Here is a 57,671-nt window from a genome sequence, read left to right as displayed (position 1 = left end):
TAAAGTACCCCTTTGTTATATCTAATGATCAGTTCATCTTCTGCTAATCAGAGAACCTAGGGTTCACTCTCAGGAACAATCACAGGTAACCCTAGGTTCAGGATTCACTAGCATCAATTTGATCACCATGGATCTCTCAGGGCTTCCTATCGCCTATCCTTGTGGTTACCCCAGACCTGAATTATGCGTTGGGCTTACTAACGTGAACTTTGGTATCCCCAGTGTCCCTTTTGGTTCCACAGTGCATTCATTAAAGCAGAGATAGAGAAGCTTAAAGATTCAAAGGGGTTGACCGTATACGTTGACCACCTTATCCTTTCTGCTCGATTAACCAAACGCTAGTACGCAGGCTACAGAGCAGTTGAAGCACCTATATCTTCTCCGGCCTCTGGTACCATACATCTGCTTACCCCAAGTAAACCAAGGGGTACAGCAGAAAATCAACTAAGATGTTGTACTAGCGTATCCCAAGGTTTTGAAGCAAACACCATACTCAGAGAAGTCGATTCTCTGGATAATTGCATTCAAGTCTCTGATATCAAAAGATGAGCCATAAATACCTGATGTAATCTCTTTATCTGAATGTCCCACAAGCGCTTTCACCAGAGGGTTTCCTTGGAGTTTTAGGCCATTAAACAGGTAGTCAATAAACGTGTGTCTGAACGAGTGGAAAGTTTTCTTGGTGCTGTCTCGTAGCACGTTTTGTTTTACTGAACCAAACCACTTGGATGGAGTGTGAGCGTATCGACCATTGATTAACTTCAACTGTTTGAATATGTTTCCGTTTGATTGCTGCTTAACGAAATCCAAGAATCCAAGTTCAATAAGCAGATGATGAATGGGTATAATACGACGACTTGAAGCAGACTTAAGGTGTTGATTTATCCCTTTATCTGTAATGGATATACACCAACAGTCACCTATCTGTTTGATGTCTTTCACGTCGAGTTGACAGAGCTCATTTAGTCTAGCACCGGTAAACAAAGCTAAGACAGGTAACCACCTCTGCCAATCATTACTTGGCTGTGTTAATTGTTTCGAGCTGAACAGCTCCTTTAAGTCATTTGGTGAAAAAGGAAGCCTTAAGTCTTTTGCGTTTCTAGTATCTTTAAGCGACAGTCCATCGAATACGTTCTTATCTACATATCCATTTTTCATAGCCCATTTAAACATTTCCGAGTAGCAGCTAAGTCTTGTATTAACAGTCTTTATTGACATTAAGTGTTCATTAGGAACAGACATTTTTAAGATTTGTTTAATCGATTTATCGCGATACTCTGCTCTCTTGTTCATGCTTGATGGTAATCGTTGAATGCAGGATTTAATATTCTGAGCATCTGAATGTGTGAATGTTTTGATTCCTTTATCACCAACAAAGTCTGGTAACGTAAAGAAGATCGTCTTGTATGAAGCGTAAGTTTTTTCTGTCCAAGCTTTCGCTCGAAGTTTTTCTTGGACAAAACACTCAGCTATAACAGAAATAGGTTCACCTTCATCTGCTATTAGTTCGATTCCTAGAGCTTGCTGAATGCGGTTAATACGATTCTGTTTGAAAGTTGGCTGAAGCTTTATAAGAGCTGCATTGATAATGCTTTTAATTACCTCAGGTGACTTTGAGTCGATTAAGTCAACGTAAGTAGCCAGAGATTGTGCTAATTGAATTGCTTCAAGTTTGTCTTTAGTTTGAAGTGAAACTCTTACTGAGGAGCCTTTAACAGATTTACGGTAGGTGAAAACACCATGTTGATTAGTGACTATATTCTTCATACTGGTCAACCTTAGTGGTCAACGCTAGTACAACATCTTAGTTGATTTTCTGCTGTACCCCTTGGTTTACTTGGGGTAAGCAGATGTATGGTACCAGAGGCCGGACTTGAACCGGCACACCATCGCTGGCGGCGGATTTTGAATCCGCTGCGTCTACCAATTTCGCCACTCTGGCACGGTAACTTGGTATTCTTCTTTCGAAGCGGTGTGAATTATATCGACATGCTATTTTCATTCAAGCTTTATTTTATCTAACTGTTTAATACTTAAGCATTCCTTATGAAAAAAATCTGAATCCTTCGGTTTTCGCTATAAAAGAGATGATAAACTCGTATTACTCACAATTGAGCAAGTTGCTAATGACTAGAAAGAACAAGAAAAATAAGAAACTCAATAAAAATAAGATAACAACAAACGAAGAAGGTTTTCCTCGTGCAGGTTTTTTCAGACGTTTTGCTGCGATGATTTATGATGCCTTGGTTGCAACAGCCGTTTGGATGTTAGCGTCGATCGTGATCACAACCATATTAACCGTATTATTAGAAAACGGCGTGTTACCTAAAAATGGTTATGAGCATGTGAATGAATTAATACAAGACTCCGTGTTGTATAAGTCAGTGATTCAAGCGTGGACGATAGCATGGGTGATTGGGTTCTTTCTATGGTTTTGGAAGAATGGTGGGCAAACACTGGGTATGCGAGCTTGGCGTCTTAAAATCTTCAACTTAAAAGATGAAGTTGGCATTTCCTATGGGCGCTTGTTTCTTAGATTAATTACGGCACTAGGTGGGTTGGGGACTCTGTTTGTATTATTAGACTATAAAAACAAGCAGTCGCTACAAGATCGAATTGCTAATACAGAGGTGCTATTCCTGTCTAAGGAAGCAAACGACCATAAAAGTTGGTAACGCTCAAACAAGATCCAGCTTTTTTAGCTTCTTCTAAGTAGCAGTAATGCGATGAAGGCAAATAATGCACTAGGCAACACTGCACCAACAAATGCTGGCAATTGATACACTAAACTCAATGGGCCGAATAAGGCATTGGTGGCAAAAAAACCAAAGCCAGTTAATACACCCATCATTGTACGTGCGCCCATGGTGACGCTGCGCAAAGGACCAAAAATAAACGAGAGTGCCATTAATAACATAACGGCAACTGATAATGGTTGTAACACTTTTCGCCAAAATGCCAATTGGTATCGTGAAGAATCTTGACCATTATTATCAAGGTAATTTACATAGTCGTGTAAGCCTTGTATCGACAATGCTTCAGGCTTAATCGCAACTATTCCTAATTTATCTGGTGTCAGCGTACTTTCCCAAGCTTGGTTTTCTAACTGCGATTTTGAAATCTGATCATCGCCAAATGCTATTGTTGCCACATCTTCTAGTTGCCACACATCTTGCCTAAACGTAGCGGTTCTCGCAGTCATGATCTCAATGAGTTTCAAGCTTGGGTCAAAGCGATAAATCTTAACCTCTTGTAAATTGTTCTGAGAAATAACCTCGCCAATGCTGACAAAGTCTTGCCCGTCTTTGGCCCATATCAACTGATCAGAAGCAATTAAACTACCTCCAGACAAAGCTTGAGTTCTAAGCTGCTTAGCTTTGGCTTCACTCTTGGGGGTGACAAACTCGCCCAAAGCCATTAATACCACCACCACCACCACGATTGATTTCATTGCTGATAAAGTAATGTCAGTTTTGGACATGCCCGAGGCCTGCATCACAACAAGTTCGCTGTTTTGAGCGAGCAGTCCCATGCCAATTAAGCCGCCCAATAAGGTTGCCACGGGTAAGAACTGCTCAATTTCACGAGGTAGGCTAAGCAGGACATATAAAGCTGCAAGCGTCATGTCGTAGTCGCCTTGACCCACCCGCCTGAGTTGCTCAACAAATTTTATCAATGCGCTTAAGCCAATAAGCACCGATAGCGTGACAAAGATCGTGCCTAATATGGTGCGGGCAATATATAAATCGACGAGTTTAAACATGTTTTTGTTTCGCAAATAATTGTCTAATCAATGCGCCTGTTTTGCGATCTCTTACGATCAAACCTATTCCAACGACAAGCATCAATAAGTGTACCCACCAAAGCCCTAAAAATTCGGGTAAACGCCCGTCTTCCATTACCCGTCGGCTTGCAAGTAAAAGTAAGAAATAGCCCAAATACAGTAATAAGGCAGGGAACATTTTGCCAAATCGACCTTGCCTAGGATCAACGGCAGACAAGGGTACAGCAATTAATACTAAGAACGGTAAGGACAGCGGAATAGCAAGCCGCCATTGAAGCTCTGCCTTGGCTTCAATATCATCTCGCTCCCACAGCTCAGGGGTTGAAAGTGCGACTAGCTTTCGCCTGTCTTCTTGATTTGCATTTTTATCAATGGTGACTCTGTATTCGTCGAAGTTAACGACTTGATACTGATTTTGTTCGGCATTACCTTCGTACTGATTACCTTGAAACAGAGTGAGTTGTTGCTCACCTAATTCACTGGTCGTTATGCTCCCAGTATCGGCATATATTAAGTGAACATCTTCATCGCTGCTTTTAACCTGCGAAAGAAACACGCGTTCTAATTTACCATCTTCATTGTTAATTTCATGAACAAAAATAACAGCTTCTTTATTCCCTGTTTGTTGAAAACGTCCAGGTATAACAGAAGCAATTCCACTTGAAGCCGTGGCTTTTTCTTCAAGCTTATATTCCATATTGGCTGCTGATGGGGCTAAATACAAAGTGACTACCGCAGTCGCGATGGCAAGTAAGAATGCAAAGAAGAGTGTGACCCGTGTGACATACCACTCGCTCACGCCACAGGCTCGCAAAACGGTCATTTCGCTATCAACGTACATCCGCCCATGTGCAAGCATGACGCCTAAAAATAAACTAATAGGAAGTACTAAAGAAGCAAGAATAGGACTGTAGAGCGTAATAAAGCCCAATACTAAGTCAGCAGGCACACTGCCATCGGTTGCATCACCAAGTACCCTAACAAATCTGAGGGTAATAAAAATTGCCATTAAGATAAAAAACACAGCAATTTGTGATTTGAATGTCTCGCGCAACAAGTATCGAAAAATTAGCATTATTTAAAGACTGAAAACATCGTTTTTTAGTGGAAAGGTGCGCATAATTCAGTAAACTTATTATTTATCGCTGTTTTATGTTCGCAACGCTTATTTAATGCGTACAAGTCTAGCATAAACAAAAGATTTACTAATACTCAATAGATTTAATTTCTTATAATTAAAGCACAATTATAACGCTTCATAAGTTTGCGCAACTAACTTCAATAATAAAGGCGCAGCATCAATAAATACAAAAAAGGAAACAGCATGGAGTTTAGTGTAAAAAGCGGCAGTCCTGAAAAGCAACGCAGCGCGTGTATCGTGGTGGGTGTATTTGAACCACGACGATTAACTAATGTGGCAGAACAATTAGATGTCATCAGCGAAGGCTATATCAGCAATTTGTTACGCAGAGGCGACCTTGAAGGTAAGGCCGGTCAAGTGTTGTTACTTCATCATGTTCCTAATGTGCCAAGTGAGCGCGTTTTGTTAGTGGGTTGTGGCAAAGAGCGCGAGCTAAATGAGCGTCAGTACAAGCAAATCATTGCAAAGACCATTCAAACATTGAATGAAACAGGCTCAATGGAAGCGGTATGCTTTTTGACCGAGCTTCATGTAAAGGGGCACGATACGTATTGGAAAGTGCGTCAAGCGGTCGAAGCTGCCAACGACACTATTTATAATTTTTATCAATTAAAAACCAAGAAACAAGCCCCTCGTCGTCCTTTGCGTAAAATGGTATTCAACGTATCTACCCGCAAAGAGCTTACTTTGGGTGAAAAAGCTATTGAGCACGGAACAGCCATCAGCGCCGGTGTTCTGCTTGCTAAAGACGTCAGCAACATGCCGCCGAATATTTGTAACCCCAAATATTTGAATGAGCAGTCAATCGAACTCGCTGAAACATATTCTACCTTGAAAGTAGAAACGGTCGGTGAAGAAAAAATGGCAGAGCTAGAGATGAACAGCTATCTAGCCGTTGGCCGTGGTTCTGACAACGAATCAATCATGTCTATTATTCATCACAAAGGTGCACCAGACGATCAAGCACCGATCGTGTTCGTTGGTAAAGGACTAACATTTGATTCTGGCGGCATCTCTATCAAGCCCGGTGCTCAAATGGATGAAATGAAGTACGACATGTGCGGTGCATCGGCAGTGCTTGGTTTAATGAAAACAGTTGCCGAGCTCAATATTCCACTTAACATCATCGGTGTGGTGGCAGGCTGTGAAAACATGCCAGATGCAAACGCCTATCGACCTGGCGATATTCTCACCACTATGTCAGGTCAAACCGTTGAAGTCTTAAATACAGATGCTGAAGGACGTTTAGTGTTGTGCGATGCGTTAACCTACGTTGAGCGCTTTGAGCCAGAGGCGGTTATTGATATTGCCACACTAACAGGCGCTTGTGTGATTGCACTTGGCCAACATGCAACAGCTGTATTAAGCTCTCACAATCCTTTGGCTCATGAGCTCATCAATGCGTCAGATCAAAGCTCGGATAGAGCGTGGCGCTTGCCTTTATGGGATGAATATCAAGAACATATTGAAAGCCCATTTGCAGATATGGCAAACCTTGGTGGACGCCCCGCCGGAACGATTACTGCAGCTTGTTTCTTATCTCGGTTCACCAAAAAATATAACTGGGCACACTTGGATATCGCGGGCACAGCATGGCTTGGTGGCGCTAAAAAAGGCGCAACGGGCCGACCTGTGCCAATGTTGACCCAATATCTGCTAAATAAAGCTGGCGTAATGAATGAAGACTAATCCACAGCTTGTTACTGACGTTCAAATATGAATCAAGTTACTTTTTACGAGCTTGCCGAACAAAGCGGCAGTACCCAAGAGGCAATGCACAACGGTGCCTTTAAGCTTATTTACGATTTGTACAAAAGCCGTAAGTGGGTGAGCGTGCTTGCAGCTGATCAAAAGCACGCTGAAGCATTTGATGAAGCCCTATGGCAGTTGCCCGCTGAGCAGTTTATTCCCCATAATTTAAGTGGGGAAGGACCCGCTCAAGGCACGCCAGTAGAAATTACTTGGCAAACGCAAAAACTAAACCCAAGGCATACTGTGATAAACATGGCGCAAAGCATGATTGATACCTCGCTACGGATTCAACATGTGATAGACTTCGTGCCCTTTGCTGAAGCTGAAAAGCAAGCTGCGCGCGAGCGCTACAAACAATACAAACAAGCTGGCTGTCAAATGCAGTTTGTAAAGCTATAAAGAATTAAACGAGAGTAATTGATGGATAAAACATTCGAACCCCATAAGATTGAGCAAGCTTGCTATAAACATTGGGAAGAGCAGGGCCTATTTAAAGCATCAGGTGAAGGCGACCCGTATTGTATTTTGTTGCCGCCTCCTAATGTGACCGGTAGCTTGCACATGGGGCATGCGTTTCAGCATACGATTATGGATGCTTTGATTCGCTACAATCGAATGAAAGGCAATAATACCTTGTGGCAAGTCGGTACTGACCATGCGGGTATCGCAACGCAAATGGTGGTCGAGCGCAGACTCAATGCACAAGGTCAAAACCGCCATGATCTCGGGCGCGAAAAGTTTGTCGAAAAAATTTGGGAATGGAAAGAAGAATCGGGCGGGACGATTACTCAACAAATGCGTCGCTTAGGCACTTCTCCTGATTGGGATAGAGAAGTGTTCACGATGGATGACAATCTGTCTGAAGCGGTACAAGAAGTCTTTGTTAAATTGTACGAAGAAGGTCTGATTTACCGAGGTAAGCGTCTTGTAAACTGGGATCCTGTATTACTCACTGCTGTTTCAGATCTAGAAGTTGTTTCCGAAGAAGAAAATGGCCACATGTGGCACATGCGCTACCCATTAACCGATGGCAGTGGCGAACTCATTGTCGCAACGACACGTCCCGAAACCATGTTAGGCGACACCGCTGTTGCCGTGCATCCCGATGACGAGCGTTACCAATCATATATTGGCAAAACCATCACGTTGCCGATTACAGGCCGTGAAATTCCAATTATTGCAGATGATTATGTTGAACAAGATTTTGGTACTGGGTGCGTAAAAATAACCCCCGCGCACGATTTTAACGACTACGATATGGGCAAGCGTCACAATCTTGAGATGATTAACATCTTAACCGACGAAGCCAAGATAAACGACGTCGCACCTGCACAATATCAAGGCCTTGACCGCTTTGAGGCGCGTAAGAAAATCGTTGAAGACCTGACCGAGCAAGGTGTTTTAGTTAAGACAGAAGCTCACAAATTAAAAGTACCCCGCGGCGATCGCACAGGCGTGGTGATCGAACCTTACCTAACTAATCAATGGTATGTTGCGGTAGAGTCACTTGCAAAACCAGCCATCGAAGCCGTTGAATCTGGTGAAATTCGTTTTGTACCAGAAAACTGGAATAAAACCTATTACCAGTGGATGCACAACATTCAAGACTGGTGTATTTCAAGACAACTTTGGTGGGGACATCGCATTCCTGCTTGGTTTGATGAAGCGCAAAACGTTTATGTGGGCCGTGATGAAGCCGAAGTGCGAGCTAAACACAAGCTTGGTGACGATGTTGTATTAAGACAAGATGAAGATGTATTAGACACTTGGTTTTCATCTGCGCTATGGCCATTTGCAACGATGGGATGGCCAAAAGAAACACCAGAGCTAGAGACCTTCGTACCAAGTTCTGTTCTTGTTACTGGCTTTGATATTATATTCTTCTGGGTGGCCAGAATGATCATGATGACCAAAAAGTTCACTGGTAAAATTCCGTTTAAAGACATTTATATAACAGGCCTGATCCGCGACGAAAAAGGCGACAAAATGTCCAAATCAAAAGGCAACGTGCTTGATCCTATTGATTTGATAGACGGCATAGAGCTTGATGCCTTACTAGAAAAACGAACCACAGGCATGATGCAGCCAAAAATGGCTGAGAAAATAGGTAAGCAAACTAAACAACAGTTCCCTGACGGCATCAATGCTTATGGCACAGACGCATTGCGCTTTACTTTTGCAGCTATGGCCTCGACAAGCCGTGATATCAATTTCGATATGGGACGCGTTGAAGGCTACCGCAATTTCTGTAACAAGATATGGAACGCGACGCGCTTCGTATTAATGAACACCGAAGAATTTGATACTGGTCGAGATGGCGGCGAAATGCAACTAAGCGTATTCGATCGTTGGATCTGGTCTCAATTCCAACAAACATTACAGACGTTTGAAACTGCAATTGCTCAATATCGCTTTGATATTGCTGCACAGCATCTATATGAATTCAGTTGGAATCAATTCTGCGATTGGTATCTAGAGTTATCCAAACCAGTGCTAAATTCAGATGCAAGTACCGATGCTGAAAAGCGCGGAACACGCCATACTTTGATCAATGTACTAGAGCAGTTAATGCGTCTATTACATCCATTTATGCCGTTTATCACTGATGAGATTTGGAAGAAAATCAAACCGCTATCTGCAAACCAAACTGAAGTGGCAAGTATCATGTCTGATGCTTTCCCAATATTCAATGCAGATAAAGTTGACCAGCAAGCACTAGATGACATCGAATGGGTGAAGTCTTTTATTGTGGGTATTCGTAATATCCGCGGCGAAATGGACATTGCCCCAAGCAAGCCCTTACCGGTGATGCTAAAAAATGTCAGTGAACAAGACCAAAACCGACTGGATGTTAGCGGTCAGTATCTTGCTAAATTAGCTAAACTAGAAAGCATGACTTTGTTAGGCAGCGACGAAAAAGCCCCTGCGTCAGCAACAGCATTGGTGGGCGAGATGGAAATCTTAATCCCAATGGCTGGTTTGATTGATAAAGAAGCTGAATTGGCGCGATTAAATAAAGCTGCTGAAAAGCTACAAAAAGATGTGGCCAGAACATCTGGCAAGCTGAGTAACGAAAACTTTGTAAGTAAAGCACCTGCTGCTGTTATTGAAAAAGAGCGTGACAAGTTAGCTGATATGCAAATGCAACTTGATAAGATAAGTGAGCAGAAGGCTACGATTGAGGCTTTGTGATTTAACTAGAGTCCGAGTGTTCCAAGGAGATCCCCGCTGCTGCGGGGATGACGGTTGTTCGATTTTTAGCTTCTTAGTGACTAATCCTCATCGACAAAATCTTCGTCTTCATCGTCGATGCTGTCGCCCATAAAGTAAGTGCCCCAACCGTCATAATGCACTTTGTGTTTGTTGGCTATAGCCACTAGCTTATCTGAATCAGCGTTAAACACTTTAACGTCCAGTTTTTTCTCAACGACTGCGTCGAAGCAAAAAACAGTGCCGCCGTCATCAAGCATTAGCTCTTCAGCATCGCCGACTTCAAAGCCAGCTTTGAAAGCATCAACGGCGGCCTTTTCTAGCGCATCAAAATCGCCGCTAGCAAAATGATGTTCAATAGTGTGCTCTAGCGATACATCACTGCCGTCAGCGATAAGTGCCTCGATTGTGTCTTGGTTAAACTCGTGCCACTGGGTATTTTCGTTATCGCTCATTTCGCGCTCTCACTCTAAATTGCTTACTCGATTTATGCGCGAAGTTTACATGTATAAGCAGTCTATTCCTAGCGCAATCAAACCTTAGCTTTGTCCAAAGATTTAGCTTCTTCGCTAATATGTTGAAAACGTTCTTCAATCACCGTATGAAAATGTTTGGCGAGTGCTTTTGGGTTTTCATCTTTATCGAGCTCAACCGGATCCAGTACTTCGATGATCACTGTTCCGTTGTTCCAACGGTTCAACTTTACCTTTTTATGAAGTTCGCTTGCGATAACCGGCACTATCTGCGTGTTTGTCGCCACTGCAAGCCTAAACGCACCAGTTTTAAATGGCAATAATCCTCTACCGTAACTTCTTGTCCCTTCCGGAAAAAACCAAATAGAAAGGTTTTTCTCTCGCATTTTTTTCGCAGTTTCGTCCAAGGTGTCTCTCGCGCTACCTTTGTTTTTACGATCAATCATAATGTTGGCAGATAACCAATAAATGACGCCAAATATGGGGATCCATTTAAGGCTTTTTTTACCGATAGTCACCACGCCAGGAATGGCTGCTTTGCATATGGTCATTAAGTCGTAGCTGTTTTGGTGATTAGCGACAAACACATAAGACTTGTTGGGATCTATTTTGCTAGATGGGCGCAACTCAAGCTTAAGCCCCATGATTTTAGCCATGCTTGCGTAGAAAATACCGGCTAAGTACACATTGTTTCGATGAAAAGGTCTGGTTAAATAAATAATAAATAAAACCGCGTTTATACCGATAAAGTAGATTAGTAAGGCAAATAGTCGGATAACAGCTAACACTTGTACGCTCAAATAATTTTTTGCGCAATTATACGCAAGTTTCCTCACTAAGATAGCTTACCAGTCATCGTCTTTAGGATTTTTCTGAAATTCGTACTGATAAATTTACTTATATTAATAATGAGCACAATAAATGGCCACTTTTACACCTGAAGAGCTAGAGCGCGATATTCTTGAAGACTTAATCGAAGAAATTAACGAGCTTTATGAAGCTAGTGAACAAACATTGATGGAGCTTGAGATCACTCCTGAGGACAATGAGCTCCAACGCGCGTTATTTAGAAGTGTACATACTATCAAAGGCGATTTAGGACTAGTTGGTTTTACGCCAATGATTTTAATGCTGCAGCATATGGAAGATTTGCTAGATATGCTAAGAAAAGGGCAAATTAACTATACCAGTAATATGAGCGATTTGGTGTTGATTGCGATGGATCGAGTAAAGACGTTCGTCAACGATTGTATGCTTAAAGGTAAGGCCGAATATCATCAGGAAGCAAATGATAAGGTAGTTGAAACTATAAAGCTCATCACACCAGAAAATGCTTCAAAGCATGATGAGTTACTTAATACTGCCACCAGTTTTCTAGATCCTAGTAAAAAAAATGAATCGACGGCTAAAAATAGTGAGAAAACAGCAAAACCTATTCCTAAAGCAGGGATCCCCAAAAACTTAACACCTGAACAAATGGTCGATGTATTGTTTTTCAGAGAACTAATGAAGCCAATTGAAAAGCGTATCGGATACAAAGAAGGTAGAGCAGATAGAATCGCAAAACTCGCTTTTTTTATCAACGGGCTTGCGGGTAACCCAATAGATGAAGCTCAACTTGCGGTAGCGTGCTACGTTCATGATTTTGGAATGTCTTTTTTACCACTAGAAGTGATTAGATCCTCAACGCCTTTAAGTGAATTGCAAAAAAACTTGCTTAGGTCGCACGTGTATAAAAGTGCCCGACTGCTTGAAAATTTGTCACAGTGGGATGTAGCTAGAAAAATAGTGATGGAGCACCACGAGTATGGCGATGGTACAGGATATCCTCTGGGGCTCAATAGTGAGAAAATATGCGATGGGGCAAAGCTACTATCGATATTAGACAAATATGACGGGCTAACCAATCAGGGGGATACAAGTAATATGCCCTCTATTTCGAAAAAAGAAGCGGTAATAAAACTCAATCGAGAATATAAAGGTAAGTTGAGTGGTAAGTGGCTTCGGCTATTTAATCAGGCCATTACTTCAATTCTGCAAGCTCAATAGCCCTTGGCAAAATCAATTTGGCCACTCATGGGGGTTTTGTCGACATAGTGTTTAAGATTCGCCCAAAAGACACTATATACGTCGTCAATATCACTTACTGCGGCAGTGTGATTGGTTAAAAAAACTTTGTTATTCGTCCAAAATGGGTGACTGCTAGGTAAAGGCTCTTGCTGGCACACATCAATTACGGCGGCGCTTAAATGACCGCTTGTTAATATTTTGTCGAGCACTAATTCGTCTTTGATAATCGAACCTCTTCCGACATTAATAAAGACTCCCGTTCTTTTCATGCCCATAAAAAAATCACGGTCGCAAAGTCCAATGGTGTCAGGCGTCTCGGGCAATACATTTACAATCACATCACACTGACGAATAAATTCGCTGATTTGTGGCATAGCATAGTGCTGATCAGCTAGCGCTGAGCGAGAAGAGCGTGATAATGCGATAACGCGCATACCAAATAATTTGGCATGTTTGGCAATGTGCTCACCTATGTTTCCCATCCCCATAATACCGATCACTTGCCCTTTTAGTGATCTGCCTGGCAGCGCTGCCCATTGCTTGTTTACCTGAAAGGTATTGTAAGCTTCTATATCTCGGTTTAGATACAATAAGTAGCCAAAGACATATTCGCTCATTTTTTGTCCGAATATATTTTTTAAACCAGTTAATTGGTAATTTTTTTATCCTGAAATATCAAACTATTAACACCCGCCCATGTTGATTGAATCCATTTTAAATTACTCAGTGAATTTACTACTTCAGCAGCCAAATTTGGATTGGCGAGCAAGACATCAATGTCACTATTTACGAAGTCTTTTGGATTTGAGCTTGCAAAGATATTACTTGATATTTCAGTGGGTTGTTGACTCAATTCGGCAAGTAAACGTTGTTTGTATTCGCGTTGGTTTCTGCTCAGTATTCCAATTTTGATGGGCATAATTAGTGACTCAATACTTAGTGGTTTAAGGGACAAAATGACAGACTGTTAGCCCAATATTATGGGCTAACAATCGTATAGTAAATCTTGAATTTGCCGATACCCTTTTTATCAACAATTAAAGTCAGGCGGTAAGCTTATAATGTATGATTTCACTATCAATGGAACGTTAAATGCCGATCTTAAAGATGTGTATAGCGCATTTCATGATCCAAGTGTGTTAGTGCGGTGGTTTGCACCGGGTAACTTGATGGTGTCGCAGTTCATGTCTAATTTTATTGAAGGTGGCAACTACCGACTTATCTTACAATCGCCAGATGGGTTTCAGCAAACAATCGTTGGAAGTTACCAAGCCATCGTACCAAACGAGCAACTTTGCTTTACATGGCGTTGGGAAGATACAAATGATATTACAAAAGTCGACATCAATTTTACGTGCACTAGTCACAGTACAACCGACATAAAGCTATCTCAAAGTGGTTTTAAGCGCGAGGAAGACATGATACAACAGCAGTATGGCTGGGTCGCGTCATTAGAAAAATTGAGTTTAGTAACGCGTGATATGGGCATTGCGGCGTAGCCGCTTATTTGCCCATCGATAATCTCATTTCAAGGTTCGGCACATTCAAAGCCAACATAATACGTTTATTATTATCCAACTGAGCAACCCTTTCTTGAGCAAGCAGTTTAAACTTACTCGCTTCTTTTTTATCAATGGGTTTAGCTTGAGGCAATTTTACGGTTCTTGGATTTTGGTGCACGCCGTTTACTAAAAACTCATAATGCAAGTGCGGTCCAGATGCTAAACCTGTTGCCCCAACATATCCAATCACTTGACCTTGCTTCACCATTTGTCCACGTTTTACAGCGCGCTTGGTGAAGTGAAGGTATTTTGTTGTGTAGGTTTCACCATGCTGAATAAAAACGTGATGCCCATTAAAACGGTCGTAAGCTGCTTTGATAACCTTGCCATCACCAGCTGCTACGACAGGTGTGCCAGTTTTGGCGGCATAATCGACCCCGCGATGTGCTTTCCAGCGTTTTTGAACAGGGTGGTAGCGACGCTTTTTAAAGCTAGAGCTGATGTACTTAAAATTGATGGGGGCGCGCAAAAAGCTCTTACGCATACTCTTGCCACTGGGCGTATAAAAGTTACCATCTTCGTACTTTATGGCTCTAAACACGTCTCCTTGATTCACAAACTCTGCGGCAACAATATCTCCAAACCCAATGAATTCGCCATTTATATATTGCTCTTCATAAACTACATTAAAACTATCACCTTCTCGTATTTCTTGTGCAAAGTCGATGTCCCAGCCAAAGATACCGGCCAGACGCATGATATGATTATCTGTGAGTCCTGCAGAGGTGCCCGCGTTCCAAAAACTACTCTTGATTGAGCCTTGAGCGAAGCTATGAAGCGTTTCGACTTGTTTCACTTCAACCTTACTAACGAGTTGGTCGCTTTCACCTTTCTCTATAAATAGTGTTTCGGTCTTGCTAAGCGGATATCGAAGCGCATCAAATTGTTTGGCATCATCAACATGGATGTATATAGAGTCGCCTGGTTTCATTTTTGTTAGACGCTTAGCATGCTCACCTGCACGAGAAACTCGGTATGTATCTTGAGGGGATAAGCCTACTTTTGAAAAAATATTGGCCAGCGTATCGCCATTTTTAACCTTGTATTGTTGCCAATTATCAACGTCATCTTCAAATTCAACATGAGCGCTTTGAATGGCAGAGAAATCAATATCAATTGGATATTCGACTCCGGGCTCAAGCAATTGAGCTGGGTGTGATTTAGAGGCCGCTACATGCTCAGAAGGAAGCAGTACCAATAAGGCAACAATCGCACTCAAACCCGCAAGAAATATGCGATGGGGTTTTGGCAGTTGTTTTATTGTATTCGTAATCATACGACCGTAAAATGCACCTTGAGTTAAAAATGTAGAATATAATGATTTTAGTCTCTATTCCAGTTTAAAGGTTCAAATCTCTCTATATTCAGCTAGCATACGACTAAGGTATTCATTTTAGTTTATCGGCTATTAATCAGTTTTAACCAGAAAATATATTTATAAGCAGTAAGTTAGCACATTAGTCACTTAAATTTGGCGCTATAACAGGAAATATTCATGACAGATTGGCAAACAGCCTTTGCAGAAATAAAACGCGGTTCAGACGAGATTTTAATAGAAGAAGAGCTGATTGAACGCTTAAAAACCGGCAAACCGTTAAAAATTAAAGCTGGCTTCGATCCAACCGCGCCAGACCTGCATTTGGGACATACCGTGTTAATAAATAAGTTGCGTACCTTTCAGCAGCTTGGCCATGAAGTTATTTTCCTCATTGGTGACTTTACTGGTTTGATCGGAGATCCCACCGGTAAAAATGTTACTCGCAAGCCGTTGACCGAAGAACAAGTGTTAGAAAACGCCAAGACTTACCAAGAGCAAGTGTTTAAAATTTTAGACCCAGCTAAAACCACTATCAGATTCAATTCTGAGTGGATGAATGAAATCGGCGCGGCTGGGATGATAAAACTCGCTGCTAGTCAAACCGTCGCTCGAATGTTAGAGCGTGATGATTTTAAAAAGCGCTATGCAAATGGACAGCCTATCGCGATTCATGAGTTTTTGTATCCGCTGGTGCAAGGGTGGGATTCGGTTGCTTTAGAATCAGATGTTGAGTTAGGGGGAACTGACCAACGTTTCAATTTGCTAATGGGCCGTGAGTTACAAAAATCCCAAGGACAAAAGCAACAAACTGTACTGATGATGCCTTTGCTTGAAGGATTGGATGGTGTTCAAAAGATGTCTAAATCGTTGAACAACTATATCGGTATAACAGATAGCCCGAGTGAAATGTTTGGTAAAATTATGTCTATATCAGATGATTTGATGTGGCGTTATTACGACTTACTAAGCTTTAAACCAATTGAAGCGATTGCAGAATTAAAAGAAAAAGTGGCTCAAGGCACAAATCCGCGAGATATAAAAATTGAATTAGCACAAGAACTAATCGCGCGTTTTCATTCACAAGCTGATGCAGAGGCTGCGTTACAAGATTTCATCCAACGGTTTCAGAAAAACGCGATTCCTGATGATATGCCTGAAATTAACGTTGAATTACCGGAAGAGGGAATTGCAATCGGCAACTTGTTGAAGTCTGCCGAGTTGGTCGCTTCAACCTCTGATGCAATGCGCATGATCAAACAAGGGGCAGTAAAAATAGATGGCGAAAAAATAACGGATACGCGCTTGTTGCTGACCCAAGCTGGGCAAGCTGTTTACCAAGTAGGGAAACGTAAGTTTGCAAGAGTGACACTTTCTTAAGTTTTCGGATGACGCTAATTGGCCTCCAAAACTAATTGAAACTGAAAAACGCGCTGAATTTGAAATAACAGCGCGTTTTTTATGTCTTTAGTTAATCAAGGTTTATTACTAATATATCTCTTTTCTTCGCTGACACAGCTTTTCTACTTCATCCACCACTCTTGGAGTGAAGCGGTGAAATTTGTCTGGATTAACGCTTAGCACTTTAGGTTTAAATACACTTGTATGCTTGTCAAAATGAGCGCGAATCGCATCTTCATCAGCGCTCACCCCAGCAATTAATGCATGAGGGGATTGCCTTATTAAATCCGCGATGTTTATTTGTAAATAGGATGAAAGGCCGTTGTGGTAAATGTTGTTCAAGCCACATAGTTTCAGCAGTGAATTGATCCAGATATCTTTACCTGCGCCACTAAGCGGTTGCAAGCTCATTAAATAGCTCACATTAATAGATGCTAGTTGCTTACTTAAGGTTTTTAAGTGGCTAATTCTATTGTTGATGTTGTTTGTGAGGGTTTGACTATCTTTGACCCCTAAAAATAAGGCAATCTGACTAATATCGCTGGGTAGATCAAATATTGTCTCTGGTGCCGATTCGTAAATATCAAAACCAAGTTGCCTTAAACGATCGATATCTTGTTGTTTATTACCGCCTTTCCAAGCCAAAATATGGCTGGGCGCTAGCCTAAGTACTTCGGCTATATTTACGCCTTGATAGTTGGCAACAGTGGGTAATAGGCTCGCTTCTTGCGGGTAGTCACTGAATTCGCTAACCGCTACTAGTTTATCTTGCATATTTAGGGCGTAAACTATTTCAGTTAAATGGGGCGCGAGGGCGATTATTTTTTGTGTTTTAACTTCTTGGCTATGAGCTTGAAAAGCAGTTAATAAAAAAAGTAAAAACAGGTGTAGCTTACCGCTAACGCCTAAAAAAGATGTCATGCGCACAGAAGGCATTTTTTGCTCTATTACATAAAATTGGTTTAATGGGTTATTTATACCATAGAAGCCACTAGAGCATTAATAAGACTTGATAGAATAAATAGAAAAGAAATAAACCCTATTGATGTTCTATTAAGGACTTTTATAACTGTTGGCAAATCAACGACTTCAGGTTCTTTCAATCCTTTAAACTTCTCTCGTCTAAATTTTAGTCCTTCATACATTACCGCTCCGCTCAAGTGCAGTTTGGTCGTTATAGACTGACTTGCTAATAGTAGTGTCCCATTAGAAGAAAAGGTTGCCTTAAACAAGCGTTTGCATTCACCATTAACGAATGGCGTAATACCTCTGGATGTCACAATTGATAATAACGCGACAATTCGTATCGGAAGCCATTGTATCCAGTGGCATGCATAGCCCGCAGCTATACCGAAATGTTTAAATCGAGATAGTTTAGGATTCCAAGCGTGATTTAACTCCAACGCCATCCGGTAGAAAAGCGCGATGAAGGGACCAGAGAGAACAAACCAAAATATGACGGTAAATTGTTGATAATACGCTCTCAAGAGTAAACTCTCTGTTGCTGCTTTGCATATTCCAATCGAAGATAAAGTTTGCGTATCACGCAACGTCATCTTTGCAAGTGTATCTTTGGCTAGCTGTTTCTTGCCCTTTTTGAGGGCCAAAGAAATTCTTTTAATGCGCGTTATGTGTCCACTGAATTGAATGCACATCAATAAAATGAATGCGTCAAAAAACGTCGGATAGTAAGCAAACATATTCATGATATATGCGATTATCAACCAGGGTAGAGTGAGCAATAAGAACCCGACCGTGCCTGATATCACGAGTTGTTGCTTAGTGTCTTGACCATTTATATTCGTTTTAGCGGCTAACCTAACGCCCAATAAGCGAATAAATAGTATCGGTTGAAGGCGCTCGGGGATCTGCCAATATCTTTCTAAGATCAATAGTCCTGCAGCAATGATGACAGGCAAAATAGCTGCAGAACTAAGTAAAGAAGTGAGTAAATCAAGCGAGTGGGTCACTGGTATTGCTCTATAAGCACCATATAGTTTTAGTTGCTATCTAAAGCGAGTGAATCAGGTTCATAACGAGCGTAGCTGAGTTCTTGCCAGCAGTTTGTAAATATTGCTCAAAAGATACGCTTGATGTTTTACCTGCGATATCCGATAGACTTCTAATGACCAAGCAGTCTGTATCAAGTAAAAAACACGTTTGTGCTATCGCGGCCCCTTCCATTTCGGTTGCGGCCACTTTGGGGAAAGCTTGTTTGAGCCTTTGTGCTTCTTCATCACTGCCAATGAATGAATCACCAGTGGCTATCATACCCTCTATAATCTGCTGGTCTGATAATTGTGTGGCGGCAACTTTTGCAGCCTCGACAAGTTGCTTTGCACATGGATATGTTTCTGGCATGCCAGCACATTGACCTAATGCATAGCCAAAGTGTGTAATATCGACATCATTGTGGATGAGTTCGTTACCGATCACAATATCACCCACATTTAGTTGAGGGTCAAAGCCACCCGCAGAACCCGTGTTAATTAACGCATCAGGTTTATAGGCTTGTATTATCAGCGTCGCGGCAACAGCAGAAGCTACCTTTCCGATGCCGCATTTCAACAAAATAATGTCGTGTTGACCTAACTTACCTTCAATGACGTCTAGATGATTTAGTTTACTTTGTTTGGGATCATTTAAAGTGGTTTTGATAAGTGCAATTTCTTCATCCATTGCACCTAGGATTGCGATTTTCATATCAACACCTTGGGTATAGTAGTCTTGTATAGTTGGCAAGTGTAATTAGGATAAAAATAAACGCAAGGCTAGATGCACTTGCGTTTAAGGATTGTCAGCTAGGGAGAGATGACAAGTAAACTGGTCGAGCGTTAAAACGCGCCTATGCCGCTACTTGTTTATTTGTTCTTATCGGACGAGTAGGGCGTTTCTTGGGCGAAAATAAACTAGGCTTTTCAGCCGCAATAGGCGTACCGATCAACTTGCCTTGTTTGCGTCTCAAGGGTATGAGCTTTGACTCTATGCAGTCTCTAATTTCTTCGACTTTGTAGCCATTTTTGGCCTTGATTTTTGCATGAGGAATACCTGCGGTGTCTAGACTTCCTGATACAAAGAAGTCTTTTGCTTTTATTGCACCTTCTTTCGTTTGCGTATTAACCACATCAATAGCTAAGACCGGTGTGAGGTCGGATTTGTTGCAAAGTATAAAATCAATTTGTTTGCCAGAAGCTCGTAACATGGCGCTTTTTGCTACTTTCTTGTTAGTGTTATTGCGCAGCGCTAACACATCACTAAGTTTTACGCGACATACCACTCTAAATTCATTACCTACCGCTCGCTCTATAAGTTCTAAAAACTGTCTTTCAACAGGTGAAAAAAGCTGCTGACGACGCATAAACGGAAATGCAATTTGATCTTCATTTAGTTTAATTGCAACAATCGCGACGACAATCAAAATCATCATTAATACAATGGCCAGTTCCATAACTACTCCTAGATTTAAAAACCAACACTGGGGTTGGTGGTAATTAATATAGGTTTAGCAAAGGGTGTGCCACAACAAGGAGTAATTCTCTCTTTGCGCGATGATCGTGTTGGTTGTTGTATTTTTTGTGAGGGGTGCTGATGAATGAAAGTCTCTTATAAACAGTGGTTTATCGCTGTTTTTGGTCAATCGATAAATTAATCAAGTGGCCTTATGAAACAGGGGCTTTCACTAATATATCTACCTGAGTACCTTGCCCATCGGCAGACACAACTAAGGTTGTATTTTTGTCTTTAGTCTGCAATATTGTGCGTGATTTTATTTGCTTAAAGCTAGTTAGCTCGGGATGTGCCGCAAGATAATGTGAGATCACTTTTTCGGGTGTTTGGGGGATAAACAGCACCATACTTGCCGGGTAATCAGCGGCAAAAATTTGGCACAGTTTACCGTCCAATGGTATTTTAATTTGATTGAACTGTGATGGGCAGCCCCTATCTGGACTTGCTAGCGCCGACCCAAGATAAAACAACGACGAGGCAATTAAGCAGGCCATTGGAATTGCAAATCGCATAAAGCTGCGAGTCGACGATAGATTCTCTAATTGCCGAGTTGTCATGCTGATTTGTTTGCCAAACTGCTTCATCGTTGTCTTCCTCTACACCTCTCGAAACGACTATAGAAGTAGCTGCGATTGACTACAAGTAAAATAGGGTAAACTTTGGTGTGACGGTGTTATCACGCGTATAGAAAAAAATAACTAATCCCAAATAAAAACCCCGCTTGGATATGAAATCCAAGCGGGGTTTAACATCTGAGTGTGTCAACGCTGATATCCTTGCGCTGACTATTTTGCCGTCTTACACTTCTAAGTAATCGAGGATACCTTCAGCTGCCTTGCGACCTTCGTCAATTGCAGTGACCACTAAGTCAGAGCCGCGCACCATATCGCCACCTGCAAAGATTTTAGGGTTAGACGTTTGGAATGCAAAGCGTCCTTTTGCTGGCGCTCTAACACGGCCTTTTTCGTCGAGTATGATACCGTAATCGGCAAACCAAGGTGACGGGCTAGGTTGGAAACCAAACGCGATAATCACTGCGTCTGCTTCCATTACATGCTCAGAGCCTTCGATTTGAACAGGGCGTCTTCGACCTGCCGCATCAGGTTCACCCATTTCGGTGCGCACGACTTTAACACCAATGGCATTGCCGTTTTCATCAACTGCGATATCTAAAGGCATAATGTTGAACTCAAAATTCACGCCTTCTTCTTTTGCGTTAACCACTTCGCGGCGAGAACCTGGCATACTTGCTTCATCACGACGGTAGGCACAGGTGACATTTGAAGCACCTTGTCTTATAGATGTACGAACACAGTCCATCGTGGTATCACCACCACCTAAGACAACGACTTTCTTGTCTTTCATATCGATGAAGTCGTCTTCAGATTTTTCTAGGCCTAGTAAGCGGTTTACGTTGGCAATCAAAAACGGCAGTGCTTCGTAAACACCTGGTGCTGATTCATTATCAAAGCCACCTTTCATAGCGGTATACGTGCCCATGCCTAAGAAGACTGAATCATATTCGTCAATTAGTGTTTGGAACGCAATGTCTTTACCTACTTCGGTATTCAAGACAAACTCAATGCCCATTTCTTCAAAGATTTGTTTTCTGAGCTTAATGACGTCTTTTTCTAATTTAAAAGAGGGGATACCGAAAGTCAGTAATCCACCAATTTCTTCATATTTGTCAAAGACTACTGGCCGCACACCGTTTCTGATAAGGATATCAGCACATGCAAGTCCAGCAGGACCTGCACCCACTATCGCTACTTTTTTGTCTGTCCAAACCACATCAGACATATCAGGACGCCAACCCATCTTAAACGCGGTATCGGTGATATATTTTTCGATACTACCAATGGTTACTGCACCAAAGTCATCGTTGAGTGTACAAGCGCCTTCACACAGTCTGTCTTGTGGGCAAACACGACCGCACACTTCTGGAAGACTGTTGGTTTTGTGAGAAAGCTCTGCCGCTTCTAGGATCTTGCCTTCGTTCGCAAGTTGTAACCATTGTGGAATGAAATTATGTACAGGACACTTCCATTCACAATAGGGGTTACCACAGTCTAAACAGCGGTCAGCTTGACCTTCTGTTTGTGATTGCGTTAAGGGTTGGTAAATTTCACCAAAGTCTTCTTTGCGCACTAAGATCGGCTTTTTCGGCGGATCGATTCTTTCAACATCTACAAATTGATATACATTTTTAGCCATAATACTTCTCCCTTACTGCGCCTGCAGGCGCAACTCCGCGCTTGAGCGGCTAATATGGCCAAGCAAATTCTTCACATCGCTCGTCTTAGGCTTAATCAGTCTAAAACGGCTACTTTCTAGAGCGTAGTTAGTCAATAGTTTAAGTGAGTGCTCACTACCTGTTTCTTCATAGTGACGATTGATAAGTCCTCTTAAGTGTTCTGATAAAATCACTTTGTCATCAACCGGCATAATATCAACTAACTCAGGGTTAACACGTTGCTCGATGTCATCAAACTCATCGTAGAGATAAGCAAAGCCACCGGTCATACCTGCACCAAAGTTCACGCCCACTGAACCTAGCACAGCGACAATGCCGCCGGTCATGTATTCACAACCGTTATCGCCCATGCCTTCTATAACCGCGACTGCACCGGAGTTTCTGACTGCAAAGCGCTCACCTGCACGACCGGCGGCAAACAATTTACCGCCGGTAGCACCATATAAACAAGTGTTACCCATGATTGCACTGTTGTGTGCATCAAACTTAATGCCTTTCGGTGGTGCGATAACAAGCTTACCGCCTGTCATACCTTTACCGACATAATCGTTAGCATCACCCGTCAATGTTAAGTGTAAACCGCCCGCGTTCCACACACCGAAGCTTTGACCCACTGTGCCCGTCAGATTGACTTGGACAGGATGATCTACCATACCTTGGTTACCATGCACACTTGCAATGTATCCAGACAAGGTTGCACCTACTGAGCGGTCTGTATTGCGCACTGAGTACTTAACTGTTTTGCCTTTGCTGCCATCGACTGCTGCTTTGCAGTCAGCTAACATGCGCAAGTTTAACTCACCTTTGTCGATAGGTTCGTTGGTTGTTTCTGAACAAAATAGTTTGGTGTGATCGCCAGCTTGTGGTTTGGTCAATAAAGGCGATAGGTCTAAACGATTTTGTTTAGCCGTAATGCCATCAAGCATTTCTAGTAACTCGGTACGACCTACTAAATCCTCAAACCTAGCGACACCAATACTCGCCATAATTTCGCGCACTTCTTGAGCAACAAACTTGAAGTAGTTCATTACCATGTCGGGTAAACCGATGAAGTAGTTATCACGCAAAGATTTATCTTGTGTTGCGACACCTGTTGCACAGTTATTCAGGTGACAAATACGTAGATATTTACACCCAAGAGCAACCATAGGGCCAGTACCAAAACCAAAGCTTTCAGCACCTAAAATACCGGCTTTAACCACGTCTAAACCTGTTTTCAAGCCGCCGTCAGTTTGAACGCGGACTTTGTGACGCAAACCGTTTTCGACAAGTGCTTGTTGCGTTTCTGCCAGTCCAAGCTCGAAAGGGCTACCTGCATATTTAACCGAGGTTAATGGGCTAGCACCCGTTCCGCCGTCATAGCCAGAAATAGTAATTAAATCGGCATATGCTTTTGCAACACCTGTTGCGATAGTGCCCACACCAGGCTCTGATACTAACTTAACTGAAATAAGCGCTGTCGGATTGACTTGTTTTAAGTCAAAGATCAACTGAGCTAAATCTTCAATCGAATAAATATCGTGATGCGGTGGTGGTGAGATCAGTGTGACACCGGGCACAGAAAAACGTAATTCAGCGATGTATTTATTAACTTTATCACCCGGTAACTGACCGCCTTCGCCCGGTTTTGCACCTTGTGCGACTTTTATTTGAATCACATTAGCGTTCATCAAGTAGTGCGGTGTAACTCCAAAACGGCCTGAGGCGACTTGTTTGATTTTAGAGTTTTTCTCAGTATTGAAACGAGCTGGGTCTTCACCGCCTTCTCCCGAGTTTGATTGACCGCCTAGGCGATTCATCGCAATGGCTAATGCTTCGTGCGCTTCAGGACTTAATGCACCGATAGACATTGCTGCTGTATCAAAGCGTGGATATAGATTTTCAGCAGGTTCGACTTCGCTAATATCAATCGCGTTTTCGCTTCCTTTAATTGCTAACAGATCACGTAAATGCGAAGGCGCTCTATCATTAACTAGGTCTCGATATACGGCATAGTCTTCGTATTTCCCGCTAACAACTGCGGTTTGCAACGATTTAACCACATCCGGGTTGTAAGCGTGGTATTCACCGCCATGCACGTATTTAAGCAATCCACCATGTGAAATCGACTTGCGTTTTAGCCATGCGACGCGATTTAAGTTGATTAAGTCTTGTTCAAAGTCTTCAAATGATGCGCCTTTGAGACGGCTTGGAATACCAGCAAAGCAAAGTTGAGTAACGTCTTCATTGATGCCAATTGCTTCGAACAGTTTTGAGCTACGATAGCTAGCAATGGTACTGATACCCATTTTCGACATGATTTTGTAAAGCCCTTTGTTGATGCCTTTACGATAGTTCATCACAGCTTGCATTGGGCTAGTATCAAGTTCGTTATTCGCTGCCATTTGCTCGATTGTTTCGTATGCTAAGAATGGGTACACCGCGGTAGCGCCTAAACCAATCAGTACTGCAAAGTGGTGTGGGTCGCGCGCTGAAGCTGTTTCAACAACGATGTTTGCATCGCAACGTAGCGCTTTATCTACTAATCTGCGTTGCACCGCGCCAACGGCCATTGCCGCAGGCACAGGTAGTGTTTCTTTAGAAATGTCGCGATCGGATAAAATCACGAATGCAGCATTACGTTCGCGAACAGCGGTTTCAACCTCATCGCAAATTCGGATGATTGCAGCATTTAATCCTTCTGCTGGCTGATAGTTTAACGAAATCACTTCTGAATAATAAAACTCTGGATCAAATTCACGAAGTTGCTTTAAGTCCGTATACATCAAGATTGGGGATTCAAACAACACGCGGTTGGCATACCCACTAGTTTCGTTGAAAACGTTTTGCTCGCGGCCAATACATGTTGCCAAAGACATAACATGATTTTCGCGTAATGGGTCAATCGGTGGGTTAGTAACTTGCGCAAATTGCTGTCTAAAGTAATCATACAAAGTACGTTGATTTGAAGACATAACGGCCATTGGCGTATCGTCACCCATCGAACCGACCGCTTCTTGTCCGTCTTTTGCGAGTACTTTAATTACCTGCTGCATTTCTTCATAGCTGTAGTTAAAAAGCTTATGAAACGTCGACATTTGAGTGGCGTCAAACACTGCCTGACCGATCTTATCGGCATCCAATTTTTCAATTGGCACTAGGCGCTTGATGTTAGTATCAAGCCAGTCGCTGTATGGGTGTCTTGATTTGAGGTCTTCATCAATTTCATTAGAACGCCAGATTTTGCCAGAAGTTGTATCAACCGCTAGCATTTCACCTGGACCAACTCGGCCTTTTTCGACAACGTTCTTTTCGTCGTAATCCCAAATACCTATTTCTGAAGCAAGCGTAATTAAACCATCGTCGGTAATCACATAGCGAGCTGGACGAAGCCCGTTTCTATCTAGGTTACATGCCACATGCTTACCGTTAGTTAGGACAATACCGGCTGGTCCGTCCCACGGTTCCATGTGCATAGAGTTAAATTCGTAAAATGAGCGCAAGTCACTGTCCATTGTATCGTTGTTTTGATACGCCGGTGGCACTAATAAACGCATTGCTCTGAATAAATCCATACCACCTGCTAAGAATAGCTCAAGCATATTGTCTAATGAACTAGAATCAGAACCTTCGGTGTTAACGAAGGGCGCTGCATCCATCAGGTCTGGTATTAAAGGCGTGGCGAATTTACCTGCACGAGCCGCCGCCCAATCGCGGTTGGCTTTAATAGTATTGATTTCACCATTGTGCGCTAAGAATCTAAACGGCTGAGCAAGGGGCCACTTAGGTAGTGTGTTTGTTGAAAAGCGCTGATGGAATACACAAATTGATGATTGTAAAGTTTCGTTTGCCAAATCTAAGTAAAATGCAGGCAAATCACGAGGCATCACTAGCCCCTTATAAATCGTTACTAATGCCGATAAACAAGCAACATAAAAATCTGCATCATGACTCATGCGTTTTTCGGCTCGACGCCTAGCCATATATAAGCGGCGCTCTACGTCTGTTTCACGCCAACCGTTTGGTGCGTTAACGAACACTTGTTCAATCTGCGGAACACCTGTTTTCGCAAGGTCACCAAGTACGCTGTGATCGACAGGTACCTCTCTCCAACCAAGTACACTGAGCATTTCACGCTCGATTTCTTCGACCAGTATGTCTCGACCCTGTTGCGCAAGTGCATCGTCTTGGCTAAGAAACACCATGCCGACTGCGTAAACACTTGCCAGTTTCCAACCTTTTTCAGCTGCAACACTTTGAAACAAAGCATCTGGCTTAGACAGAAGTAAACCACATCCGTCGCCTGTCTTTCCATCAGCAGCAACACCGCCTCGATGTTGCATACGATCGAGTCCTTCAATCGCAGTTTTTACTAACTGGTGGCTTGCTTTACCGTGTGTGTGCGCAATTAAGCCAAAACCACAGTTGTCTTTAGAATCATTTTGATGATACAGACTCATAAATATTCTCCTACCTCGACCTTAGACAGATCGGGACATGTGCGTCCGTGTTTTACTTACTCTTAAAAAATGGGTGATGAGATCACCTAACCACATGTTGTTATTATTGTTTTATTTTTCTTCGTTAGACTTTGTGGATACTCATTTGTATCGAATTTTTATTCATTCCTCTTAGCGGGCGAAACAAAATACCTACTTTTCGCAATTAAATCAATTATAACTATTAGATATGGCCTCATTTATTTAGTGAATACCTTTGGGTGCTAGTATTCATATGGCTTTGAGCTAGTTTATATATTGCGCAAACTAAAACGCGAAGAAAAAATGCATTCGTATTTTGAGCTTAAAATTAGGATGGTTATTGCTTTGCTGTAAACTAATGAATGCGAACACAATCGCATATTTATTTATTATTTATTCATTTAGCGTATTAGATGTCGAAATTCAGTATAAATTCAAATTTTCACTTCTAGTGGCAATCTTGATAGCATGCGATTTAATTAGTCTAAAGACAGTTCTAAATATGCAGTTAAAAACGCCGCCTGATTCCTGGGCAATCAAGTTTGCACAATTCGTAGACCGCTTTGGTACGCTAAAAATTAGCATCGTTTTCGTAATCTTCACTTTAATTGTCACTTTGGGTGGTTCATTTTTAATTCGATTGAGTTTTGGCAGTGAAATCGAGGTCGATGATTTCATCAGTGCATTAATACTCACCATGATCAGTGCGCCTTGGGTGCTTTACTTTTTCAGTGAATTGATCAAGCAATTAGAGCATTCAAGAATTAACCTTGAAGAAGCAGTTAGTCAATTAGAACGCCTGCGAAAACATGACGTTATTCTTAATCGCGAATTGCAAAATAATATTCGCCAGTTAAATTACGAAATTGAACAAAGACGACATGCGCAGCTTGAACGCGAGAGCATGTTCGAAGAGCTCGAGCGCGAAATCAAGGAAAAGTCTGAACAAGAAATGCAAGCTAGACGCTTGTCTACTCTTACTCGTTCAATTATTGATGCGTCACCGGACTTAATTTACTACCGCAATGAAGAGGGGCGCTTTGCGGGCTGCAACCGTGTAGCGGAGCAAGTCGTAGGTAAAACCGAACAAGAGCTACTTGGCTTAACCCCACATGAAGTCTATGACGAAGATTTGGCAAGGCAAGTCGCTGCGTCTGACCACGAAGTACTCGAAACCAATGCTAGTTTGACTGAAGAGCTTTGGCTCAAGTTTGCGGATGGAAGACGACGTTACTTTGAAATGCGCAAAGTGCCCTTTTTTGACCAGGATGGTCATCGTCTAGGCTTGTTGGCTTTTGGTCGTGATATGACTGAGCGCAAGAAGGCAGAGAGTGCTATTGCCAAAGCTAGTAAAGACAAAACTCGCTTTATCGCAACTATTTCCCACGAATTAAGAACACCTTTAAACGGTATTGTGGGCCTAAGCAGGATGCTACGAGATACTAAACTGAGCAAAGAACAATTTGAGTGGGTCAGCACGATATACGCAAGTGCAATTACGCTGGGCAATATATTTAACGATATTATAGATTTGGATAAACTTGACAGAGATAAAATCGAAATCGAGTTGAAAACGGTCAATATACGTGATTTTACCAATGAAATAAGCAGTATAATCAAATTGTTAGCTCAGGATCGTAGCCTTAATTTCTCTTCGTCTATACAAGAACCAATTCCACTTGCGATAGAAGCAGATGGTACGCGCTTACGCCAAGTACTTTGGAATATACTATTTAACGCAATTAAATTTACCCAAAAAGGGTCTGTTTCTCTGGATGTAGCGTGCAAAGAAGTATCATCTAAAGAAGTGGAGTTGATGTTCACGATCACTGATACGGGTGTTGGCATCCCTAAGGATGATTTGGACAATATCTTTGCCATGTATTATCAGGTAGACCACCCCGATCACCAAAGTGCAACGGGGACAGGTATTGGTTTAGCTATTTGTAAGCAAATGGTTGATAAAATGAACGGCAAGATCGAAGTGCACAGTGAAGTAGGTAAGGGAACCTGTTTTGAAGTTGTATTGCCTGTCAATATTGCTAAAGCAAAAGTACATCAAGCAGCACTAGAGGTTACGGGCCTGAATATTCTTCTTGTTGAGGATATTGAACTTAATGTAATGGTCGCTAAAGCGCTGTTAGAAAAGCTCGGGCAAAAAATTGACGTTGCGATGACGGGCACTGAAGCAATCAATATGGCAAGAGCAAATCAGTATGATTTGATACTGCTAGACATTCAGCTTCCAGATATGACTGGATTTGATGTTGCTCGAACACTACATGATGAAGATTTGGTGATGCAAACGCCTATTGTGGCCCTCACCGCGAATGTGATTAAAAAGCGCGAAGAATACCTGCAAAACGGTATGGATGATATTATCGCAAAACCGATTAAGAAAAGTCGTGTGATCGAAGTCTTCAATGAACTATTTTCACAACAAGATTCGACCACGCATACTGCAGATGCTAGCCAAATAAAGAGTGCCCCTAAATTGGATAATATTTTAGATACAGAAATGCTTGAAATGTTGGTTGATACCATTGGCGAAGATATGATTCGCACCAGTTTAGGTGTTTTTCAGGATAAGATTCCTGAATATATGGAGTTGATGAAGGTATCACTGGCCGCTGATGAAAAAGAAGAAGTTTGCTCTCAAGCCCACAAAATAAAAGGGGCAGCAGGTTCAATTGGTTTAGCTCGAGCGCAAGAAACTGCTAATAAAATTCAACAAGGCGATCACCCCGCTTGGTGGGAGAACGTACAAGACTGGGTTGAAGAACTTGAGTTAGCAATTCAACATGATGTCGACCATTTACTGGAGTGGCTTAACGACAAGCAAATTGACGATTAAATCACCGTGAAGCTAAATTAAAAAGAGTGTCGCGGTGCCTAAAAACGCGAAAATGCCAACGACATCAGTAATCGTAGTAAGTATCACACTGCCAGCTAAGGCCGGGTCGATTTTCAGGCGTTTCATTATGAGTGGAAGTGTTGCACCTGCTAGTCCTGCTGCGATCATGTTCATCATCATTGCGAAAGCAATAACACCGCCCAAGATATAGTCTTGTTTCCATATAGCGATGACTGACGCAATCAAAATTGCCCAAATCATGCCGTTTAAAAAGCCAATTGCAAGTTCTTTTCTAATTAGCCACCACTGGTTGCCTTGTGTCACGTGGCCCAATGCCATTCCGCGAATGACAAGTGTAAGTGTCTGATTACCTGCAACCCCTCCCATGCTAGGAACGATAGTATTTAAAATAGCCAAAACCGCTAGCTGAGAAAGTGTGGCTTCGAACATATCCGATACTGCGGCTGCAAGCAAAGCCGTAACCAGATTAACTCCTAACCATATTGAGCGACGTTGTGTACTTTGCCCAACAGGAGCAAAAGTATCCTCTTCGTCGTCCAAACCGGCCATACTCATCATTGAGTGTTCGGCGTCTTCTCGAATGATGTCAACCACATCATCAATCGTAATCCTGCCAAGGAGTATTCCATTTTCGTCTACGACAGGCGCTGATAACCAGTCGTAACGCTCGAACATACTCGCGACTTCACTTTCTGGCATTTCTACCGGTATCGTTTCGGCTTCTTCATCTGTTATTTCTGCGACGCCGGTATCGGGATCGGTAATTAATAGCTTAGTTACCTTAACGGTGCCAATGAGTACATCTTCTCTGTCTACAACGTATAGTTCATCGGTGTTTTCAGGTAGTTCGCCTTTTAAGCGAATATAACGTAATACGACATCCACTGTGACATCTGCACGCAGCGTCATGGTGTCCGTATTCATTATAAAGCCGGCTGTCTCTTCTCCGTACGAGAGTGCTTTTTCGGCGCGCTGGCGATCTTGCGCATCCATTGATTTAAGAATGCTTTGAAGTACCGTATCGGGTAGTGTACTGAGTGTCTCGGCTAGGTCATCGGTATCCATATCTTCAAGTGCGTCAACAACACTTGAGGGCACCATTTTCGCTATGACACCGTTACGCACATCTTCAGATAGTTCTTCTAGAACATCCCCGTGAAAATCAGCATCGAGTAATTCCCATAACTCTTGTCTTGATTTATTAGGGCTAGATTCGAGGAGTAATGCTACGTCACTAGGAGGAAGCTCGTGAAGCAATTTTCTCACGTGCACAAACGTACCATCGCTCATCGCCTGAGCGATATACTGCAACTGACTTTGTACGCTATTTGCTTCTAAGGTTTCTTCCATTTTAAACGGTTCTAAGACACCACTTGTTATTTAGTATAACCAAGTCAGTGAATAAATGCGCTTATGTATTGAAATTTAAAAGAATTATTTAGAGAGGATAGACCAGGTCTGAAGTGTTAATAAAGTATTTATTCAGTTTCATTAAAGCCATCAGCTATGAGCCTTTCTACGGCTTCCATGGCGAGTTCAGCATCTTTTCCTTCACTCGTCACTTTAATCTCTTTGCCTTGGCTACTTTCGAGCATCATTAAGGCAAGCACACTGTTGGCAGGCGCAGAATTGTCGCCTTGCTCTAGGGTTACTTCTGCTTCAAATTGATTGGCTAACTGCACAAGCTGAGTTGCGGCTCGAGCGTGAAGACCTAGTTTATTAACTATCGTCATTCGTTTTTCGATTTTCATGTCTGCTCCTCGCACTGACTTAGCTCTTTACTTGTCATTGTTGATCGGTCGTTTGGTTTCACGGTGCCTTATTTGTACATCGCCATGAATCGATTTGAAATTACTAGCAAGAGTTTCAGCAACATATACCGAGCGATGTTGTCCCCCTGTGCAACCAATTGCAATAGTAACGTAGCTTCTGTTGTTGCGTTCTAGATGCGGTAACCATGTTGAAATTAGGTTTTGAATTTGCCAAATAAATTTAGTAACTAACGGGTCAGCTGCTAAAAACAACTTTACTGGTTCGTCAAACCCAGTTAAAGGCTTGAGATCGGGCTCCCAATGTGGGTTGGGTAAAAAGCGCGCATCAAACACATAGTCCGCATCTTTTGGGATACCGTGTTTAAAGCCAAACGATTCAAACACAATCACCAAGTTGGTTGCCTTTTTACCCAAGACTCGCTCTCGTACGAGTTCTGACAACTCATGCAACGACAGGTTATCAGTATTGATGTACAGGTCAGCTCTTTCGGTGACTGAAACCAAAATGTCTCTTTCAGCTGCAATGAGTTCTGCTAGTGACATATTTAGCTTATTAAGAGGGTGTATGCGCCGGGTTTCGCTGTAGCGTTTAATCAGAATATCGTCACTTGCATCAAGGTAGATAATGGTGACATCCCAGATATCAGGAAGAAAATCGACAATCTCACTAAAGTCATCAGCGATTTTTGGCATGTTGCGCACGTCGATGCTCACGGCAACGTTTTCATTTTCATTTTCAGCAGTATGAGTAAGGGCAGGTAAGAGGCTGACGGGAATGTTATCGACGCAATAAAAGCCTAGATCTTCTAATGCTCGCAAAGCAATAGACTTACCGGAGCCCGAACGTCCGCTGATAATGAAAAGATTCATTATAATTTCCTATTCGTTGATTACCATTTTGTGACTCTGGCGTTTATGTTGACAGAAACTAAACGTTGACACAAATAGGGTAGTTTACAAAATGTTAAGCTAGCGCTTCGATAATCTGGTCTTTTGTCTTTGCTGAACGGATTGTCTTTACAATTGCCTTGTCGCTTAGTTTCTGAGCAATAGTCGCGAGTGTTTGCAAATGCCCCTCGGTTTGCTCACTTGGAACAAGTATCGCAAAAAAGATGTCGACGGGTTTGTTGTCGATTGCATCAAAATTGATAGGGGTGGTGCTGGTGACCACAATTGCCATGACATCATCAATGCCGTTAATTCGACCATGTGGAAGTGCAATACCGTTTCCGATACCCGTGCTTCCCATTTTTTCTCTACTCACTAATGCGCTTAGGACTAAACCTTGGTCTAATTCAGGATGGTGTTTAACAGCGATAGCGCTGATGACTTCAAATATACGTTTTTTGCTTTGACAATCAACCGCACATTCAGTGCGGTCGATTGAAATGATATCAGTTATTACCATGATAAATTGAAACGCTCACTTAGTGACGTTTCATTTTTTCCTTGTGTTTTATGACTTGTCTGTCTAATTTGTCGATTAGGCCATCTATAGCCGCATACATATCGGTGTGTTCTGAATTCGCGAAGACTTCTCCGCCTTTTAAATGAACCGTTGCTTCCGCACGCTGGTTAAGTTTTTCAACATTTAAGATTACATGCACGTTACTGATGTGGTCAAAGTGTCGTTCTAGCTTCTCAAATTTCGTATCGACATAATTGCGTAGTGAATCTGTTAATTCGACATGATGACCAGTTAGATTTATTTGCATAATGTTTCGTCCTCTATGTTATGTCTTGCAGCGATGAGTATTACAATAGACTCTTGCGCTGATTTGACGGGGGAATCGAGAGTGATTCTCGATATTTTGCAATCGTCCGCCGCGCCACTTGAATACCTTGGTCGGCTAACAATTGCGCAATCTTGCTATCACTAAGTGGTTTGGTTGTATTTTCTGCCGCTACTAACTTTTTAATTAACGCTCTAATTGCAGTAGAAGAACACTCACCACCAGACTCAGTGGAAACATGACTGGAAAAGAAGTACTTCAACTCAAAAATCCCACGTGGGGTATGCATATACTTTTGAGTTGTGACACGAGAAATGGTGGATTCGTGCATGTCGACCATTTCTGCAACATCATTTAGGACCATCGGTTTCATCATCTCTGGTCCGTGTTCAAAAAAGCCCATTTGCTGTTGCACAATACAATGCGAGACTTTCATAAGGGTTTCGTTACGACTCTCCAAGCTCTTTATAAACCACTTAGCTTCTTGTAAGTGAGACTTTATAAATTGAGAATCGTTCTGATTTTTTGCTGTTTTACTCATTGCCGCATAGGCTTGATTAACTGTCAGTGGAGGTAGAGAGTCTCCGTTTAATTCAACCGTCCAACGTCCATTCTTTTTAAAAACTGATACATCTGGAATGATATATTCGGGCTCTTTTGTCGTGATAGCACTGCCAGGACGTGGATTGAGTGTTTGTAATAGCCGCATGGCCTCGCGGAGTTGATCTTCCTTTAGCCGCGTTTTGCGCATTAAGGTGCGGTAATCTTTACTCGATAGCAAATCACTGTGTTCGGTAATTAATAACTTGGCTTCTTCTAACCATGGTGTTTCTGGGTCAAATTGAGCAAGTTGAACTAACAAGCACTCTTGTGGCGAGCGAGAGCCTGCACCCATTGGGTCAAACATTTGGATGCGTTTAATCACACACTCAACTTCGTCTAATTCAATTTCTTCGTTATCAAGGCTTTCGAGTATTTCTTCACTTGATATCGTGAGATAACCTGATTCGTCAATCGAATCTATAATTGCCAGTGCAATTGAACGGTCGATCTCAGAAAACGGAGTCAATTCCATTTGCCATAGCAAGTGGTCTTGAATGTTTTCGGTTGTTTCACCCTGATATACATAGTCGTCATCCGGTCCAACGCTATTAGAAATATTTGCTGGAGCAGATGATGCACTGATGTATTCATCCCATGAACTATCGATGGGCAGGTCATCTGGGAGTTGATTTTGTTCGAGTGCATCATGGCTATCAATAGCGTCTGAACCATTTAAATCAGCGCCATTTAAGTCAGTACTTTCAGTGCTTGAAGTTGAACTGTCACCACCCTCACTGCTACTGTTACTTTGACTTTCACTCGCCTCATTTTGATTATTCGAATACTCAGATTCATCGATTTCAAGAAGAGGATTGGCATCAAGCGCTTCTTGGATTTCTTGCTGAAGGTCTAAGGTGGAAAGTTGCAGTAGCTTAATCGCCTGCTGCAACTGAGGCGTCATGGTAAGTTGTTGGCTAAATTTAAGTTGCAATGAAGGCTTCATTGTTGTCCTTCTTTCATTGCAATTACAGAACTACGCGTCATTCGTATTACCTTATAAGACAAATTGGTCGCCGAGGTACACATCTCGTACCTTTTGATTACTAAGTACTTCTTCAGCACTTCCAGAAGCTATTAGCTCACCGTGGCTAACAATATAAGCCTGTTCGCACACATCGAGTGTTTCGCGAACGTTGTGATCAGTGATTAACACGCCGATGTCTCGTTCCTTTAATTGCTGGATTATCTTCTTTATATCACTAACAGAAATTGGGTCAACACCGGCGAAGGGTTCATCTAACAAAATAAATTTTGGATTGGCGGCCAATGCCCTCGCAATCTCAACCCTGCGGCGCTCTCCGCCGGAAAGGCTCATGCCTAGATTATTTCTAATATGATTTAAGTTAAATTCATCCAATAGATCATCTGCTTGTTGCTCGCGCTGATCTTTATTGAGTTCCTTGCGGGTTTGCAAAATTGCCATTAGATTCTCGTGGACGGTTAGTTTCCTGAAAACTGACGCCTCTTGAGGAAGGTAACCGATGCCATGTCTTGCACGTTCATGCATTGGTTGCAGAGTTAGGTCAAGTTGGTCGATGAAAATATCGCCTTTATCCAATGGCACTAGACCCACGATCATGTAAAAAGTGGTTGTTTTACCGGCTCCATTGGGACCTAAAAGCCCCACAATTTGTCCTCGCGATACTTCAAGGCTGACATCGCGGACAACTTGTCTAGATTTGTATGATTTCGCTAAATGCTTTGCAACTAAAGTACTCACTCGGGCTCGTTTCCTTGACTGTTTGATACGCTGCCTTTTGGTTCACCTTCGTCATCGCTGCTTTCTGGTGTGAAAATAGTCTCTACCTGCTCATCATTGCCAGAGTTACCCTGTGCGCGCATTTGCTCTTTCTGCATATCAAAGATAATACTGTCGCCTTTAACCGTTGAGGCATTTTGAATTAACTCCGCGTCGCCCTCGAGTGCAATTGTTCGAGTACCAATATCATAGATTATTTGGCGTGCTCTTGCCTCAACATTAGAACCATCTGCAAGCCTTTGAGTGTAGCTTGCGGGTAAACCTTTAATCGTAAACACTTCTTTGCCTTTGCCGTTAATTGCATCAACCTTTACGTATTCTGCATTGATCAGCAAAGAGCCCTGCCGAATCATGACGTTTTTTTCAAACACAGAAGTTTTCATTTTTGCATCGACAAATTGTTCGTCTGATTTAACCCTAATGGGTTGCTCAAAGTCATTCGGCGCAGTATCAGCTTGTTGGGCAAAAGCACCTGACATTGCGCTTATATTTAAAGCAATAACAGATAGAACAAGCAAGCAGCGCTTAACGTGATGGGCGATATTCAGTTTGAACATGATTTGAAAGCTCATATATTTGGGTTTCTAAATTGGCTTTAAAGCCAATGCTATTTATTACGTAATCAATGCCAGAGATTTGTACAGGCTGATCCGACACTAATGTTCTATCGTTTAGATTGATTTCCATGTACTGCGTTTCAATTTGTTTCACAAAATCTTGTTGGGCTAAACTTGTTATGAGCACATTGTCTTCAAGTTGAATGCGATTGTCATCGTATAGAGTGCCTTGTTTAGCGGTGACTTTCCATGGTTGAGAAGCATTTTCGAGATATATCGTGTAAGTGGGTTGCTGAAATATAACAAAGCCTAGTTGGTCGTAGTGCTCCATTTTCTCAGCTTCAACTTGATGGGTTAGCATGCCGTTTTCATCAAACAGTTTGCTACTTAGATAACTGACTTCGTAGTTCGGAACAAGTGCCTCTTCCATATTCGTCTGTGGGTCAGGGCTGTCGTCTTCAAGCCATATGGGGATGTACAAGCCTAAAACAGCCGTAAATATCAGTGCGATGCTTATGCCTAAGCGGTTCAAACGCTTGCTCCGTGGATACTTTCTAAGCTACCTTTTGATTGCAATAATATATCACAAACTTCTCGTACCGCGCCTTTTCCGCCTTTTGTCAGTGTGACGAAATCTGCTTTTTGCTTAACAAACGGGTGAGCATCGGCCACGGCAATGCCAATTGCACTATTTGCAAACATGCCTATATCGGGCATGTCGTCACCAACACTGGCAACCTCATGTTTACTTACTCCACATAACGCCATTATTTCTTTTATTGCGGAATCTTTATCTACTCTTCCTTGAACAAGGTGTTTAACGCCTAATGAGTTCATTCTGTTTTCAACAATAGTCGAGCGACGCCCCGTTATTACAGCCACGTCAACACCACAACTATCAAGTGATTTGATGCCATAACCATCTTTCGTATTAAATCCTTTTAACTCTTCACCATTGTTACCAAGATAGATATTACCGTCAGAAAACACACCATCTACATCACAGACTAGTAATTTAATCTGTGAGAATCGCGAAAATAGCGCTGTGTCGATGTTGCCATAAAGTGTCTCAGTAGTGGCGCTCATTAAACGACTCCTGCTTTTAGAAGATCATGCATTTTAAGTGCACCTACTGCTTGTTTATTATTATCTTGAGTGACCAGTAAGGCATTAATTTTGCGCTGTTGCATTAAATTTAATGCATCTACAGCCAGTTGATTGGCATTAATAGTAATACAGCTTGGCGTCATCACAGCACTTACTGATGCTGTGTGGATATCTATTTTTCTATCGAGTGCACGCCTCAAATCGCCGTCGGTAAATACTCCGACTAATTGCTTAGTATCATCGATTATGCCGGTCATACCTAAGCCTTTTTCAGATATTTCAAACAATGCTTCTGTAACACTGCTATTAAGGGAAACCAACGGAATATCGTCGCCCGCGACCATTATATCAGACACTGTTAGTAGTAAGCGTTTTCCTAGCGACCCGCCAGGGTGAGATAGCGCAAAGTCGTCCGATGTGAACCCTTTGGCTTCTAATAAAGCAATCGCCAAAGCATCCCCTAAAACGAGTGTTGCTGTCGTGCTAGTGGTAGGGGCTAATCCCAATGAGCAAGCTTCTGATTCAACGTGTATATTAAGACTGATGTCAGACAATTTGGCGAGGCTACTGCTTTCCTTGTTTGTAATCGCGATGATGGGGACATTCAAACGTTTTACCACAGGCAGTAGACCGATCAATTCAGCCGTTTCGCCAGAGTTTGAAATGCCTATCAATACGTCTCCTTCACTTAGCATCCCTAAATCACCATGATTGGCTTCACCGGGATGCATAAAAAACGAAGAAGTGCCTGTACTGGCTAATGTTGCTGCGATTTTATTACCGATATGGCCTGATTTCCCCATACCACAAACAACTACTTTTCCTTTGCAATTAAGCAACAAATCGCAAGCGGCGTTAAAGCTTTCATCTAGTTTTTGACTCAAGCCTTGTAAGCTTTTTATTTCATCACTAAAAACCCGTTTGGCGGTTTCGAGATAGTTCATTTGTTGCCTTTTTGAGTTGGTTCGACTCTTTTGTCCGTGATCAGTCTATGCAAACAGCCAATATTGGTAGGCTAAGAATATTAGAACGAAAATTCCGCCTTCATATCTGTTTATACTGCGTGTACCGCGCAAGTTAAAGCAAAATGCAAATAACAATAGGGTAAGACCGAGCATTATATATGCATCTCGGGTGCTTGCGTCTGCATCAATTACACCCGGGATAATCAAACCAGGCATCGCTAGCACGGCAAGAATGTTAAATATATTCGATCCTATAATATTACCCAAGGCAAGATCATCTTCACCCTTAAGAACACCTGCAATACTCGCTGCTAGCTCAGGTAAACTAGTGCCCAATGCAATAATAGTCAGTCCGATAACAAGGTCGCTGATACCGAAATATTTTGCGATATATACCGCTGACTCTACAAGAAAATGAGCGCTGAGTGGCAAGAGTACTAGACCAATTATCACCCACATGATCGCATTAATAGTGGGTACGTCGTTTGGAATTTCATCTTCCGTCTCAGATACCAATGGATCATTTTTGTCGACACGGAAAGAAAGCCACGCCATCGTGCCTATTACAATTGCAAATAACGTAATTAAAATTAGACCTTCTGTATACGACAGCACTTGGTCCGACAGAAAATATACAGCGATTAACGTCACGATTAAAACTAATGGTAATTCGCGTTTTAACGTAGAAGATGAAACAAGAAGCGGTTTAATCAACGCGGTCAAGCCAAGCACCAACGCGATATTGGTAATATTTGAGCCCAGAGCATTTCCTACTGCAGTATCTGGATTTCCGTTTAAAGAGGCGGTCGCTGATACCACAATTTCGGGGGCCGATGAGCCCATGGCGACAATGGTTAGACCAATTAACATTGGCGAGACGCCATAATTCTTGGCCAAAGCAGAAGCACCGTAAACAAATTTGTCAGCGCTCCAACTTAATACGCCCAATCCGATCAAAAAGATAATGACTTGAAATAACACGGTGGATTCGGTCTCCTTAAAAACTGCGGTGTATTGTCGCAAATTAATATCTGGTTTGACATTAAAATTAGCGGAAAATGCAGTCGGTTGCATAAAAAACATACGCATTGCATGCGATTCTGCAAATTTATACAAAAATTAACAAAAATAGATATCTTGTTACGTTTTTTTTCCGTTATTGGCCTTGAAAAGAGTTAGAATATAACCACATAGCCACTTCCGAAATGCACAGGCGTTTAATTCGGTCCTATACTTAACCGGTTAAACCAATTGGAAGAATTGCGGGCAATGGTGCGTGAGTCTCATTAAATCTGTGTAATTTAATGAACTTAAAGCAGCTTTGAACCGTCTTTAACACATACGAAACATGGGAATTTATAAATTTAATGTCACAAAGCTTGGTAAACATTCAAAACATGCACTTTAATCGTGGTTCTCGCACGATCTATAGTGATATCTCATTGGATGTTCAAAAAGGAAAGATTACCGCAGTTATGGGGCCAAGCGGTATTGGAAAAACGACGTTATTAAAGTTGATCGGCGGGCAATTAACGCCAGCGTCTGGCGTCGTTAATTTCGATGGCGAAAATGTGCATTCGATAAGCCGCAATTCGCTATATAAGCTTCGTCGCAAAATGAGTATGCTTTTTCAAAGTGGTGCCTTATTTACTAATATGTCCGTGTTCGACAATGTTGCATTTCCACTCCGTGAACACACCCAATTATCAGAGGCCTTGATAAAAACGACTGTCTTGTTGAAGTTGGAAGCGGTGGGCTTGCGCGGCGCTGCTGATTTGATGCCTAGCGAATTATCAGGTGGTATGGCAAGACGTGCTGCATTGGCAAGAGCAATCGCACTAGACCCAGAGTTGATCATGTATGACGAGCCGTTCGCAGGGCAAGACCCTATCTCGATGGGTGTATTGGTCAAATTAATCCGCCAGCTCAATCATACTTTAGGATTGACTAGTATTGTTGTTACGCATGATGTAAGCGAAGTGTTAGATATTGCTGATTACGTGTATATACTCGCCGAAAAAACAATCATTGGTAGCGGTACTCCCGACGAGATTAAAAACTCCTCTTCTGAATTGGTACAACAGTTTTTGCAAGGAAAAGCAGATGGTCCGGTACCATTTCATTTTCCCGCTGCAAGTGTGAAAGACCAGTTTATGGGAGGTCAGTAGATGCAAGCGCTTGTAAATCTTGGTGCTAAAACACTTGCTCGTTTACGATCATTTGGCAGTGCAACACTCATGCTATGGGGAGCACTAGTCGCTGTCCCTCGACTGAAGAATATTCCTTTAACTATCCAACAGATATATGTGGTTGGTGTTCAGTCTTTACTCATTATTTTGGTGTCGGGTTTGTTTATCGGCATGGTCATGGCCTTGCAAGGTTATACAATCTTGGTCAATTACGGCGCGGAAGGCAGCTTGGGACCAATGGTCGCGTTATCGTTGTTAAGGGAGCTCGGGCCTGTGGTGACAGCTTTGCTTTTTGCAGGTAGAGCAGGCTCGGCATTAACGGCAGAAATTGGTTTGATGAAAGCTACTGAACAACTGAGCAGCCTTGAAATGATGGCGGTTGACCCATTACGTCGTGTAATTGCGCCGCGATTTTGGGCCGGTGTGATATCAATGCCTATGCTGGCACTAATATTCAGTGCAGTCGGCATTTTAGGTGGTCATTTAGTGGGCGTTGACTGGCTGGGAGTTGACTCGGGCAGTTATTGGTCAATTATGCAGGCCACAGTTGACTGGGATAAAGACGTTATTAACGGCGTCATCAAAAGTATCGTTTTTGCTGTAGTGGTGGTCTGGATTGCTCTTTATAAAGGTTATTCTTGTGTGCCCACTTCTGAGGGAATAAGTAAAGCTACAACAGAAACAGTGGTGGTTTCTTCACTTTTAATTTTAGGTTTAGATTTTGTACTAACCGCGCTTATGTTTGGCGTGAATTAGTGATTGATGTGATTTGGGAAAAAAAATGACAAGCAGAAAAACAGAATTACTCGTCGGTTTATTTGTTGCACTAGCCATCGCGGCAACATTATTACTGGCTTTAAAAGTTGCCAACCAAGGAATGAGTGGCAGCTCTGATACATATACCGTGTATGCTAAGTTTGACAATATCGGTGGTTTGAAAGAGCGATCTTCGGTCAAAGTAGGGGGAGTCGTAGTAGGGCGTGTTGCTCGTATTTATCTGGACGAGCGAGAGTTAATACCCGTCGTTCAACTTGAAATATCAACAGATTACATCGATACATTTCCAGAAACCAGTTCGGTATCGATATTAACGGCTGGCTTGTTAGGAGAACAATATGTTGGTCTACAGCCTGGTTTTATTTTCCCTGGTGAAGACCCTATCTATTTAGAGCAAGACAGTTTTATTGTTGATACAAAATCTGCATTGGTATTAGAAGACCTCATTGGTCAGTTTTTGTTTAGTCGAGATTCAGAATAGCTTTGCGACTGAGAAATAAAGGAAAATATTATATGTTATCTAAAGTAAAAACATTCCTGAGGCTCGCTCTAAGCGCTGTTGCGATCTCTTTCTTTGCTGTCGCTTCTGTATCAGCAGAAAAAGTCGATCAGCAAAACCCTTATAAAATGGTGCAACAAGCCGGCAGTAAAACCTTTGATCGGATTAAGGCTGAACAAACAAATATTGCCAACAATCCTGAGATTTTGCGAACGATTATGGAAGAAGAGCTAATGCCATATATCGATTACAAGTTTTCAGCGTTTAAAGTCTTGGGTAAATATACCACAAAGCTTTCACGCGAAGAGTTGCTTGAGTTTGTATCTGTCTTTCGCGAGTACTTAATTACTTCGTATGCTGTTGCAATGGGCTACTATGACGATCAACTGGTTGAATTTGCACCAGAAATGGACTTTAGCAGAGACTCTGATGTGACGGTTCGTGCGGTAATTAAAGACGACGGTAGACCTGATATCAAAGTTGCTTTTAAAGTGCGTAAAGACCGCAAGTCAAATGAATGGCAAGCTTATGATATGGTGGCCGAAGGGATAAGTTTATTGTCTAGTAAGCGCAGCGAATTCGAATCTATATTAAGAGAAGATGACGGCGTTAACAAAGTGATTGCACAAATGCGCAAAAGTATCACTCAACCTATCGTGCTAGAAAAATAAGCTAATGACTTTAAATATCACGATTAAAACAGAGCCAGCGCAAACTGAAATCTTGGTGGATGGCGATTTAGACCAGGTGAGTTTGAGAAAGGATTTTTGGTTGATGCTATCTACTGCAGAACAACAGACAGTAGAAAATAGTCAGCATATAGTGTTTTGTCTTGAAGCTGTGTCACATGTCGATACGGCGGGTTTGGCTTGGACAATTAATGCACTTGCAGATTTTTCTAAGCACAATATCAATGTCAGCATTAAAAACCTGCCCGAAAAGTTGTTAAACTTAGCAAAGTTGAGTAACGCCGATTCACTTTTGAGTATTGATTAGTTAAGCTCATGCGCTAATCAACGCAAGCAAGTACGCAAAGACCAAACAAGAGAAAAACATGACTAACGAAGAAGTTGTTGAACTACTTAAATCATCACTATCCCTGCACGATGTAAGAGTAAAAAGTGAGGGGTCTCATTATCAAATTATCGCTATTGATGACCAGTTCGAAGATATGTCTCGTGTAAAAAAGCAGCAAATGATCTATGCACCATTGTCAGATAAAATTGCAGATGGCACTATGCATGCTATTACAATAAAAACGTTTACTGTGTCTGCTTGGCAGCGCGAAAAAATGTTCAATTCCTAGGAAGCAATAAGTGGACAAACTGGTCATCAATAAAAGCCCTGCATTGTCAGGCACAGTTGTTATTTCCGGCGCTAAGAATGCAGCGTTGCCTCTTTTGATTTCAAGCTTACTTGCAGACACGGTTTGTTCTTTTCAAAATGTACCAAAACTTCGTGATATCAATACGACTTTATTGTTGCTAAAAGACTTTGGTGCTTCAATCAAGCACACTGGCGAAAACGCTGTTGATATAGACACTAGTTCTTTAAACAACGTCACTGCTTCTTATGACTTGGTTCGCACTATGCGTGCTTCTATATTGGTTCTAGGGCCTTTGCTAGCTAAACATGGTAAAGCAAATGTCTCATTGCCTGGTGGCTGCGCGATTGGGGCAAGGCCCGTTAATCTGCACCTTACAGGGCTTGAAAAGATGGGAGCTAGCATTGAGGTTGATGAAGGGTATATCCGTGCATCAGTGGACGGACGCCTAAAGGGCGCCCGTATATTCATGGATATGGTGAGTGTCGGTGCGACTGAAAACCTACTCATGGCCGCGGCATTGGCAGACGGCGAAACGATATTGGAAAATGCAGCTCGCGAGCCTGAAATTGTTGATCTTGCTAACTGCTTGAATCGCATGGGCGCAAAAATATCTGGTGCTGGTACTGATAGTATTAAAATTCAAGGCGTTGAAAAGCTCAACGGATGCACTTACAGCGTGTTACCAGATCGTATCGAAACTGGCACATTTTTGGTCGCTGCGGCTGCAACTAAAGGTTCGATTCGCTGTGAGAAAGCTGACCCAAGTACGCTTGATGCAGTGCTCAGTAAACTGGAGCAAGCAGGCGCTAGCATTAAGACTGGCGACGATTGGATTGAGCTGGACATGAATGGTAAAGCACCAAAAGCAGTGAATTTAAAAACACTTCCCCATCCCGGTTTTCCTACTGACATGCAAGCACAGTTTGTCACCCTTAATACACTTGCAGAAGGTGCCGGGCGAATTACTGAAACGATATTTGAGAATCGTTTTATGCACGTGCCAGAGCTTCAGCGGATGGGAGCGGATATTGAGCTTGAAGGTAATAACGCTTTGACGAAAGGTTCATCTCAGTTAAAGGGGGCTCAGGTGATGGCAACGGACTTACGCGCATCTGCTAGTTTGGTTATTGCTGGATTAGTCGCACAAGGCGAGACGACGGTTAACCGTATCTATCACCTTGACCGTGGATATGAAAGCATTGAAGCTAAGTTAGGTGGTTTAGGCGCTCAAATTAAACGTGTGAAAGAAACTTCATAAATACAAAGCTGTCTATAAACACGGAAGTACCCGCTATATGAAGGGAAGTGGGTTCTTCTGATGCGCTGAATGTTCTTTAGTAAACTAATTCACTTCTCAATTAAACTAAGAAATACTCACTGGGGCAGGGGATAATTCACCAACTACCACTGTCATGGTAATCACTTCTTCATTTCGACTGACTTCGAGTACCAACTCGGTCCCTGGTTTGGTTTCAGCGATCATATCAAGCGTTTTTGAAGCACTTTCAAGGCGCACACCATTGACGGACAATAGAATATCATTAACTTGCATGCCAGCAGTATGAGCTGGGCCATTAGGGGCAACGCCTGTTACTATGATGCCTGGTGCACCGCGGGTTGATTCTGCGCCACTAATGCCTAAATGGCCACGTGTGACACGTCCATCAGAAATGATTTCGTCCATGACGCGTTTTGCTAATTCGTAGGGAACCGCAAAGTTAATGCCATCGACACTAGTGATGCGCCTTCTTTCATCTAGTGTTTGAAAATTTGCGTTAGTAATACCCACAAGATAGCCGTTACTGTCAACGAGAGCACCGCCCGAATTGCCTTGATTTAAAACCGCATCTGTTTGAACAAAGTCTACGTAGTTTGCAAGACCGTTTTGGCCTGTTCTACTCACTATTCCTTGGGTGATAGTTTGACCCAAATTATATGGATTTCCAATTGCCATAACGACGTCGCCCACGCGAATACCTGTCTCGTTAACTTGCGGAATAACATGTAAATCATCAGCAGTCACTTTTAGAACTGCAAGGTCGGTATGCGTGTCAAAACCAACCATTTGTGCCTCTAGTATGCGGCTATCCTGAAGTGCTACATAAATACTGTCAGCATCTTTGATGACATGATAACAAGTCAATAAGTAGCCGTCTTCTGACATTATTACACCGGACCCAAGGCTAGTACGTTCATTGCCACGGCTTCTAAAAATGCTATTTCGAGTGTCAAAACTGACACTATAGATGTTTACAACTGCCGGAGCACTGCGACTTAGGGCGTCGTAATATGAAAGACGTTCAGGAATCTGGTCTTGGTTTTTTAGCCAATTGAATGAAATTCCGCTCCCTTGCCTAAATTCAGGTATGAACACTAGTAATATGACAGCAACGGTCACGCCCAATATGACGGGCTTAAGCAAAGATATAAGGAACCGTTGAAGCACGAGGGTTAATAGCCTTTTAGTTGTATATGCGTGTATACGACAAGGATAGCAAAAAAGATGCTTTAGGTGAATGCTCTCTAGTAATGTATGTTCGATAGTTTGATTTGCACGTCATCACCTCGAACAAGGTGTTCTCATTGGAATCTTCTTCTCGCAAAAAAAGAGAGCGTTACCTTTCGTAAAAACGCTCTCTTTTAATACATCTAAAAATACCTATCTAATAACGACGTATAGAGATGCGTTACCGCGTTTAACATTTAACGCAATCACGTTCCCTTCTTGCTCTTCTATCAAGCGTGTTAAATCAGCTGTGTTGTTAACACGTTGACGATTAACGCCAATAATGACGTCATCTTCTTGCAGTCCGATGCGAGCTGCGGGACTTCTTTCTTCGAGCTCTGAGATAACTACACCATCATTTCCGTTGTTATCTTGTCCATTCGTGAATGTGGCTCCCTCTAAAGCAGGGTGCATTTCTTTTGCTGCCATAACCGGCGCACCAGCATCACCAAGCACCACCGAAATCTTGCGCTCTTTACCTTTGCGAATGATTGTTAATTCTACTTCTGCACCTGCCCCCATACTAGCGACTTTAGCGCGCAACTCATTGAAGCCGCTTAGCCTATCGCCATCTAGTTCGGTAATGATGTCACCAGCCTCTATACCTGCTTTCTCAGCTGCTGAATCTTCCGCCACTTGCTGTACAAATGCACCGATATTGGTGGGAGACTGCATTGCTTCAGCGATGCCAGCGTCAACATCACCGCCCATAATGCCCAAAAGGCCACGTCTTACTTCGCCAAACTCTAATATTTGGTCAACAAGGTTTTTCATCATCTTTGATGGAATAGCAAAACCGATGCCCACGTTACCGCCGCCAGGGCCAAATATTGCTGTGTTAATACCGACAAGTTCACCGCGCAAATTCACCAAAGCACCACCAGAGTTACCACGGTTGATTGCCGCATCAGTCTGTATAAAATCTTCAAATCCACCGATATTCAAGCCGGAACGACCTAGCGCACTGACGATTCCTGAAGTAACTGTCTGCGAAAGGCCAAAAGGGTTTCCTATTGCGACTACAAAATCGCCGACTCGTAATTCGTCAGAGTCAGCAAGCTTCAGTTGCGTTAAGTTTTCTGACTCAACTTGTAAAAGTGCGATATCGCTCTGTGGATCAGCGCCTAATTTCTTAGCTTTAAGCTCACGACCATCAGTCAGTTGAACAATAATTTCGTCTGCATTATCAACGACATGATTATTTGTGACGACATAACCCTTGTCGGCATCAATAATAACACCGGACCCTAAACCTCTAAAAGGACGCTCTTGCACCTGCTCATTTGGCGCACCAAAAAAATAGCGAAACATCTCGGGCACCTGTTGGCGTGAACTTTGAGTGCCTTTTACCGAAATGCTCACGATTGCTGGAGTGGTTTCTTCTAGCATCGGTGCAAGAGAGGGGAGCTCATCTTTGTTTGAAAAAAACGGCAGTGCCGCAGAGCTATGAGCAACGATTCCCAAGGACAAACTGCCTACTAATAAGCCAACGGCAAGTGTGCGAAAATACTGTTTCATTAACCTTTTTACTCCTAGAAAGTGATAATCAACGTTGTAAAGACCTTATGATTTGTACATAAGTTCACTTAAAAGAGTTTTAAAGGGGTTCTTGAAACTATTTGCTGGTTTTTTCTTCATTGACAGGAGCAATAGTGGGTGCTCCAGCGAATAATCCAGATGCATCACTCGAAAAATCTCTAGGCGGTGCCTCGGTGCTTGCGGCAAGCTTGGGTGTTTTTTCAGTTTTTACTGTATTTCGGAGGTACACACTTGCATGCTCGCCATAAAAACTGGCGCGAGTATCGTCTTCTTTAAAATCTGATTCGAGCAACGATGCCTCGTATGCATTGAGTTGGGCTTGGAGTCGCTCTGTATCCTGTTGAATCTGATTAATTAGACTATGCGAAGCATCAATGTGGTCGCGAGCTTGAACTGCAAGAATTGATTTCAATTCAGATTCTGACTGCTCTTTATTGGTCTTACTGCGCGTCTGCGTGAAATATAGATACATTGCCACAGCACCCAATACTAAACCGAGAGCCAAGCCAACAAATATAGATAGAAGTTCCATAGTATCTCCATTAATCACATCACTGCAGAGGCGTTATGATCAGGTATTAACTCGTTGTATGCAAGCAATAAAATGTAAAAAAACAATGCGACTGTTGCATGATTTAAATGTTTGTCGACACAGAGTATACTTTTGCTTCTAAGATCGCCTAAAAGTAGTTATTTAACGGGAAACCCTGCATGACCCCTTGGGAAAAATATCAAGATGATTTGTCTTTAATCGAGTTTCAGTACGATGCGGCACAAGAAAATGCAGTCAAAGAGCTTCAACGTCTTTATGACGAACTCACTCAACCAAAAAAGAAGATGACTTGGCGAGTTAAACTCAAGTCACGCTTTGGTAAAGGGCAGAATCGTCCGAACGTACAGGGTATTTACTTTTGGGGAGGCGTCGGGCGCGGTAAAACCTACCTAGTCGATACCTTTTACGATTGCTTGCCATTTGAGCGTAAAATGCGAATTCACTTTCACCGCTTTATGCACCGCGTTCATGATGAAATGAAGCAACTGGGTGGAAAAGAAGATCCCTTAAAAATCATCGCTAAAAAACTAGCAGACGAGGCCAAAGTCATTTGTTTTGATGAGTTTTTTGTATCCGATATTACCGATGCCATGATTCTAGGTACATTAATGGAAGAATTGTTTAAGCACGGCATAGTACTTGTCGCAACTTCCAATATCGTACCTGATGATCTCTATAAAAATGGCTTACAAAGAGCTCGCTTTTTACCCGCGATAGAATTAATAAATCAAAACACACGCGTCGTAAACGTCGATAGCGGTGTCGATTACCGACTCAGAACCTTAGAACGCGCCGAAATTTACCACTACCCAATTGACGATGATGCCTTAAAAAACCTATACACCTACTTTGATATGTTGTCGCAGGAAGAGGGCATTAAAGGGGGAAGTATCAACATCGAAGGGCGTGATATTCCGACCTTGATGCATGCTGAAGGTTTGGTCATGTTTGAGTTTAGAGCCTTATGCGACGGCCCACGCAGCCAAACCGATTACATCGAAATCAGTCGAGAATACAATACTGTTATGCTGGCGAACGTCGAACAAATGGGCGCAAACACTGATGATATAGCACGAAGGTTTATCGCAATGGTCGATGAATTCTACGAACGCAAAGTCAAGCTCATCATTGCCGCCGATGTGCCGCTTGAAAAGTTATACAGCGAAGGGCGTTTGAATTTTGAGTTTCAACGCTGTTTGAGTCGATTGCAAGAGATGCAATCGCATGAGTATTTGGGCTTGCAGCATATTGCTTAGTGCGTCATTCCCTCGCATGCGGGAATCTTCTTAATCAACCAGAAAAGAATCAAACTATCGATCAAGCATTACTAAAGGACATTCAGCGCGTCAGCATAACCCATTCCCTGTCATAAAATTTGTGCCGCAAGGACGCGGCACCAAAGCGGCATGGATGCCCTCGTGCGTTTTTATGACAGGGAATGGGTTATGCTGGCAAAAGCTGAATATGACTTACGCAGTGCGTAGTTTGGTGTTAGAGATTGTTGTGTTCCAAGGAGATTCCCGCATGCGCGGGAATAACGATTCTTCGTAGAAATGACGATTCTGCTAAGAAAACCTACAACCCTTTAAACATTCGCATTGTGATAAACGTTTTGAACGTCGTCGCAGTCTTCAAGCATGTCCATGAATTTTTCAAAGGTTGGCATGCTGTCTTCGTCAATGTCCTTGGTTTCTTGTGGTACCCATGTAATTTCTTCAACGTCAAACTCAATGCCATCAAATGAATCTGTTAGAGCTGTTTTCGCTTTAAAGAACTCAGTGTGAGGTACTAGTGTAGTGACTTTGCCGTCTTCCACTTCAACGTCGTGAATATCCACGTCTGCTTCCATTAGCGCTTCGAGTACCACTTCATCGTCGTCGCCATCAAATACAAATACAGCTAAGTGATCAAACATAAACGCAGCCGAGTTTTGTGCACCCAATTTACTATCAGTTTTGGTAAAGCAGTTACGAACGTCGGTAATGGTTCGGTTTGCGTTATCAGACAAGCAATCCACGATCACCATGCAACCGCCAGGGCCAAAGCCTTCGTAACGCATAGGTGTAAAGTCTTCACCTGCGCCGCCAACCGCTTTATCAATGGCTTTGTCGATTACGTGCGCAGGCACTTGGTCTTTTTTCGCTTTTTCGATCAATCTGCGCAAGCTAAGGTTAGCATCAGGGTCTGCGCCGCCATTCTTTGCACAAACATAAATTTCTTTTCCGTACTTTGAATATACCTTGGTCTTCGCAGCTGCGGTTTTGGCCATCGATACTTTGCGGACTTCAAACTTTCTTCCCATTGCTAATTCTCTTTTTATTAATTCGTTTACTTTAATGCAAGGACACAACGTGTCTAAATTGATGCGCGAGATTGTATACGGTTTTGCACTGATTGTCAGTGGTAATGCGCAAGCAATGCCAAGCGATGATAATCAAAGTTCAAACGCTAAAGGGTCTTTCATACCGGATTGAATTGACTTTTTATCAAAGCTATAAACAGCCTCGTTTCCATGTTTGAGTGCTTGTACAAAAATATAACTATCTGAGTAGTCACAAGGATTTTCAACGAAGTGAAGTAGAGCTTCAAATAGGGCTTGGCGGTTACTTATATCGAATTGCTTAGTTTTTAAAATCTGCTCAATCAGCGTAATTTGTTGAGGCTTATCTAGCTTAAATACAGACTTAGCCACCCAAACTGTTTCAATCAATACAAGCGCGTCGATGAAAATAGGTATTTGATGTTGAACGCACTTTTGAATAAGTTTTTTAGCTTGGTTTGTTTGGTCTGAGTCGCTTGCATGAGTCCCATCATCAATCAAGCATCTCACCAACACATTAGTATCAATCGCGACCTGATTTGGCATATTTTTCCTTTTGATGCTTTTCAGCGGCCTTATCCATTGTTTCTAAGCTTGTATTATCTTTCACCTTGAACTGCCCAAATAATTCAGAAGCTTCTTTATTAATCACCAACATTTCAACGGCCCCTTCTCTGCTTTTTGCAAACAACACTTCATCTCCGGCTTTTATGTTGAGGGTTTCTCTTATTTGCTTGGGCAAGGTTATCTGACCTTTAGATGTCACTTTTGCTTTTGCCATAGTTGTCATGCGCCTTACTTTTTTTAAATAGTAAGATTGTTAGCATGTAGTGTAAATACTTTTCTCCCTCTTGCGGTTGACAATATCAAGCATCTTTACAATTTAATACTGAACTCAAAACCGGTTATTCAATTAGTTATTCAACATATAAACCAATTAAAAACTGCCTTAGCCACACAAGCTTGCTATACTGCGCGCCGTTGAGTTGGCCAGACAATCGCTGCTCTATTCGCATTTATGTGTTTTAGAGGGGAGGAAAGTCCGGGCTCCATAGGGCAGGGTGCCAGATAACGTCTGGGCGGCGAAAGCCGACGACAAGTGCAGCAGAGAGAAGACCGCCTTGTTGCAAAACGAGGTAAGGGTGAAAGGGTGCGGTAAGAGCGCACCGCGCAACTGGTAACAGTTTGTGGCGAGGTAAACTCCACTCGGAGCAAGACCAAATAGGTTCCCTTACGGCGCGGCCCGCGTTGGGAACGGGTAGGTTGCTTGAGCCAGTGAGCAATTGCTGGCCTAGAGGAATGATTGTCATTCTTTACTCTATACTTCGGTATTGTTTAAAGAACCACAGAACCCGGCTTATCGGCCAACTCAACACCTTATTACACCCCTGTTGTCGCAAAGCAATTGCGATCTTTCGCTTTACCTTTAATACTTTACATTGTTACTAAATTTAACTTTATGTTCACAAATGACTTGAAGTAAGCGCTTTCATAATGCAATATATGAAATCGATTACATCAACAAGATTGTTAGTGCTGGTTCTGATTAAACAGAGCTTAAACGCGAATTTTCAGGTGTGAAAATTTAATCGCTTCTAAACAAATAAGCACTAATACTGAACTAACTGGGATGCTTTTGTATGAGATTAACACTCAAAAAAATCACTGTCGCAACGCTTGTTGCGTTTGCCTTTGGTTGCAGCGACACTAACAAAAACGAGCAAGTAAGCATGAATAAACCTGAAAATTCGAGTTTAGATATTTGGCCAACGCTAGATGTTGAAGTGAAAAAAGACGATGCGATCGAAGCCCGTGTTCAAGAAATCTTAGCAACCATGACACTAGAGCAAAAAGTTGCTCAGATGATTCAGCCTGAAATTCGTGATATTACGCCGGAAGATATGCGTAAATATGGTTTTGGCTCATACCTAAATGGCGGCGGCTCTTTTCCCGCAGGTAACAAGCAGGCAACACCACAAGAGTGGATTGATTTGGCCGAGAGTATGTATCAAGCATCTATCGACGCCAGTCAAGACGGTATTGCGATCCCAACAATGTGGGGAACCGATGCCGTCCATGGACACAATAATGTTATCGGCGCGACACTTTTTCCTCACAATATCGGCTTGGGTGCGATGAATAATCCAGCTTTAATCGAAGAGATTGCAAAAGCAACGGCGGTTGAAGTGATGGTGACTGGCATTGATTGGGTGTTTGCACCTACGGTTGCAACCGCTAGAGATGACCGCTGGGGGCGCACATACGAAGCCTACTCAGAAGATCCAAAGATAGTTTATGAGTATTCAAAGTCGATAGTGCGAGGTTTACAAGGTCGCTATGGAGATGGCTTCTTAGGTGACGATCGAGTCATCAGCACCGTTAAGCACTTTATCGGTGACGGCGGAACAGTCGGCGGTGATGATCAAGGCGACAATATCGAAACCGAAAAAGACCTGTTTGAAATTCACGGTCAAGGCTACGTAGGCGGTTTAACTGTTGGTGCTCAGTCGGTAATGGCATCTTTTAATAGCTGGAACGGCGAAAAAATCCACGGTGTTAAATATCTGCTTACCGATGTACTAAAAGATAAAATGGGCTTTGACGGTTTTGTGGTTGGTGACTGGAACGGTCACGGTCAAATCAAAGGTTGTACTAACGACAATTGTCCGCAAACAATCAATGCTGGCCTTGATATCTACATGGTACCTACCGATGCGTGGAAGCCTTTGTACTACAACACAATTGCGCAAGTTAAAGATGGCACCATTGCAATGAGTCGCATTGACGATGCAGTGACGCGCATCTTACGCGTTAAATTACGCGCAGGTTTGTTTGAAAAACCAAGTCCTGCTAAACGTCAGTTCTCAGGTAAAACCGAGCTGATCGGACAAGAATCGCACCGCGAGATTGCGCGTCAAGCAGTGCGTGAATCCTTGGTACTGCTTAAAAACAAAGGCGGCGTTTTACCCCTTTCACCTGCTTCAAAAATATTAGTCGCAGGTGACGGTGCAGATAATATTGGTAAGCAGTCGGGTGGTTGGACGATCACTTGGCAAGGCACCAATAATACAAACGATGACTTCCCTGGTGGAACATCTATGTACGACGGTATAAAAGCACAAGTAGAAGCGGCTGGCGGTTCAGTTGAACTAAGTGAAAACGGAAGCTTTACTGAAAAACCAGACGTCGCCATTGTTGTCTTTGGTGAAGAACCTTACGCAGAAGGCCACGGTGATCGCGAAAACCTAGATTACCAACGCGGCAAAAAGACCGACCTAGCGTTATTGAAATCACTCAAAGCACAAGGGATCCCAGTTGTTTCTGTGTTCATTAGCGGACGCCCAATGTGGGTAAATGCTGAAATCAACGCAAGCGACGCGTTTGTAGCAGCTTGGTTACCAGGCTCAGAAGGTAAGGCGGTTGCTGATGTGTTATTAACAGACGCAAGCGGTGATGTTCAACATGACTTCAAAGGTCGTTTATCATTCTCATGGCCAAATGACCCATACGATGCAGTGTTAAATGTTGGAGATGAAGACTATAACCCATTATTCGCTTATGGCTATGGCCTTGATTACAGTCAAACAGACTCACAAGGTGATGACTTGGTCGAAACCTACGATGCACCTGCTGACGAAAAAGTGGGTCGCGTCATCTACAAAGGCGCACCCGTCGCACCGTGGGTATTGTCACTTGTCAGCGACGGTCAAGTATCATTCGTGACAGCTGCAACCGCTCAAAGTGGCGCAGTCAGTTTCAGAACGATCGATCGCAATGTGCAAGAAGACGCGTTTAGAATGACCACTGATGGCTCAGCAAGTGCCGGTGTTAATCTAGCCGCGAAAAGCTACTTCCGCGAAGATTTATCTGCCGAAGTGGTCAACGAAACACTGCTTTCATTCGCGATTGCCCGTCAAAGCGATTTGAACGCACCGCTTATGTTAAACATGAGTTGTGAAAGTGAAGGTGACGCACCAGGAAGCTGTACACATGGTGTTGATTTAACGCCTTACTTAAGCACGGTAGAAAAAGGTGAATGGCTAGACGTGTCAATCGACTTGGGTTGCTACGCTGATCAAGGTATCGACTTCTCGAAGTTGGTGATTCCATTCCAGTTGGTAAGCTCAGCAGCGGTAACAGTCGATGTCCACGACATCAGCTTCGTCAAACCTGAAGGGCGTGAGGCACTCATTAAGTGTAACTAAGCATCAAAGAGGTTCCCGCGAACGCGGGAACCTCTTTGGTCCCCCACGATTTACAAACATCCACCAAAGCACTCCGTAAGCCATATTCAGCTTTTGTCAGATAAACCCACTCCCCTTCATAAAACCGCACAAGGGCATCCATGCCGCTTTGGTGCCACGTCCTTATGGCACAAATTTTATGAAGGGGAGTGGGTTCATCTGACGCGCTGAATGTTCGCTAGTAATGTGGGCTCGATAGTTTGATTTTTACGTATTACAACACCCCCAACTCAATCGCCTTCAAAACAGCCCGAGTTCTATCGCGTACACCCAACTTAGCAAGAATACTAGAAACTTGATTTTTAATCGTACCCTCTGATTTAAACAAACTCTCCGCCATTTCACGATTACTGCAACCTGCGGCCATTAAACGCAAAATTTCAGTCTCTCTGGTCGATAGTTTTTCCGGTAAGTCACTGGCTTCGAAATCACCCTTAACTCCCTGCAAGCCTTTAATTAGCCTTTCGGTGATCGCCGGTTGAATAAGCGTTTCACCTTTATGAACGGTTTCTATTGCCTCTACTAAGGTTTCCAACGAGACATCTTTCAACAAATAACCTTTTGCGCCCGCCTGAATCGCTTGAATAACTGATTCGTGATCATCAAAGGTGGTCAGCATCACAACGGGAATGTCTAATTGATGCTCTTTAATGAGTTTTAAGGCTTCAATACCGTTGACGTTTGGCATGCGTATATCCATCAAAACAACGTCAATACTGGTCGCATTAGCTTTCAAATAATCAAATGCTTCTTGTCCATCGTTTGCTTGCGCAACTACCTCAATGGAGTCTGCTAGGCTGAGTAAACTCTGAATGCCTTGTCTGACCAGTGTCTGATCATCAACCAACAAAACGCTTATCTTACTCATGCGTCAATCTTCCTTGCTCTATCTTGTTGTAGTCTGTCACCAATGGCAGTGTAATATGTGTCGTAAAGCCATTTTCAGCCATAAACTCAACTGAACCGGCAAAGGCCTCAATTCTTTCTCTGATGCCCAGTAAACCATTTCCTAGTTTTACTTGTGTCTCGGGTGTTGCTTTACCATTGTCCTTCACATTGATACTCAGTGAATTGGCTTCTTGTTGAAGTTTGATTTCCATTTTGTCAGCTTGACCATGTTTCATGGTATTTGTAATACATTCTTGAATGGTTTTAATAATACCATCTGCTAGGCCGACATTATCGATATTGAGTTCTTCATCAATATTCAGGTCGATTTTTAAATTAGGCAGGTTTTCAGTGAGGGCAAGTAAAGCTGCTTTTAAGTCAATTTTTGACTTATCTCGAATATCACTCACGGCTTCCCTAACATCACTTAACAGCAGGGTGGCCAGTGAATGGCTTTGCTCAATGGCTGCTCTTACCTCGGTGAGTTCATCGTTTTCTAGCGCCGAATTAACACGATCAGTTTTTCGAGATGCGACCTGCAGATTAATGGTTAACGCTGTTAAATGATGCCCCAATAAATCATGTATGTTTCGTGCGATTCTTACACGTTCAGCCTGCTGTGTCGCTTGGCTTAAAAGATGCTGAGTACTCACTAACTCACGATTGATTTGCTCTGCTTTTTCACGCGTTTCTTTTTCTCGTTTTGCCGTATTAACCATGACTAATGCAAATAGGCTAAAGGTCCAATACAGTACTGCAGTCACAAATGCGTAGGATTGATCCCAGTAGTAGGTATAAATTAGCCAAAGCGGTACCGACCAAATAGGCGATAAGATAAACGCTGTTTTAGTGCTCACAAAATAGGGCAAAATCGCCACCCACATGATCATAAAAATGGCACTAAAGGTCCACGGTACTAAAAAGTAAATCCCTAAAATAACAAAAAATTGCAGTAAAAAAAGCTTTGCTCTTAGGCTGTGTGAAAACAACTCTGAATCCTGGCGCGTGGACAAAAACCAAAGGCTTGAATAGGCAACAAACGCAGTACACGTAATCGCAAAACGACCCGCTCCAAAATTAGGATTGGTGAACATGAAAAACAGCAAAAAGCTACTGACAACAGCCCAAGTCAGCACAAAGATAGTGCTTTCTATACTGAAATTTATTTCCTTTCGAATAGCTTGATAGCTAATTGCGTGAGTCATTTTAGATGTCCTGAAAAGCTAGAAGAGTGTTTCCTAATGATTAGCATAACAGGTGGAGTGTTTTTGGCGATAGCCCAAAAGTCACAAAACAAGTCATGACCTTTTTCACTAAACGCCTGTAAGGTGCTGTCATAACATAGCGACCAGTTAATCAATAACGAGGTTTGCCATGTTAACCATTCATTCAAGTTTATTCTTTCTACATATACTCTTTGGTAGTTTGGCTTTGGTACTTTTTTGGGTACCTTTCTTTACTAAAAAAGGGCAGCTCAATCACCGTAAGTTCGGTAGTTTTTACACCAATGCGATGTATCTTGTGGCTGCTTCAGGCGCAATCATGGCATTAATGGTATTGGCCGATCCGATAGGCATCAAAGGTGCTGATATGGGCGAGAATGTCGACAAAGAGCGAGCAGCTTTTTTCTACCGAATGTTTTGGGCATTCTTGTTGTACTTATCACTTTTAAGCTTTGTTACCACCAGACATGCAATGGCGGTATTGAAGTTTAAGGATAAGTTACAACAATTTAGATCGCCTATGTACTTAAGCCCAGTCATCTTATTGATCGCCGCGGGGCCATTATTCATTTACTTAGGAATTAAATACGGTTTTACCCTACATATCATCTTTGGTTCAGTAGGTTTGCTTGCAGGGATCGGCACATTAAAGTACTGCCTTCAAAAAAGCATCAAACCGCGCGCTTGGATTATCGAGCACGTTAGTTCAATGATTGGCTCTGGCATAGGTGCATATACCGCGTTTGTAGCGTTTGGCGGTCGCACGTTACTAGAGGATTTTCAACAATGGCAAGCGGTGGTTTGGTCGGCACCGGGCGTGATTGGCGTGACTGCTTCAATCGTTTTATGTAAGCGTTATAGTCGAGTGTTTTCGGTGGCTTGAGAGTTTAAGCCACCATTTCTATTGCTGATGTGTGCTACGGATACATCAGCTAAGTGCTTTATGCTCAATTTATCATTAAAACACCTAAAAACTCGCTTTTAGTTCAGTAGTTGTAAAGTTTTAATCTGATAACTTACCTAATCATCGAGTAGCTCTCTATAAAAAGGTATTTATTGTACGATATTTGTCGTACAATGCGATCAGGGTTTGGGATTTAAAAAAGTAAAAGAAAAGGTCATTGAATGTTTGCGGCAAGGCAATGTGCTCCATGAGCAACGCAATCGAATTGATGTAAAAAACCTGCTAGCCATGGGCTTTTTGTCCACTGACGATTTAATCCACATTATTGCAAGAAGTAAAGGTCATGACTATGTGTCATCCAAGCATCATCTTAATTCAAAAATAACCGTGCATATCATCAGG

54 protein-coding genes, 1 tRNA gene and 1 other RNA gene (1 of these 56 running past the window's edge) are annotated in these 57,671 nt (G+C 42.4%); 20 read left to right on the top strand and 36 right to left on the bottom strand.

Translation table 11 applies throughout. From position 1 onward, the window contains the following. Positions 1-444 precede the first annotated feature (444 nt). Both KUL10_RS11165 and KUL10_RS11160 read right to left on the bottom strand, forming a co-directional pair. Entirely contained in the window at positions 445-1,767 is a 1,323-nt protein-coding gene (locus KUL10_RS11165) for a site-specific integrase (RefSeq protein WP_110429001.1), read from the bottom strand. Positions 1,768-1,855: 88 nt separating this feature from the next. Then, positions 1,856-1,942: transfer RNA gene (locus KUL10_RS11160), tRNA-Leu, on the bottom strand. Positions 1,943-2,126: 184 nt separating this feature from the next. Here KUL10_RS11160 and KUL10_RS11155 point away from each other — a divergent pair. After that, positions 2,127-2,675, top strand: coding sequence for an RDD family protein (locus tag KUL10_RS11155; protein ID WP_110429032.1), 549 nt, complete (start codon positions 2,127-2,129; stop codon positions 2,673-2,675). Positions 2,676-2,698: 23 nt separating this feature from the next. Here KUL10_RS11155 and lptG read toward each other — a convergent pair whose 3' ends face one another. Both lptG and lptF read right to left on the bottom strand, forming a co-directional pair. Continuing rightward, positions 2,699-3,763 carry an LPS export ABC transporter permease LptG gene (gene lptG / locus KUL10_RS11150; RefSeq protein ID WP_110429000.1) on the bottom strand — a complete coding sequence of 355 codons (1,065 nt, stop codon included), beginning with the start codon at positions 3,761-3,763 and terminating at the stop codon, positions 2,699-2,701. Further along, positions 3,756-4,859: an LPS export ABC transporter permease LptF gene (gene lptF / locus KUL10_RS11145; protein ID WP_110428999.1), complete on the bottom strand. Its 1,104-nt coding sequence runs from the start codon at positions 4,857-4,859 to the stop codon at positions 3,756-3,758. Before lptF ends, lptG begins: the two co-directional genes overlap by 8 nt. Positions 4,860-5,108: 249 nt before the next feature. Here lptF and pepA point away from each other — a divergent pair, with 249 nt between their 5' ends. From pepA to KUL10_RS11130, 3 genes are read left to right on the top strand one after another with little or no spacing between them, the layout of a single operon-like run. Beyond that, positions 5,109-6,614, top strand: coding sequence for a leucyl aminopeptidase (pepA, locus tag KUL10_RS11140; RefSeq protein WP_110428998.1), 1,506 nt, complete (start codon positions 5,109-5,111; stop codon positions 6,612-6,614). 27 nt (positions 6,615-6,641) lie between these two features. Beyond that, complete coding sequence (locus KUL10_RS11135; protein ID WP_110428997.1) at positions 6,642-7,076, top strand: DNA polymerase III subunit chi; 435 nt, start codon at positions 6,642-6,644, stop codon at positions 7,074-7,076. 21 nt (positions 7,077-7,097) lie between these two features. Beyond that, complete coding sequence (locus tag KUL10_RS11130; protein WP_110428996.1) at positions 7,098-9,869, top strand: valine--tRNA ligase; 2,772 nt, start codon at positions 7,098-7,100, stop codon at positions 9,867-9,869. Positions 9,870-9,949: 80 nt separating this feature from the next. Here KUL10_RS11130 and rraB read toward each other — a convergent pair whose 3' ends face one another. Both rraB and KUL10_RS11120 read right to left on the bottom strand, forming a co-directional pair. After that, positions 9,950-10,342: a ribonuclease E inhibitor RraB gene (rraB, locus tag KUL10_RS11125; RefSeq protein ID WP_110428995.1), complete on the bottom strand. Its 393-nt coding sequence runs from the start codon at positions 10,340-10,342 to the stop codon at positions 9,950-9,952. A gap of 77 nt (positions 10,343-10,419) precedes the next feature. Next, on the bottom strand, positions 10,420-11,148 hold the full coding sequence (locus KUL10_RS11120; RefSeq protein WP_110429031.1) for a 1-acylglycerol-3-phosphate O-acyltransferase: 729 nt from the start codon (positions 11,146-11,148) through the stop codon (positions 10,420-10,422). Positions 11,149-11,281: 133 nt separating this feature from the next. On the opposite strand from KUL10_RS11120, the gene KUL10_RS11115 reads away from it, so the two are divergent. After that, on the top strand, positions 11,282-12,409 hold the full coding sequence (locus tag KUL10_RS11115; protein ID WP_110428994.1) for an HD-GYP domain-containing protein: 1,128 nt from the start codon (positions 11,282-11,284) through the stop codon (positions 12,407-12,409). Here the strand turns inward: KUL10_RS11115 and KUL10_RS11110 are convergent. Both KUL10_RS11110 and KUL10_RS11105 read right to left on the bottom strand, forming a co-directional pair. Next, on the bottom strand, positions 12,403-13,047 hold the full coding sequence (locus KUL10_RS11110) for an NAD(P)-dependent oxidoreductase (protein ID WP_110428993.1): 645 nt from the start codon (positions 13,045-13,047) through the stop codon (positions 12,403-12,405). The two genes, KUL10_RS11115 and KUL10_RS11110, sit on opposite strands and share 7 nt — an antisense overlap. A 29-nt stretch (positions 13,048-13,076) precedes the next feature. Next, positions 13,077-13,349, bottom strand: coding sequence for a hypothetical protein (locus tag KUL10_RS11105; RefSeq protein ID WP_110428992.1), 273 nt, complete (start codon positions 13,347-13,349; stop codon positions 13,077-13,079). A 142-nt stretch (positions 13,350-13,491) separates the two neighbouring features. Between KUL10_RS11105 and KUL10_RS11100 the strand changes: the two genes are divergently transcribed. Then, positions 13,492-13,929, top strand: coding sequence for an SRPBCC domain-containing protein (locus KUL10_RS11100; RefSeq protein WP_110428991.1), 438 nt, complete (start codon positions 13,492-13,494; stop codon positions 13,927-13,929). 4 nt (positions 13,930-13,933) lie between these two features. On the opposite strand, the gene KUL10_RS11095 is transcribed toward KUL10_RS11100, so the two are convergent. After that, positions 13,934-15,268 (bottom strand): peptidoglycan DD-metalloendopeptidase family protein, encoded by a 1,335-nt coding sequence (locus tag KUL10_RS11095; RefSeq protein WP_110428990.1) that lies wholly within the window; start codon positions 15,266-15,268, stop codon positions 13,934-13,936. Between the two features lie 219 nt (positions 15,269-15,487). Between KUL10_RS11095 and tyrS the strand changes: the two genes are divergently transcribed. Further along, the gene (tyrS, locus tag KUL10_RS11090; protein ID WP_110428989.1) at positions 15,488-16,687 is read left to right on the top strand and encodes a tyrosine--tRNA ligase; all 1,200 of its coding nucleotides are present in this window, start codon (positions 15,488-15,490) and stop codon (positions 16,685-16,687) included. Between the two features lie 108 nt (positions 16,688-16,795). On the opposite strand, the gene KUL10_RS11085 is transcribed toward tyrS, so the two are convergent. From KUL10_RS11085 to gltB, 7 genes are all read right to left on the bottom strand, one after another. Beyond that, entirely contained in the window at positions 16,796-17,644 is an 849-nt protein-coding gene (locus KUL10_RS11085; RefSeq protein ID WP_110428988.1) for a helical backbone metal receptor, read from the bottom strand. A 38-nt stretch (positions 17,645-17,682) separates the two neighbouring features. Then, complete coding sequence (locus KUL10_RS11080; RefSeq protein WP_158525371.1) at positions 17,683-18,678, bottom strand: cobalamin biosynthesis protein; 996 nt, start codon at positions 18,676-18,678, stop codon at positions 17,683-17,685. 40 nt (positions 18,679-18,718) lie between these two features. Beyond that, on the bottom strand, positions 18,719-19,411 hold the full coding sequence (locus KUL10_RS11075; protein WP_110428986.1) for a 5'-methylthioadenosine/adenosylhomocysteine nucleosidase: 693 nt from the start codon (positions 19,409-19,411) through the stop codon (positions 18,719-18,721). Between the two features lie 142 nt (positions 19,412-19,553). After that, entirely contained in the window at positions 19,554-20,156 is a 603-nt protein-coding gene (locus tag KUL10_RS11070) for a DUF2726 domain-containing protein (protein WP_110428985.1), read from the bottom strand. A 211-nt stretch (positions 20,157-20,367) separates the two neighbouring features. Continuing rightward, a complete protein-coding gene (locus KUL10_RS11065; protein WP_110428984.1) occupies positions 20,368-20,799 on the bottom strand; it encodes a hypothetical protein in 432 nt (143 codons plus the stop codon). 214 nt (positions 20,800-21,013) lie between these two features. Continuing rightward, on the bottom strand, positions 21,014-22,429 hold the full coding sequence (locus KUL10_RS11060; protein WP_110428983.1) for an FAD-dependent oxidoreductase: 1,416 nt from the start codon (positions 22,427-22,429) through the stop codon (positions 21,014-21,016). Positions 22,430-22,441: 12 nt separating this feature from the next. After that, a complete protein-coding gene (gltB, locus tag KUL10_RS11055; RefSeq protein ID WP_110428982.1) occupies positions 22,442-26,908 on the bottom strand; it encodes a glutamate synthase large subunit in 4,467 nt (1,488 codons plus the stop codon). Between the two features lie 523 nt (positions 26,909-27,431). Here gltB and arcB point away from each other — a divergent pair. After that, positions 27,432-29,783: an aerobic respiration two-component sensor histidine kinase ArcB gene (gene arcB / locus KUL10_RS11050; RefSeq protein WP_110429030.1), complete on the top strand. Its 2,352-nt coding sequence runs from the start codon at positions 27,432-27,434 to the stop codon at positions 29,781-29,783. Between the two features lie 12 nt (positions 29,784-29,795). On the opposite strand, the gene mgtE is transcribed toward arcB, so the two are convergent. The 12 genes from mgtE to KUL10_RS10990 form a co-directional block, all read right to left on the bottom strand. Then, positions 29,796-31,154 carry a magnesium transporter gene (mgtE, locus tag KUL10_RS11045; protein WP_110428981.1) on the bottom strand — a complete coding sequence of 453 codons (1,359 nt, stop codon included), beginning with the start codon at positions 31,152-31,154 and terminating at the stop codon, positions 29,796-29,798. A 128-nt stretch (positions 31,155-31,282) separates the two neighbouring features. Further along, positions 31,283-31,555: an HPr family phosphocarrier protein gene (locus KUL10_RS11040; RefSeq protein ID WP_110428980.1), complete on the bottom strand. Its 273-nt coding sequence runs from the start codon at positions 31,553-31,555 to the stop codon at positions 31,283-31,285. Between the two features lie 27 nt (positions 31,556-31,582). After that, complete coding sequence (gene rapZ, locus KUL10_RS11035; RefSeq protein WP_110428979.1) at positions 31,583-32,446, bottom strand: RNase adapter RapZ; 864 nt, start codon at positions 32,444-32,446, stop codon at positions 31,583-31,585. A gap of 94 nt (positions 32,447-32,540) precedes the next feature. Beyond that, a complete protein-coding gene (gene ptsN, locus KUL10_RS11030; RefSeq protein ID WP_110428978.1) occupies positions 32,541-32,984 on the bottom strand; it encodes a PTS IIA-like nitrogen regulatory protein PtsN in 444 nt (147 codons plus the stop codon). 19 nt (positions 32,985-33,003) lie between these two features. Then, entirely contained in the window at positions 33,004-33,291 is a 288-nt protein-coding gene (gene hpf / locus KUL10_RS11025; protein ID WP_110428977.1) for a ribosome hibernation promoting factor, read from the bottom strand. A 40-nt stretch (positions 33,292-33,331) separates the two neighbouring features. Beyond that, on the bottom strand, positions 33,332-34,855 hold the full coding sequence (locus tag KUL10_RS11020) for an RNA polymerase factor sigma-54 (RefSeq protein ID WP_110428976.1): 1,524 nt from the start codon (positions 34,853-34,855) through the stop codon (positions 33,332-33,334). A 51-nt stretch (positions 34,856-34,906) separates the two neighbouring features. After that, positions 34,907-35,632 (bottom strand): LPS export ABC transporter ATP-binding protein, encoded by a 726-nt coding sequence (gene lptB / locus KUL10_RS11015; protein ID WP_110428975.1) that lies wholly within the window; start codon positions 35,630-35,632, stop codon positions 34,907-34,909. Next, positions 35,629-36,228: a lipopolysaccharide transport periplasmic protein LptA gene (gene lptA, locus KUL10_RS11010; RefSeq protein ID WP_233499789.1), complete on the bottom strand. Its 600-nt coding sequence runs from the start codon at positions 36,226-36,228 to the stop codon at positions 35,629-35,631. The genes lptB and lptA overlap by 4 nt, the downstream gene beginning before the upstream one ends. After that, positions 36,197-36,760 (bottom strand): LPS export ABC transporter periplasmic protein LptC, encoded by a 564-nt coding sequence (gene lptC / locus KUL10_RS11005; RefSeq protein WP_110428973.1) that lies wholly within the window; start codon positions 36,758-36,760, stop codon positions 36,197-36,199. Before lptC ends, lptA begins: the two co-directional genes overlap by 32 nt. Beyond that, complete coding sequence (kdsC, locus tag KUL10_RS11000) at positions 36,757-37,314, bottom strand: 3-deoxy-manno-octulosonate-8-phosphatase KdsC (RefSeq protein ID WP_110428972.1); 558 nt, start codon at positions 37,312-37,314, stop codon at positions 36,757-36,759. The genes lptC and kdsC overlap by 4 nt, the downstream gene beginning before the upstream one ends. Further along, positions 37,314-38,279, bottom strand: a complete 966-nt coding sequence (locus KUL10_RS10995; RefSeq protein ID WP_110428971.1) for a KpsF/GutQ family sugar-phosphate isomerase — start codon at positions 38,277-38,279, stop codon at positions 37,314-37,316. Before KUL10_RS10995 ends, kdsC begins: the two co-directional genes overlap by 1 nt. 45 nt (positions 38,280-38,324) lie before the next feature. Beyond that, positions 38,325-39,281, bottom strand: a complete 957-nt coding sequence (locus tag KUL10_RS10990; RefSeq protein WP_110429029.1) for a calcium/sodium antiporter — start codon at positions 39,279-39,281, stop codon at positions 38,325-38,327. Between the two features lie 386 nt (positions 39,282-39,667). Between KUL10_RS10990 and KUL10_RS10985 the strand changes: the two genes are divergently transcribed. From KUL10_RS10985 to murA, 7 genes are read left to right on the top strand one after another with little or no spacing between them, the layout of a single operon-like run. After that, positions 39,668-40,468 (top strand): ATP-binding cassette domain-containing protein, encoded by an 801-nt coding sequence (locus KUL10_RS10985; protein ID WP_110428970.1) that lies wholly within the window; start codon positions 39,668-39,670, stop codon positions 40,466-40,468. After that, a complete protein-coding gene (mlaE, locus tag KUL10_RS10980; protein WP_110428969.1) occupies positions 40,469-41,245 on the top strand; it encodes a lipid asymmetry maintenance ABC transporter permease subunit MlaE in 777 nt (258 codons plus the stop codon). Between the two features lie 25 nt (positions 41,246-41,270). After that, positions 41,271-41,747, top strand: coding sequence for an outer membrane lipid asymmetry maintenance protein MlaD (mlaD, locus tag KUL10_RS10975; RefSeq protein WP_110428968.1), 477 nt, complete (start codon positions 41,271-41,273; stop codon positions 41,745-41,747). A 32-nt stretch (positions 41,748-41,779) separates the two neighbouring features. Further along, entirely contained in the window at positions 41,780-42,436 is a 657-nt protein-coding gene (locus KUL10_RS10970) for an ABC transporter substrate-binding protein (protein WP_110428967.1), read from the top strand. 4 nt (positions 42,437-42,440) lie between these two features. Continuing rightward, complete coding sequence (locus tag KUL10_RS10965) at positions 42,441-42,761, top strand: lipid asymmetry maintenance protein MlaB (RefSeq protein ID WP_110428966.1); 321 nt, start codon at positions 42,441-42,443, stop codon at positions 42,759-42,761. A 58-nt stretch (positions 42,762-42,819) separates the two neighbouring features. Next, positions 42,820-43,071, top strand: coding sequence for a BolA family protein (locus KUL10_RS10960; protein WP_110428965.1), 252 nt, complete (start codon positions 42,820-42,822; stop codon positions 43,069-43,071). 10 nt (positions 43,072-43,081) lie between these two features. Further along, positions 43,082-44,350 carry a UDP-N-acetylglucosamine 1-carboxyvinyltransferase gene (gene murA / locus KUL10_RS10955; protein ID WP_110428964.1) on the top strand — a complete coding sequence of 423 codons (1,269 nt, stop codon included), beginning with the start codon at positions 43,082-43,084 and terminating at the stop codon, positions 44,348-44,350. Positions 44,351-44,455: 105 nt separating this feature from the next. On the opposite strand, the gene KUL10_RS10950 is transcribed toward murA, so the two are convergent. The 3 genes from KUL10_RS10950 to KUL10_RS10940 all read right to left on the bottom strand — a co-directional run bounded on the left by KUL10_RS10950 (position 44,456) and on the right by KUL10_RS10940 (position 47,669). After that, positions 44,456-45,514, bottom strand: a complete 1,059-nt coding sequence (locus KUL10_RS10950) for a trypsin-like peptidase domain-containing protein (protein WP_373415184.1) — start codon at positions 45,512-45,514, stop codon at positions 44,456-44,458. A 237-nt stretch (positions 45,515-45,751) separates the two neighbouring features. After that, a complete protein-coding gene (locus KUL10_RS10945) occupies positions 45,752-47,116 on the bottom strand; it encodes a DegQ family serine endoprotease (protein WP_110428962.1) in 1,365 nt (454 codons plus the stop codon). Positions 47,117-47,213: 97 nt separating this feature from the next. Beyond that, the gene (locus tag KUL10_RS10940) at positions 47,214-47,669 is read right to left on the bottom strand and encodes a ZapG family protein (RefSeq protein ID WP_110428961.1); all 456 of its coding nucleotides are present in this window, start codon (positions 47,667-47,669) and stop codon (positions 47,214-47,216) included. Positions 47,670-47,848: 179 nt separating this feature from the next. Here KUL10_RS10940 and zapE point away from each other — a divergent pair, with 179 nt between their 5' ends. Next, complete coding sequence (gene zapE / locus KUL10_RS10935) at positions 47,849-48,946, top strand: cell division protein ZapE (protein WP_110428960.1); 1,098 nt, start codon at positions 47,849-47,851, stop codon at positions 48,944-48,946. 329 nt (positions 48,947-49,275) lie between these two features. Here zapE and KUL10_RS10930 read toward each other — a convergent pair whose 3' ends face one another. The 3 genes from KUL10_RS10930 to KUL10_RS10920 form a co-directional block, all read right to left on the bottom strand. Then, a complete protein-coding gene (locus KUL10_RS10930) occupies positions 49,276-49,992 on the bottom strand; it encodes a YebC/PmpR family DNA-binding transcriptional regulator (protein WP_110428959.1) in 717 nt (238 codons plus the stop codon). 132 nt (positions 49,993-50,124) lie between these two features. Beyond that, complete coding sequence (locus KUL10_RS10925; protein WP_110428958.1) at positions 50,125-50,556, bottom strand: PIN domain-containing protein; 432 nt, start codon at positions 50,554-50,556, stop codon at positions 50,125-50,127. Beyond that, positions 50,534-50,791, bottom strand: a complete 258-nt coding sequence (locus tag KUL10_RS10920) for an AbrB/MazE/SpoVT family DNA-binding domain-containing protein (RefSeq protein WP_110428957.1) — start codon at positions 50,789-50,791, stop codon at positions 50,534-50,536. Before KUL10_RS10920 ends, KUL10_RS10925 begins: the two co-directional genes overlap by 23 nt. 201 nt (positions 50,792-50,992) lie before the next feature. Between KUL10_RS10920 and rnpB the strand changes: the two genes are divergently transcribed. Beyond that, positions 50,993-51,386, top strand: an RNA gene (rnpB, locus tag KUL10_RS10915) — RNase P RNA component class A. A gap of 264 nt (positions 51,387-51,650) precedes the next feature. Then, the gene (locus KUL10_RS10910) at positions 51,651-54,215 is read left to right on the top strand and encodes an exo 1,3/1,4-beta-D-glucan glucohydrolase (RefSeq protein WP_110428956.1); all 2,565 of its coding nucleotides are present in this window, start codon (positions 51,651-51,653) and stop codon (positions 54,213-54,215) included. 253 nt (positions 54,216-54,468) lie between these two features. Here KUL10_RS10910 and KUL10_RS10905 read toward each other — a convergent pair whose 3' ends face one another. Beyond that, positions 54,469-55,122 carry a response regulator transcription factor gene (locus KUL10_RS10905; RefSeq protein ID WP_110428955.1) on the bottom strand — a complete coding sequence of 218 codons (654 nt, stop codon included), beginning with the start codon at positions 55,120-55,122 and terminating at the stop codon, positions 54,469-54,471. Further along, a complete protein-coding gene (locus tag KUL10_RS10900; protein ID WP_110428954.1) occupies positions 55,115-56,347 on the bottom strand; it encodes a sensor histidine kinase in 1,233 nt (410 codons plus the stop codon). The genes KUL10_RS10905 and KUL10_RS10900 overlap by 8 nt, the downstream gene beginning before the upstream one ends. A gap of 169 nt (positions 56,348-56,516) precedes the next feature. Between KUL10_RS10900 and KUL10_RS10895 the strand changes: the two genes are divergently transcribed. Then, entirely contained in the window at positions 56,517-57,248 is a 732-nt protein-coding gene (locus KUL10_RS10895) for a hypothetical protein (protein WP_110428953.1), read from the top strand. A 207-nt stretch (positions 57,249-57,455) separates the two neighbouring features. Next, on the top strand, positions 57,456-57,671 hold the 5' portion of the coding sequence (locus tag KUL10_RS10890; RefSeq protein WP_110428952.1) for a hypothetical protein. 81 nt of this gene lie beyond the right edge of the window; 216 of the gene's 297 nt are visible here — the first part of the coding sequence; it begins with the start codon at positions 57,456-57,458; the stop codon falls past the right edge of the window.

The organism is Glaciecola sp. KUL10, assembly GCF_003203515.1.
GTDB lineage: Bacteria > Pseudomonadota > Gammaproteobacteria > Enterobacterales > Alteromonadaceae > Glaciecola.
The sequence above is the reverse complement of the archived record's forward strand: the minus strand, read 5'-3'. Positions and strand labels throughout refer to the sequence as shown.

What these genes read in the sequence shown, in the direction of transcription:
- KUL10_RS11165 (WP_110429001.1), bottom strand. Translation starts at nt 1,767, where the DNA reads ATGAAGAATATAGTCACTAATCAACATGGTGTTTTCACCTACCGTAAA.
- KUL10_RS11155 (WP_110429032.1), top strand. Translation starts at nt 2,127, where the DNA reads ATGACTAGAAAGAACAAGAAAAATAAGAAACTCAATAAAAATAAGATA.
- lptG (WP_110429000.1), bottom strand. Translation starts at nt 3,763, where the DNA reads ATGTTTAAACTCGTCGATTTATATATTGCCCGCACCATATTAGGCACG.
- lptF (WP_110428999.1), bottom strand. Translation starts at nt 4,859, where the DNA reads ATGCTAATTTTTCGATACTTGTTGCGCGAGACATTCAAATCACAAATT.
- pepA (WP_110428998.1), top strand. Translation starts at nt 5,109, where the DNA reads ATGGAGTTTAGTGTAAAAAGCGGCAGTCCTGAAAAGCAACGCAGCGCG.
- KUL10_RS11135 (WP_110428997.1), top strand. Translation starts at nt 6,642, where the DNA reads ATGAATCAAGTTACTTTTTACGAGCTTGCCGAACAAAGCGGCAGTACC.
- KUL10_RS11130 (WP_110428996.1), top strand. Translation starts at nt 7,098, where the DNA reads ATGGATAAAACATTCGAACCCCATAAGATTGAGCAAGCTTGCTATAAA.
- rraB (WP_110428995.1), bottom strand. Translation starts at nt 10,342, where the DNA reads ATGAGCGATAACGAAAATACCCAGTGGCACGAGTTTAACCAAGACACA.
- KUL10_RS11115 (WP_110428994.1), top strand. Translation starts at nt 11,282, where the DNA reads ATGGCCACTTTTACACCTGAAGAGCTAGAGCGCGATATTCTTGAAGAC.
- KUL10_RS11110 (WP_110428993.1), bottom strand. Translation starts at nt 13,047, where the DNA reads ATGAGCGAATATGTCTTTGGCTACTTATTGTATCTAAACCGAGATATA.
- KUL10_RS11105 (WP_110428992.1), bottom strand. Translation starts at nt 13,349, where the DNA reads ATGCCCATCAAAATTGGAATACTGAGCAGAAACCAACGCGAATACAAA.
- KUL10_RS11100 (WP_110428991.1), top strand. Translation starts at nt 13,492, where the DNA reads ATGTATGATTTCACTATCAATGGAACGTTAAATGCCGATCTTAAAGAT.
- KUL10_RS11095 (WP_110428990.1), bottom strand. Translation starts at nt 15,268, where the DNA reads ATGATTACGAATACAATAAAACAACTGCCAAAACCCCATCGCATATTT.
- tyrS (WP_110428989.1), top strand. Translation starts at nt 15,488, where the DNA reads ATGACAGATTGGCAAACAGCCTTTGCAGAAATAAAACGCGGTTCAGAC.
- KUL10_RS11085 (WP_110428988.1), bottom strand. Translation starts at nt 17,644, where the DNA reads ATGCCTTCTGTGCGCATGACATCTTTTTTAGGCGTTAGCGGTAAGCTA.
- KUL10_RS11075 (WP_110428986.1), bottom strand. Translation starts at nt 19,411, where the DNA reads ATGAAAATCGCAATCCTAGGTGCAATGGATGAAGAAATTGCACTTATC.
- KUL10_RS11070 (WP_110428985.1), bottom strand. Translation starts at nt 20,156, where the DNA reads ATGGAACTGGCCATTGTATTAATGATGATTTTGATTGTCGTCGCGATT.
- KUL10_RS11065 (WP_110428984.1), bottom strand. Translation starts at nt 20,799, where the DNA reads ATGAAGCAGTTTGGCAAACAAATCAGCATGACAACTCGGCAATTAGAG.
- KUL10_RS11060 (WP_110428983.1), bottom strand. Translation starts at nt 22,429, where the DNA reads ATGGCTAAAAATGTATATCAATTTGTAGATGTTGAAAGAATCGATCCG.
- gltB (WP_110428982.1), bottom strand. Translation starts at nt 26,908, where the DNA reads ATGAGTCTGTATCATCAAAATGATTCTAAAGACAACTGTGGTTTTGGC.
- arcB (WP_110429030.1), top strand. Translation starts at nt 27,432, where the DNA reads ATGCAGTTAAAAACGCCGCCTGATTCCTGGGCAATCAAGTTTGCACAA.
- mgtE (WP_110428981.1), bottom strand. Translation starts at nt 31,154, where the DNA reads ATGGAAGAAACCTTAGAAGCAAATAGCGTACAAAGTCAGTTGCAGTAT.
- KUL10_RS11040 (WP_110428980.1), bottom strand. Translation starts at nt 31,555, where the DNA reads ATGAAAATCGAAAAACGAATGACGATAGTTAATAAACTAGGTCTTCAC.
- rapZ (WP_110428979.1), bottom strand. Translation starts at nt 32,446, where the DNA reads ATGAATCTTTTCATTATCAGCGGACGTTCGGGCTCCGGTAAGTCTATT.
- ptsN (WP_110428978.1), bottom strand. Translation starts at nt 32,984, where the DNA reads ATGGTAATAACTGATATCATTTCAATCGACCGCACTGAATGTGCGGTT.
- hpf (WP_110428977.1), bottom strand. Translation starts at nt 33,291, where the DNA reads ATGCAAATAAATCTAACTGGTCATCATGTCGAATTAACAGATTCACTA.
- KUL10_RS11020 (WP_110428976.1), bottom strand. Translation starts at nt 34,855, where the DNA reads ATGAAGCCTTCATTGCAACTTAAATTTAGCCAACAACTTACCATGACG.
- lptA (WP_233499789.1), bottom strand. Translation starts at nt 36,228, where the DNA reads ATGTTCAAACTGAATATCGCCCATCACGTTAAGCGCTGCTTGCTTGTT.
- kdsC (WP_110428972.1), bottom strand. Translation starts at nt 37,314, where the DNA reads ATGAGCGCCACTACTGAGACACTTTATGGCAACATCGACACAGCGCTA.
- KUL10_RS10995 (WP_110428971.1), bottom strand. Translation starts at nt 38,279, where the DNA reads ATGAACTATCTCGAAACCGCCAAACGGGTTTTTAGTGATGAAATAAAA.
- KUL10_RS10985 (WP_110428970.1), top strand. Translation starts at nt 39,668, where the DNA reads ATGTCACAAAGCTTGGTAAACATTCAAAACATGCACTTTAATCGTGGT.
- mlaE (WP_110428969.1), top strand. Translation starts at nt 40,469, where the DNA reads ATGCAAGCGCTTGTAAATCTTGGTGCTAAAACACTTGCTCGTTTACGA.
- mlaD (WP_110428968.1), top strand. Translation starts at nt 41,271, where the DNA reads ATGACAAGCAGAAAAACAGAATTACTCGTCGGTTTATTTGTTGCACTA.
- KUL10_RS10970 (WP_110428967.1), top strand. Translation starts at nt 41,780, where the DNA reads ATGTTATCTAAAGTAAAAACATTCCTGAGGCTCGCTCTAAGCGCTGTT.
- KUL10_RS10965 (WP_110428966.1), top strand. Translation starts at nt 42,441, where the DNA reads ATGACTTTAAATATCACGATTAAAACAGAGCCAGCGCAAACTGAAATC.
- KUL10_RS10960 (WP_110428965.1), top strand. Translation starts at nt 42,820, where the DNA reads ATGACTAACGAAGAAGTTGTTGAACTACTTAAATCATCACTATCCCTG.
- KUL10_RS10945 (WP_110428962.1), bottom strand. Translation starts at nt 47,116, where the DNA reads ATGAAACAGTATTTTCGCACACTTGCCGTTGGCTTATTAGTAGGCAGT.
- KUL10_RS10940 (WP_110428961.1), bottom strand. Translation starts at nt 47,669, where the DNA reads ATGGAACTTCTATCTATATTTGTTGGCTTGGCTCTCGGTTTAGTATTG.
- zapE (WP_110428960.1), top strand. Translation starts at nt 47,849, where the DNA reads ATGACCCCTTGGGAAAAATATCAAGATGATTTGTCTTTAATCGAGTTT.
- KUL10_RS10930 (WP_110428959.1), bottom strand. Translation starts at nt 49,992, where the DNA reads ATGGGAAGAAAGTTTGAAGTCCGCAAAGTATCGATGGCCAAAACCGCA.
- KUL10_RS10925 (WP_110428958.1), bottom strand. Translation starts at nt 50,556, where the DNA reads ATGCCAAATCAGGTCGCGATTGATACTAATGTGTTGGTGAGATGCTTG.
- KUL10_RS10920 (WP_110428957.1), bottom strand. Translation starts at nt 50,791, where the DNA reads ATGGCAAAAGCAAAAGTGACATCTAAAGGTCAGATAACCTTGCCCAAG.
- KUL10_RS10910 (WP_110428956.1), top strand. Translation starts at nt 51,651, where the DNA reads ATGAGATTAACACTCAAAAAAATCACTGTCGCAACGCTTGTTGCGTTT.
- KUL10_RS10905 (WP_110428955.1), bottom strand. Translation starts at nt 55,122, where the DNA reads ATGAGTAAGATAAGCGTTTTGTTGGTTGATGATCAGACACTGGTCAGA.
- KUL10_RS10900 (WP_110428954.1), bottom strand. Translation starts at nt 56,347, where the DNA reads ATGACTCACGCAATTAGCTATCAAGCTATTCGAAAGGAAATAAATTTC.
- KUL10_RS10895 (WP_110428953.1), top strand. Translation starts at nt 56,517, where the DNA reads ATGTTAACCATTCATTCAAGTTTATTCTTTCTACATATACTCTTTGGT.